This is a genomic window from Shewanella sp. DC2-4 (assembly GCF_013248875.1).
GTDB classification, from domain to species: domain Bacteria; phylum Pseudomonadota; class Gammaproteobacteria; order Enterobacterales; family Shewanellaceae; genus Shewanella; species Shewanella oncorhynchi.
The window spans coordinates 1,153,432-1,211,102 of the sequence record NZ_JABRVR010000002.1 but is presented as its reverse complement, the minus strand read 5'-3'; the positions used below and the strand labels follow the sequence as shown (position 1 = coordinate 1,211,102).

Genomic DNA, 57,671 nt, shown 5'->3' with positions numbered 1-57,671 from the left:
ATCCGGCGAGTCTTAGCCTTAAGAATCTGATCTTAATTGCTTTAATTGGCGGCAGTATTGGCGCGGGTATTTTGCTGACCACCAGCGAGCAAGTCTTCGCAAAGCTGATCCCTTGGCTGATTCTACTGGCCACCGCGGCCTTTATTGTTGGCCCTTGGTTGCTCAAACGAAGAATCGCTGAGCAAGGCGAAAACACCTCTACGCCAATGTTAAGTCCGATAACGGCACTGATAATGCTGTCGGCTGTGTGTATCTATGGCGGTTATTTTAATGGTGGCTTAGGCATCATACTACTCGCAAGTTTTGGCCTGATGGGGCAAACCAATCTACATGGGATGAACGGACTTAAAAATCTGATTTCAGCCCTGCTCACCGCCATCGCCGTTGTGGTTTATGCCGCGGGCAATGTTATCAATGGGCAATATCTGTTGCTGCTTGCCGTTATGGCGATTGTCGGTGGTTATGTGGGGGCGGCGCTGGCCTACCGTATTTCACAGCCCTTGCTACGCGGCTTTATTGTGATCGTCGGTTTAGCGATGGCCTTAGGCTTTTTCATGCGCTAGTTTTTCATGCGTTAGTTTTCATACGTTAGGCTTTTGATTTGTGAAACTTAAACTCATAAAAGCTGGACAGGCGAGTTTTCGATACAAGGTCTCACCGATAAATTGCCCTTATGTGACTGACTTGTTACTCTGATCCATCCTATAGGAGAACACTGTGATTAAGGATAGCGATGAAACTGATGACCTTGAAGCTGAGGACCTTGAGACTGAGTAAATTAATGCCAAAGACCTTGAAACTAAGCACCTTAAATCTTGCCCTGTGTCTTATTGCATGCTCACCGGCTATTTACACCGAAACCGCTAGCGCAGCGACCATTAGCGTCAAAACGGAAACGGGTAATATTCAGGTAAAAACCATAGCCCAAGGGTTAGAGAATGTCTGGGGTATGGCATTCTTACCCGACGGCAGTATGCTAGTGACTGAACGTGCTGGCAGAATGCGCATTGTCAGCACCGCAGGCAAAGTGGGTGAACCCTTAACGGGTTTACCGCCTATGTATGCCAAAGGTCAAGGTGGTTTACTTGATGTCGTGCTTGCGCCAGATTTTGCCAGCAGCAAAAAAATCTATTTCAGTTATTCAGAACCCGCTGAAGGTGATGCAAGTGAGCTCAATAGCACAGCGGTCAGTTTTGCCACGCTCAATGGTAACAAGCTTGAAAATCTCACCCGCGTTTTTAGTCAGCACCCCAAAATCAACAGCGGCCACCATTTTGGCTCTCGTTTAGTATGGGCGCCTGACGGCACTTTATTTATCACACTTGGCGATCGCTATAGCGAAAAAGATAGCGCACAAACATTGGACAATCATTTAGGCAAAGTGGTGCGTATTCATGCCGATGGCTCAGTGCCTAAGGATAACCCCTTCGTCAATACGGCTGGCGCCTTACCCGAGATCTGGTCTATTGGTCACCGCAATATGCAGGGCGCGGCGATCAATCCCATCAGCAAAGTATTGTGGACGGGCGAACATGGGCCCCAGGGCGGCGATGAACTCAATATTGATGAGGCGGGCAAAAACTATGGCTGGCCTGTGATTACCTATGGTGAGAATTACGGCGGCGGCAACATCGGCGAAGGCACCCACAAGGCTGGAATGGAGCAACCCGTCTACAAATGGGTTCCCTCAATTGCCACGGCGGGCTTTATGTTTTACACAGGTGACAAATTTCCGCAGTGGCAAAATAATATTTTACTCGCCAGCCTAAAGGAAAAAACACTGGTGCGTTTAGTGCTTGATGGCGACAAGATAATTAAAGAAGAACGGCTACTGAAAACTGAATTAGGGCAAAGATTACGCTCAGTCGTGCAAGGGCCAGATGGACTGATTTATCTCGTAACCGATGAAGCTAAATCAAAAATCTACCAGTTATCACCGCAGTAATCTTAATCGCTGCACTTTTATCACAGTGCTTTAACTAAACCATGTTAACCACAGCAATAAACTCAATCGATAGAGAATTTAAGCCTTAAAACGACAAAGAGTGTTCATCAGGAACACTCTTTGTCGTTGGCGTGGCACTTAATTCATGCCTTTATTCGTTCACCACACACATGCCCTGCTCGGTTTGTACATAGGGAGCTAAAATAGGCATCATGCCCTTCATCACCTGCAATGGCAGCGCCGAGGTAAAACTAAAATCATCGGATTTACTGCCTGGCACGAAGGCGGTCAAAGTACCGAAGTATTTGTCACCTAGATAAAACACGAAGGTCGCGGTGCGGTTCATCGCCGTAGTCGCCACTTTTTTACCTTGCTGCATCTGAGTCACAATACGGTTATCACCGGTGCCGGTTTTCCCGCCTATGGCTAACATGCCACCTTTTTCATCGGTAAAAATGCCCTTTAAACGACGTGCGGTGCCGTTTTGCACTACGTTCGCCAGCGCGGCTTTTAAGGCTTGTGCTACTTCATGGCGCATTACCCGCTCACCTTGGGTGTTCTGATTCTGCAATCTCACTTCATAGGGCGTATCTGCGGCGAAATGCAGCTGATTGATACGCACTGTGGGCAAACGATAGCCATCATTTTGAATAATGCCCATCAGCTCGGCTAAGGCTGCGGGTCGGTCACCCGAGCTACCCAGCGCTGAGCCTAAGGATGGCACCATAGAATCAAAGGGATAACCTAAACGCGCCCAACGTTGATGTATGTCAAGGAAGGCTTCAACTTCAAGCATCACTTGCACTCGTACATCACGGGCGTTTTTATGCCGCGTCCTAAACAACCAACGGTAAACCTCTTGACGTTGTGCTTCACTCGCCTGCTTAACATCGTTCAAGTTGGCATCAGGATTATGATTAAGGTAATCCAGCACCCACAATTCCAAGGGATGCACCCGTGCGATATAGCCTTGATCTGGCAAATTATATTTATCCGGACCGTACTTGTTGTATAAGCTCTTAATACGACCATCGGTATAGCTCACCTGCGGCAATCTTTGCTTCAAGAAAGCCTTAAATGCCGCCATAGGTTCATCGGGCAGTAAATAGCGATACGCCGCCGTCAACTGCTGCTCCGACTGGGACAAACCGTCAAAAAACATGTCGAAACGCTCATTCGAAGCCACTTTTTTGTACTTGCGATAAAACTTAGTAACGAAGGTATTACCTTCTCTATCAGCAAATACCCGCAGATATTCGTCACGGCGCGGATCTTTATCATTACGCAGCAACTGGGCCATATTGCCCTCGTTTTGCATGCTACTGCTGTAATTCACGATATCGCGCATAAGGCGCACAAACGGCAAGTTAACCGAATCCTGCAGGGCTTGGTAAAGTGTTGGCGTTTTTAAATCTTCTGTTTTTTTAAAGTTATTAAACACATGCAACCCACCACCGGTAAAAAATTGTTCACTGGTTGAGGCCGAATATTCTCGCTGTAACGCCGCATCTAACATGCGGTCTAAACGTCTGTCGGGATTTAAAATCAAGTAATCAATCGCCCAACGGGTTAAATGATCCCTTGGTTCGATAATGATGGATTCCAATTCAATCCCATGTTTCTTGGAATACTTGTCGTGGATCTCGGCAATGATTTCTAAGTAGGTCGCCATCACCCGCAATTTAGCGGTTGAGCCCAATTCCAACTTACTGCCCTCGTTAATATCAAAAGGCTGATCAGTGCTATCCGTCTGCACTCTAACTCGGTTGGCGGTATCAGTGCGCTCATAAAGCGTAAAGCTATACAGCACGTTTTGCAGTTGACTTGGGTCGAGTAACCGTTCGCCAAGCAGACCCACTTTCTCCGCGGTAGGCACTTGCGCCAGACTGCGTAAGTAGTGACTGACTTTCTGCTGTAAGTCACTGTGTAAGCTACTATTGACCGTCAAATCGAGCCTGTCTAAATCATACAGCCCCACATTTAACATGCCTGCGGTGCGAATGCGAACTGTGTTCACGCCCTTATCTGCGCCAGATTGGGTATTACGCTGCGGCTTGGCGACCTTAAACTGCAATTTCTGCGCGAGTGCAGCATCACGTAGGCCACGATCAATCAAATAATACTGGCCGAGTAAACGGATATGGCTATCGACTAAGTTTTCAAGATCTTCATGACCTTGCAATAGATAGTAGGACGGACGACGTTGGGCGATCATCAAGGCAACCACTTGTCGGAATACTTGTCCGCGCTTGGTGGCATTACCTTTGATCTGCGGCGATGCTAACAGCTTGTTTGCAGTATCGAAATCGGTACCAAACCACGCCCACAGCCCATCACCAATACCATGAACTTCACCATGATTTGGCGCCGAAGATAATGGCACGGTATTCAGATAATCTTGAACGATGCGCTTACGAGCAGGTTCAGTGTTTTCACCTTGTTGGTACACGCGCACACTGGCCGAGCCAATTTGCAGTAACTTATCCTTAATGCTCAAGGTTAAACCTTGGGAAGAATGGCGGAATTTCTCAATCTGAGTCGCGAGTGTACTGCCACCCGCGGTAGAGACATTCATACCAACCATTTCAGCAATTTGACTCATACCTGCCACCACAAAACGTGGCCAGTCGATCACAGGATTGAGTTTCTCTTCCGTCGTCCATAACTCGCGGTTTTCAATAAACAGCAAAGTATTAACGATTTCATTGGGGATCTTATCGTCGTCCTGATAAACCCGTTTAGGATAGGCAAATTCGTATAAATCGGTATTGCGGCAATCGAGCAGCGTCAACCCAGATTGGGCCTTTTCATGGTAAGGCGGAAAAAATCCAAGTTGAGCGTATTCCTGCAACGCTGGCGAAAACGCCACTTGTTGCGTTATCTGAAAATTCCGTTGCAATAACCTATCAATATACTGAGGTAACTTACTGTAGCCATGGCGCTCATCAAAAGGACCATAACTAGGATAAATAACCGCTTGGCTCGGTGAGCTTTCTAATTCATAGGTGAGCGTCTTAGCATATTGATTGATGAATTTTGCTTGGTAAAACGAAGTTTTAACTTCAAGTCCAATCAGCAATGCAGCGCAGCAAATCAGAATGAAAAATAAGAACCAGACCCTGCCCTTTGATCTGGCTTTACGCGGCGGCTTAACCTTAGCTTTAGGCTCAGGTTGTGGTGGACGAGGACGATAATTTTCGAACTTCATCTCTGATGTGGAATTAGGCAAAACAGCTCCAAAAAAACACTAAAATATTCATCTTTCATGCAACTCAGCAAATCCGTTGCCACTCAGTAAAGCAAGATATCAAACTCATCTAGCCATTATCCGGCTCTATTAATTAGTCTTAGTACCCATTATGTTCCACACTTTATCAAACCTAACTTCACTGTAAAGAAGGGTGCCTGTGACCCACAACCGCCACTAATCAATACTAATGTTAAGCTGATAGTACATTTTGCCAAATATTAATTTGTTGATATCAAGGTATTTTCAGCGATTAAGGCAACAGACAGTATGACTTAAAAACAAAACGAGCTAATTTAAGTCGCACAAAAAGAATGAGTCGCTCAATAATCACACTATTAACGAAGCCTCATCCCACATATTCATGCGCATCCCAGATAAATTCACGAAAATGTTTGCGACAGACAGACTCGTAACTTTCATTACCGCCAATCGCCACTTGCTCACCCTCGCGCATCACCTTGCCTTCACCATCAAGACGCACCACCATGTTAGCCTTACGCCCACAATGACAAATAGTCTTCAACTCAACTAATTTATCGGCCCAAGCTAATAAATAATGACTGCCGCTAAAAAGTTCGCCTTGAAAGTCCGTTCTTAGGCCATAGCAGAGTACAGGAATATCAATATTATCGACCACATGCGTCAGCTGCTTAACCTGTTCTTTACTCAAAAACTGACACTCATCCACCAGCACACAACTTAATGGCGTAGCTTGATGCACATCGCTAATCATTTGAGTCAAATCATCTTGGCTACTAAATACCTGTGCTTCGGTTTCAATGCCAATACGTGAGGCCACTTTACCTTTGCCATATCTGTCATCTATGGAAGCTGTCATGACCAAAGTATTCATACCGCGTTCACGGTAGTTATAGGATGACTGTAATAGGGAAGTGGATTTACCCGCGTTCATTGCCGAATAATAAAAATACAATTGAGCCAAGACTTATACCCTTTAAAAACGTTATCGCTTACGCGTCTGCTACCAGAGCCAAATTGAGCGCTAGTCTAACATTGCGCTTCACATCAGAACACTAGCAGCCGCTAAGCTTTTATCATGAAATTCTGCAATGACACCAACTTATCAATCATTTTAATCCCCAATCGCCTCCTGAAATATTTCTAGTCCACTTCATTTAATACTCTTCCCTGCAAAAAACATAAAAAACGCCCCGATACCGCTCAATTGTTAATGAAAGCTTAACTGAAACTTAAATGTTGTTTCATAAGGAAAAATTAGTAAAAGTTAAATTTAAAAAGTGCGATCTACCTCCAAAGTAATAGGTATAAATGGGCTTGCGCTCAAAAAACAAACACAAATTTAACAGTAATATTTCATTCGAGACAAAACGTGCTCAATTAAAAAAAGAAAAGTATTCGATAGCTTGCAAATTGAGACCAACGGTCAAAGCACTAATCTACCCTGCAAACTTTAGTGCTCCACTCCGTCCTTTATTCGCATATTGGATCAAATGGAGATTATGATGAGAATTTTCACCTCTAGAAAACTGGCATATTTAGTTGCCTTAGCACTAACTGGCGCCCTTGTTGGCTGTGGCGATGATGGTAAAGATGGTGTAGATGGAGCACCAGGAACGCCCGGTATCCCTGGAACACCCGGTGAACCTGGAACACCCGGAGAGCCTGGAACACCGCCCCCAGTCACCAGTTCTACTATGACTAACGTCAAAGTGATCAACTATAGCTTTGGCGAAGGCAGTATCACTTACGAATTTGAAATTACAGATGAAAACAATAACCTAATCAACGGACTGTTAAATGCTCAAGCCAAAGTGGCTGCACTAACAGATAAAGGCTTCATCACTAACCGCACCGAAGCTGATAAAAATGGTGTTGCAGATAACGTCCATATTGGCGGTGAAGCAACTCAAGCAACCGTCGGCGCTGAATTGACCGCTTTAGCTGATGGTCATTACCAATTTAAAGTACCAATGAAAGGGGTTAATCCAAGCACTGAAGGTATTGTTTGGTTACGTGTCGGTGGTAATAATGGTATTGCGACCTCTAAACCTCTGGTCGTTAACAAACCTGAAGGCACCCATTCAACCACAACTGATAGTTGTTACTCTTGCCATATCGACTACTCAACAAGCCCTCGTCGTCATGCAAGCTATGTCGCTACTGGCATGGACAGCGAAGTCACCTTCGTGGAAGGCTGTTTAGTGTGTCACGGTTCAGTTAGCCGCGCAGTTGTCAATGCTGAAGGTTTCTCTACGGGTGGCTATGCGACAAACACCCTATCTAAAATTGGTCATATCAATCACCAAGATTTTACTAAAGACTTTTCAGTACAAAACTGTACATCTTGTCACGTTGAAGCACCTAAAAACATCAACGTAGCTGGACCAGGTTGTATTGATTGCCATGACAGTGGTGGCGTACCAGGGGCTATTATCCCAAGTAATGGTGCGGATCTGCGCATTATGCACGAAAGCAAAGCGGGTATAACCGAACGCCAAGCGATTCGCGCTAAGTATAAATTAAGTCTATCAACACCTGTTAAAGTAGATGATATTTCTACCAAGACAGACCACTATGCGCCGACAGGTGCTGCGGCAGCAGTAACCGCCCCAGGCTGGTGTACAACACTGACAGTGAAAGACACCGATGGTAACGTCTTTAGCATTAAAGACAACTTTAACTATTCTAGCCCGCTAGTATATGACGCTAAGAAACCCGTAGTTTATGCGGGCGCTTATTTACATTCCTATGAAAATGGCAGCTTAGTGGGTCGCCCAGGTAACCGTACTAACTACTACTATGGTTACAACACTGACGGCACTAAAAATATCTGTCATTTACTGACAGATATCAGCGCAGTGAATGCTAACTATGTTTATTCTGCCCGCGTGACATTCAGTACCGCTGGTTGGATGGAATATGATGGCAAGCAACGCTACCAAAGTAATGGCAGCCTAAGAGCGACAGGTTATGATGGTTCTATGGGCATATCCTTTACGGCTTACTCAGATGTCGTTAACCCTGTCACCACTCAAAAGGTCTCTGGCTTCGAACGTCGTGAGATAGCGAGTACTAACAGCTGTACTACTTGTCACAACGATGCCACTGCGTTCCACAAAAATGGTGCCTTCGATGAAGGTGGTAAAGCTTGTATCGCCTGCCATGACAACGGCATGGAACGTACTTCAGCAGCCTTAGGCGCAGGTTTTGGTCCTATGGTGCACAGCTGGCACTGGGGTAATGGCGCTAAAGTCGGTGAAGTTAAAGCTGATGGAACTCAAGCGCAAACCGCTAACGGTGCAGGCGCGATTGAAGCCTCTACTAGCTGCGTTGCCTGTCATGAAAAAGCGATTGATTTAAGCAAAGTGCCAAATCAATACATCGCTGAGCCAGGTAGCAAAATGACAAGCCCAGTCACCGCTAACTGTTATGCCTGCCACACTAGCGATTCAGCTAAGGCGCATATGGCAAGCAACGGTGGTGAAATCAGCATACCAAAGGTTGCTGACTGGTTTAAACAACCGACCTCTGAATCCTGTGCAGTATGTCATGACACAGGTAGAAGTTCTGGTATTGATAAATACCACAAGTTTACTCGCTAATTAATCATCTCATCATCGCGTGATTAAGAAGTAAGTAAAAAGCGGTACCTATTTTCCCTGCAAGGAAATAGCCAAAGGAGTCTCGCTAATGCGAGGCTCCTTTTTTACTTAGACATTACCCGATAACAAGCCATTTTCAGTCCTATTTAAGTTACTAACGTTACAGTCCTAAAAAAACAACAATTCAAAGGAAGTCACTCAATTATGCGTAAAAGTTTTATTGCCATCGCCATCGGCGCCACTCTCACCGCCGGATTCATGGCAGGTTGCAGCAGCACAGAAACTAAAGCACCTAACGTTATCTCGGTACAAACCCAAAACCCGCTGTTCCAAGCCAGTAACCTGCAATATCAAGCCCCTGATTTTAGCCTCATCAAGAATGAGCACTTCGCGCCAGCCCTAGAGCAAGGCATGGCAGAGCAGTACCAAGAAATTATCGCAATAGCCAATAATCCGGCAGCAGCAACCTTCGATAATACGATTGTGGCTATGGAGAAAAGCGGCGCCCTACTCAACCGTGCATCAAGCGTGTTTTATAATTTAGCAGGGTCAAACAGCAATCCAGAACTGCGTAAAATCCAAGGGGAAATGGCGCCAAAAATGGCGGCCCACTCAGATAATATCAACTTAAACCCAGCGCTATTTTCCCGTATCGAAGCCATCTATAACGACCGCACTAACTTAGGGTTAACCCCAGAAGCCGTACGTTTGGTTGAGGTATATCACCAACGCTTTATCATGGCTGGCGCTAAACTTACCGATGAACAAAAAGTTAAAATCCGCGCGTTAAATGAAGAACAATCAACACTAACGAATGAGTTCTCTCAGCGTTTATTACGCTTAACCAAAGAAATCGCCGTTGTGGTGGATTCAAAAAGTGAACTTGCTGGATTAACCGACGGTGAAATAGCTTCAGCCGCGAACGATGCCAAAGCGGCCGGTCACGATGGCAAGTATCTGATTAACATAACCAACACCACTCGCCAACCTGTGTTGGCATCACTGGAAAACCGTGAGCTACGCCAGCGTATTTGGGAAGCCTCAGCGAACCGTGGCTTAACTGGTGAAAACGAAACTGCGTCACTCGTATCTCGTTTAGCGAAACTCAGAGCCGAGCGCGCAACACTATTAGGCTATGAAAACTGGGCAAGTTATCGATTAGCACCGCAAATGGCCAAAACACCCGAAGCGGTTTACAGCATGTTTGGTTCAATGGTGCCTGCGGTAGTTGCTAACACAGAGAAAGAAGCGGCCGACATTCAAGCGATGATCACTAAAACCGGTGGGAAATTTGAACTGGCACCGTGGGACTGGGAGTTTTACGCAGAAAAAGTCCGCCAAGAAAAATACGCTCTCGATGCCAATAGCATTCGCCCATACTTCGAATTTAACCGCGTGCTCGAAGACGGCGTATTCTACACACTCAAAGAACTCTATGGCGTCACCTTAAAACCACGCCCAGATTTACCGGTTTACCATCCCGATGTAAAAGCCTACGAAATGTTTAATGCCGATGGATCAAGCATGGCCATTTTCTACGCCGACTATTTTGCCCGTGAAGGTAAACGTGGTGGCGCTTGGATGAGTTCGTTCGTCGGTCAATCCTTCCTCGAAGGCACTAAACCTGTGGTCGTCAACGTGATGAACATAAAGAAAGCGCCCGAAGGTCAACCTACATTCGTCAGCTATAACGAAGTCACCACTATGTTCCATGAAATGGGTCACGGCACCCACGGCATGTTCTCTAAAGTGACTTATCCAAGTCTGGCGGGTACCTCGGTTTCACGCGACTTTGTCGAATTTCCATCGACGTTTGAAGAAGATTGGGCCGCCCATCCAAAAGTGTTAGCGAACTACGCGAAACACCACGAAACGGGCAAACCCATTCCCGATGAACTGCTGCAAAAACTGCTGAAATCTGGCAGCTTCAACCAAGGCTTTGACACTCTGGAATACATGGCCGCCGCATTAGTAGACATGGAATGGCATTCATTAAGCCCAGAGACGCCGCTGCAAGATGTACCAACCTTTGAAGCCAATGCCCTGAAAAAGCACGGCTTAAACATCAGTGCCGTACCTCCGCGTTATAAGTCGACCTATTTTGCCCACGCCTTCCCCGGCGGTTACTCGGCAAGTTATTACGCTTATATGTGGAGTGAGATTTTAGCGGCGGATGCGTTTGCGTATGTACAAACCCAAGGTGGGCTCAATCGTGAAATCGGCATGAAGTACCGCAAAACGATCCGTGAAGTGGGTAATAGCATAGCGCCAATGGACGCCTACAAAAACTTCCGCGGACAAGAACCAACCACGGAAGGCTTACTTAAACGCCGCGGTCTAGATCAAGCACGCTAAGCTAAGAGTTGGTAGCCTTAATGCGATAGGCTAAAGATAAAGACAAACTCAGCCTTAACCAAAAAAATCAGCCAGCATAATGCTGGCTGATTTATTTTGACTTATTTGACGTGAACGTTTGCAGTGAAAGGTTTCAATTAACGTCTAGCTAATTGCGCCTTTAGATTTGATTTTAAGTACGATAATACTAATCACAAATGCCACACTACAAGCCACTAAACCCGCGACAACAGACTCGGTAAATCCAAGTGCCACATAACCCACTAAGCTAATAAACGCCGCAATGAGTGCATAAGGTAGCTGAGTCACCACATGGTCAATGTGGTGGCAACTGGCGCCCGTAGACGACAAGATAGTCGTGTCGGAAATTGGTGAACAGTGATCGCCAAATACAGCCCCCGCCAGCACAGAGGCAAGCATAGGCAACATCATGCCTGTGTGACTTCCCATAGCCATATCAGCAGCAATCGGCAACATGATCCCGAACGTACCCCAGCTAGTACCGGTTGAGAACGCAGTAATACCTGCTAGCACAAACATTAAGGCGGGTAAAAACGCGAACGGAATATTTCCTGTTGCTAAACTCGCCATAAACTTACCGGTTTCGAGTTGACCAATCACCCCTGCGATTGTCCAAGCAAATAACAGGATGTAAATCGCCGGCAGCATAGAGCGAGCGCCCTGCACTATACCTTTGACTATCATCAATTTCTCAACGCCTTGCACTAAATTCAATATCAGCGAAACCGCTAGACCAATTAATGCACCAAAGAAAAGTGATGAACTGACATCGGTTTTCTCAAAAGCAGAAATAATATTAAATTCAATCCCTTCCGCCGCGAGTACTTGAGCGCCACTGTTAATCATAAAATAGAGGGTTGCAAATACCAACACGGTAATCGGCAGAAATAGACCTAAAATCTTACCGGTTTCGGCTTCAGGTAAATCCGCGTTCGCCCCAGGCGGTAATCCTTTAGACTCATCGTATAAATTACCACGTTGGGCATTGAGCTCATGCTCACGCATTGGCCCAACATCTAATCCCATAAAGACAACAAAAAGTAATAATAACAAGGAGAAGATTGCGTAAAAGTTCATTGGAATCATTTGAATAAAAATACTCAAATGACCTGTATCAGCAAAACCATGGGCAGTTAATATCCCGCCAATGAGTGCGATAATATAAGCACCCCAGCTCGAAACTGGAGAAATAACGCACACAGGCGCCGCAGTAGAATCTAATAAATAAGCTAACTTAGCGCGGGAAACATAATAACGATCAGTAACAGGTCGAGCGACCGAACCAACAACTAAACTATTGAAATAATCATCAATAAAAACTACGCAACCTAAAAACATGGTCAATAGTTTAGCGTCACGTTTATTACGTATATGTAAACGAGCCCAATCGGCAAAAGCCCGCGCGCTGCCACTTACGGTAATTAACGCTGTGATCATTCCCAGTACAATTAAGAAACCGAGAATATATAAGTTCCACGAATTTAGACCTTTATCAGTCCAAAAAAGCCCTTTAACGCCATTAAATACAAACTCACCCGTTGCTAAAGGTGAAAATTGATTGAGCAATAAAGCACCAATTAAAATACCTAACCCCAAAGAAAGCAGTACACGGCGAGTCAAGATCGCCAACACGATAGCCACCGCAGGCGGCAACAAGGAAAGTGCCGAATCGGCATAATTCATAACAGTCATTGATTATTATCTTCGTTAAATACGAATGGAGGGCGACTGAACTGGTGGGAAAAGGCAATAGATACCCAAGGTCACCTGTCCTATCAGTAGCGCTCCATAGTAACTATTCCCAATATCCATATCGGAAAATACTATGGCAGTGCTGCACCTATTAGGTACAACCCCAGCAGTTGATCGTGATAAATCGAACCACTTCGGCACCAAATCCTTTCGCAATCGATCAACGGAATCACCCTACTGATCACTACTAATATTTGGCGCGCCTCTACTTCTAAGAACGCCCTTGCACGGGCGTGAGGCACATAAAAACATAAGCGGCTTAGCAGATGCTACCGCAAAGCCACTTAATGTGACCTAGATCACAGATAAAATCAACTGAGACTTGTAATCAGCTCAGGAACCGCCTCAAACAGATCTGCAACGAGTCCATAATCGGCAACTTGAAAAATCGGCGCTTCAGGATCTTTGTTGATTGCAACGATGACTTTAGCGTCTTTCATGCCGGCTAAATGTTGAATCGCGCCAGAAATACCGACGGCAATATACAAGTTTGGCGCAACGATTTTACCGGTTTGACCCACTTGTAAATCGTTAGGCACAAAACCTGCGTCAACTGCAGCGCGTGATGCGCCAACGGCTGCACCGAGCTTGTCAGCAAGTTGCTCTAACATACCGAAGTTTTCACCACTGCCCATGCCTCGGCCGCCAGATACGATAATGCCAGCATTGCCTAACTCTGGACGGGCAGAAACTGTCAGCGATTGAGAAACAAACTGAGTTCTCGCTTCAAACACTTTATCAAGTGTCGTCACAGCCGCACTGTTACCTTCTGGCGCAGCGTCAAACGCACTGGCGCGCACTGTTATCACTTTAATGGCATCATGGCTTTGCACTGTCGCTAAGGCGTTACCCGCATACACAGGGCGCACAAAGGTATCGGCATTGACGACGGTAATAACTTCTGAGATTTGCGCGACATCTAATAATGCTGCAACGCGCGGAAGCGTATCCTTACCTAAACTTGAAGCCGAGGCCAGAATGTGACCATAGTTTGGCGCTAAGTCCACCAGCAATTTGGCAAAATTTTCCGCTAAATGCGCTTCATACACGCTGGCATCAGCAACGAGTACTTGGCTAACACCTTGTAGTGCCTGCGCCGCTTGGACAACCGCGCCACATTGGTGACCCGCAACTAAGACATGTACTTCATCGCCTATGGCACGGGCGGCGGTAACAATTTTTGCCGTATCGAGTTTCAGTGCAGCATTATCATGTTCAGCTAATACTAAAATGGCCATTAGATCACCTTCGCTTCATTTTTTAACTTTTCAACTAGCTCAGCTACCGACGCTACCATGATGCCCGCTTTACGTTCAGCTGGCGGAGTGACCTTCACAATCGTTTGGTGACTCTTTAACGTCACGCCTAAGTCTGCCACAGTAAATACTTCTAATGGCTTACGCTTGGCTTTCATTATGTTAGGTAGTGAAGCGTAACGGGGTTCGTTCAAACGTAGATCAGCGGTCACGACAGCAGGTAAAGGCAGCTTGAGAGTTTGCATGCCGCCGTCAATTTCACGGGTGACTTGTAATGTATTCGCTTCTAATTTGATTTCTGAAGCAAAGGTCGCCTGTGGCATATCCATTAACGCGGCAAACATTTGGCCAGTTTGGTTATTATCACCATCGATGGATTGCTTACCAAAAATCACCAGCTCTGCTTGTTCTTTGTCTTGTACCGCTTTGAGCAATTTGGCGATAGACACTGGCACGAGCTCTTCTTCAGTATCGATATGAATTGCACGATCTGCGCCTAATGCAAGCGCGGTACGCAGTTGTTCTTGCACGGCTTTATTACCAATACTGACAACAACCACTTCAGTAGCGCTACCCGCTTCTTTTAAACGAACCGCTTCTTCTACTGCGATTTCACAAAAAGGGTTCAACGCCATTTTTAGGTTTGCAGTGTCAACACTTGTATTGTCAGCTTTGACCCTGACCTTCACATTGGCATCAACAACGCGCTTAACGGGCACCAATACTTTCATAGGGTTTCCTTCCTACACTTTCATGTACATGGACAAAACATTGGTTAATACCAATGCAGGATAGAGCAACTTTACGTCCTGTTAACGTTAACGTCAACCAAAGTCAAACGCCTGTTTGTATTTTTTAATCCGCTGCAACGGCCACTTTTTTGGACACTTATTTGAGGGAATAAGAAAAGTTCAAAAAATAAATAATATTTAATTTCCTTAAAACGCATAATTTTATTTGATTCGAGCTATATTAGTTTCTATCATTTAGGTGTTGTTCACCATTATCCTGTATTAAAAAATAGAGTGGGACGAAAATAGATATGAGCGAATTTTTAGAGATATTAACTCACGGCCGTCGTTTTAAAGCTGCAGTAAAAGAACTTAGCGTTGAAGAGTTACGTGATTTAGCCGACAAATTAGATAAAATTTTAGTAGAACGCGAGTCTATGGCTGAGGAAGAAGAACAAGCCATGGCAGCTCGTAATGCTAAGATTGAAGAAATCCGTCAACAAATGGAAGCCGTTGGTTTATCAATTGATGACTTAGGTGGCGTAGCTGTTAAAGCTGCTGCAAAGAAACGCGCTCCTCGTCCAGCCAAATACCAAATTGAAGTTGACGGTGAAATGGTTCAATGGACTGGCCAAGGCCGTATGCCTACCGTATTTAAGAACGAGATCAACAAAGGTCGTTCTATGGAAGATTTCTTAATCTAATCCAACCAAGTGTGATGGCGCTAATTTGCCAACACCAGTTTGCATAAAAGCTCGCATTATTTGCGAGCTTTTTTATATCCATCAATCGTTTCAAACTTAAACGACAGCCGTTAATTCCGCACCTCACTCCCGCTCAAATTACGTTACAATTCAGCCTTAGTATTTACATCTGCTTTCAGTTACTCTTTGTTCACCCTCACTCGATTGAATAAAATAATGCAGATAAACAATAAGATAATGATAAGCTGCAGCATAATCGCTAGCTTAGTATCACAAACAACATTTGCCCAACTCAATACTGGAACAACATCCAGTAAACTCACTGCATTTACCCATGCTGAATTAATTATTGCCCCGGGAAAGCGTTTAAGCGATGCCACTTTATTAATTGAAAATAATCGAATTAAAGCCATTATTGAGCACAACGACATTCCCGCTGGCGCATTTAGAATCGATTTGAGTGGTTATACAATTTATCCCGGATTTATCGATCCTTTTACTGATTATGGGATTGAGTTCGAATATCCCAAACTTAAGCTCACTCGCCCCGTCTATGATATAAAGCGTATCGGTGGTAATGCGGAAAATGGTGCAATTCATTCTGAAAAAGAATGGTTTAATTACATTTACCCCAATAAAGAACGCGCAAAAGAGTGGATTAATAATGGTTTCACCAGTGTGCAAAGTAGCAAACTCGACGGTATCTTCCGTGGGACGGGTGTCAGCCTTTCATTAGCAGACAAAACGGCTAATGAAGTGATTTATCGCGCCCGCAGTCAACCTTTTATGGCATTTGATAAAGGTTCGTCTGAACAAGATTATCCCTCATCATTAATGGGCAGCATTGCACTTATTAGGCAAACCTTTGCCGATGCAAATTGGTATAACCAAAATAAAAACAAACCTGCCAATGGCGCAATAAACAATCAAGTCGAATTTAATATTGCCTTTGAGCGTTTAGATAATTTAGCCGATAAGCAAATTATCTTTGAAACCAAAAATCTCAACGACCAATTACGTGCAGCCCATTTACTCAAAGAACATAAACTGCCAGCCAACCTACTTGGTAATGGTCAAGAATACTCACGCATCAATGAGTTAAAGGCGCTGAACTATCCGTTGATCTTACCTTTAAACTATCCGCAGGCGCCCGATGTAGGGACAGATGACGCTGATCGTGAAGTGTCACTGGCGGATTTAAGACAGTGGGAACGTGCACCAACCAACCCTGCGGCGGTAGCTAACGCAGGTATCCCCTTTGCGTTAACGCAGTTTGGGATTAAGACCGATGCCTTCTGGCCGCGCCTACGCCAAGCCATTGCCCAAGGTTTAAGTGAAGAAAACGCTCTCGCGGCACTCACCACCCAAGCCGCAGAGATGACAGGCACCGCCGACTTTACCGGTAAACTCGCGCCCGGTTATATGGCTGACTTTGTTATCACTAAAGGCAATATCTTTAAAGATGGCCAGATCTACAGTGTTTGGTTGCAAGGTCAGGAGCAAAGTCTGCGCTCACTTCCCCAAGCACGATTACTGGGAGATTACCAATTAAGCCTCAATAACCTCACGCTAGATTTATCGCTACATGATGAAAGTAAAAGTGATAAACCCAACATCCAAGGTAATTTAAGCAGTGGCGAACAAAGTATCTCACTCACTCAACTTAAGTTAGATGATAACGGAAGATTGAGCTTTACTGCCGATTTGAGCGCCGCAGGCATTAACGGCCTTAGCCGCTTTACGCTGTGGATGGCCGATGACGGCATTCAAGGTCGTATGGTCGATGCAAAAAGTCGCACTACAAATGTTGCCGGTGTCGCTTTAACTCAAACTGCAAAGCTCAAAAAAGCAGACCAAACAAGCAATAATGCTCCCAAGAATGAAGCCAGCACGAGCCTAGTGAGTCACCTCACCTTCCCTAACGTCGCTTACGGACTGAGCGAAGCACCTAAGGTGGAGAAGCTACATATCAAAAATGCCACCCTGTGGACATCGGATAAACAAGGTATTCTCGAACATGCTGATCTCTTGATGGCCAATGGCCGCATCGAAAAAATTGGCCAACAATTAAGTACACCATCAGGTTATCAAGTCCTCGATGCAACAGGTAAACATCTCACCGCCGGCATAGTCGATGAACACTCGCATATCGCCATTAATGGTGGCACTAACGAAGGCACGGATGCTGTGACTTCTGAGGTACGCATTGGCGATATTATTAATCCCGACGATATTTCAATCTATCGGGCCTTAGCGGGTGGAGTCACCAGCGCGCAATTACTCCACGGTAGCGCCAACCCTATCGGTGGCCAATCACAACTGATCAAAATGAAATGGGGCGAGTCGGCCGAACAACTCAAATTTGTTAACGCGCCCGCCAGTATCAAATTTGCTTTAGGTGAAAACGTCAAACAGAGTAACTGGGGCGAGAAATTTGTTCAGCGCTTCCCCCAGACTCGCATGGGAGTAAAAGCCTTATTTGAAGAAACCTTCGACGCTGCTATCGCCTATGAAAAGGCGTTAAAAACCTATGATAATCTGCGCTCCAGCGATAAAAAGAAAACCATCGCCCCGCGTCCAAGTTATCGTCTGCAGGCGGTCGCCGAAGTATTAAACCAGCAACGCGACGTACATATTCATTCCTATGTACAGTCAGAAATCCTGATGTTTATCCGCTTGGCCGAGGCCTATCACTTTAAAGTACAAACCTTTACCCATGTGCTCGAAGGTTACAAAGTGGCGAGTGAACTGGCTGCCCATGGTGCTGGCGCATCGACCTTTGCCGATTGGTGGGCCTATAAGTTTGAGGTGTATGATGCGATTCCGCAAAACGCTTGTCTGATGCAAAACAAGGGGGTGACCACCAGCATTAACTCAGACGATTATGAAATGCAGCGCAGACTCAACCAAGAAGCGGCTAAGTCTATGATGTATTGCAATATGTCGAAGGAAGATGCTTGGAACATGGTCACTATCAATCCGGCTAAACAATTAAGAGTCGATGAATTTGTGGGTTCACTCACCCCAGGAAAAATGGCCGATGTCGTACTCTGGAACGCAGAGCCTCTGTCTATTTACGCCAAAGTGACGCAGGCATGGGTTGAAGGAAAACGCTATTTTGACCGCGACCAAGACCAAGTTGCCCAACAAGCTGTGGTGAACGAGCGCGCCGCACTTATCCAAAAAATTCTCAGCAGTGATGACCAAACTAAAGCGGGTGAAAAAATCACGCCACTCAACGAGCCACAGTGGCACTGCGACACCCACTATCAGGCATGGGGCCACGCTCATGAGGGAGCCAAATAATGCAACATTTATCTAAAACCGTTTTGTTTGTGGCGCTACTCGGCGCAATTTGCACCACGCAGGCCCCAGCTATGGCAAGCGATATTGTGCCTACGCCTAAACAAAGCCGCAGCGTACTGATTAAAAACGCCACTGTGCACACAGTCACTCAAGGCGTGCTCAGCAACACAGACGTCTTAATTGAAAATGGCAAGATCACGGCCGTTGGGCCCCAACTCACCAGCCAAACCAACAGTGCAACCGCAGAAATCAGTGACACTCAAGTCGTCGATGCCAGCGGTAAACACTTGTATCCGGGCTTAATCGCCCTAGACACCAGTTTAGGCTTAGTCGAAATTGAAATGAGCCGCCCAACAGTTGATAACGCCGAGGTGGGTTATATCAATCCGCAGATCAGCACGGCCACAGCTTACAATGCGGATTCGGAGCTCATCCCGACCATACGTTACAACGGCATTACCCACGCACAAATCGTTCCGAGCGGTGATGGGTTAGCAGGACAATCGGTACTGGTGGATCTCGATGCATGGACGATTGAAGATGCGATGACACCAAGTGCTGGACAGTTCCATGTCTATTGGCCGCAAATCAAACGCATGCCAGAAGATGAAAAAGAGAAAGCCAAGGCCATCGAGAAAAATCAGCAGGCGATCGACAAGCTCAATATCACCTTTGAAGATGGCTATCGCTATTTCTTAAGTGATAAGGCCAGCGGCAAAGACAAAAACCAGAATGAAGATCCACAGTCTGCGACTAACAACCTGCGCTGGCAGGCTATGCTGCCGCTATACCAAGGCAAAGCGACACTGTTTGCCCATGCCGACAGTGTTGGCCAAATTGAGCAAGTGATCGCCTTGACGAAAAAATACCAATTCAAACTGGTAATTGTCGGCGGATACGATGCATGGCGTTTGGACTCAAGCCTAAGGGAAGTTAAAGCTGGGGTCATTTACCCTCATACCTTGAGTCTCCCTAAACGTAAAGATGAGCCAGTCGATTTACCCTTTAAGATCCCATATTTACTCGCCAATGCAGATATTCCCTTCGCCCTTGGGTTCTCATCGGACTGGAATAGCCGTAACCTCCCCTACGCCGCAGGTTACAGCGCCGCTTATGGTTTAACGCCTGAACAAGCACTTAAGTCCATCACCTTAGATGCCGCAAAACTGTTAGGTGTGGAAGATTTAGGTGCGATAGCGGTGGGATACCAAGGCAGTGTCGTGCTGTCCGAGGGGGACATTCTCGACCCTATGACCAATAAGATCGAAGCTATTTGGATTGAAGGGCGGCAGATAGATCTGAATAATCGCCATCAGCAGCTTTATCAAAAGTACCTTAAGCGGTAGAATTTGCTCAGATAATAATATCGCATCGGCGCAGCCTACCAAGGCTGCGCAGTTTTCTCCTCAACCTCAGGTCAAACCATGAAAATTATCCTCTCAAGTGCATTAGTGCTCCTGCTCAGTGCCTGTGCAAGCGACTACAGTTTTAACAGTAATTTGGACAGTGAGGCGATTAATGACTATTTCAAGGCATCCGATGTCGTCCTTTATGAAGGTGATACCTTGCCTAAAGGTCATTATGAGTTAAAAGGATTGGTCGAAGGTGAGTCCTGTCAGGCCGATACCAGCGGTGCGCCCGCGTCGCTTGCCGATGCCAGAACCGAAGCCCGTCGCAATGCCGCAGATAAAGGGGCTAACGGCATTATCATCAAGCAATGTGTCATATTTGAAGAAGCTGCCCAAGGTTGTATCAGCCGCGCATTATGCGTTGGTCAAGCAGTAAAAACGGCTACAACAGAGTAAGCCTCACGCATATTAAGCATACTGCTCGCGGCGTGATCCTATAGTGTTCTAAGATTGCCCCTATCAACCGCTTAATGGCTAACGCTTCGTGACCAACGCTGCATTATTAGCGCACAAAGATGGGCCTTAATAATGAGCTTAGGCGGTTGTTATACTTACCCTTTAGGTAATTTTTTGCATGACATTTACCAACCAAATTATCGCAGTGGCAACATGCCGCACGCCCTATAAACAAAAATTTGGCATTCCAAGACAACCCGGACTTGTTGAAGCGCGTGGTTATGTCGAGCTCGAGCCCCATGTGAATCATATCGATGCGGTACGTGGCATAGAGCAATATTCCCATCTCTGGTTACTGTTTTGCTTCCATGAGAATCTTGCCCAAGGTTGGAAAACCACAGTGCGCCCGCCGCGTTTAGGCGGCAATGAAAAACTCGGCGTGTTCGCCACTCGCTCCACTTTTCGCCCCAATGGTATAGGTCAGTCTGTAGTGAAATTGCACGGTGTAGTGCAGCGCAAGGGCAAAGTGTGCCTCGAAATTTCCGGTATGGATCTGCTCGATGGCACACCGATAATTGATATTAAGCCATACATTCCTTTTTCAGATTCTATTACCGATGCTGTTGGCGGCATTGCCCAAGACGCGCCTAAACTGATTTCAGTGGTGTATTCTGACCATGCTAAGACACAGATTGAGCGTTACGCAGAGCAGGAAACCTACACAGATTTAGCCGTACTTATTCGCGGAGTGCTCGGCCAAGATCCACGTCCCGCCTACAAAAAAGCCAAGGACGATCCTAAGTTATACCAAGTCGCCCTCTATGATTTAGATGTATTCTGGCATATGGCGGTCGATGATAATGACCAAGAATATATCTTAGTATTGGAACTCAAACCGGGGAAATCTGGCTAAATGTCTGCGCCAACGCCTACATCAAAACCTGATTATCAAAACCAGCATAAAAAGCGGCTCTCTTGGATGCCGTGGCTGTATTTTTCTTTAAAAGAGAAACATTTAATCTGGGCTAAACCTTGGCAAGATGATATTCAAGCAAGACTTTGCGCCCTCGAAACGGTAACTATCGGCGAGCACTGTTTTATCGCCCCCGAAGCTCAGTTATTTGCCGAACCCAATCGTGATATCCGCATGGGTAATCGCTGCATGATCGCCGCTGACTGTTTCTTACATGGGCCTATCACGCTAGGGGACGAAGTGGCGATTAATCATGGCTGCTCCTTCGATGGCGGCAGGGTCGGGATTCAGATAGGCAATCAAACCCGCATCGCCAATAATGTCACCCTTTACGCCTTTAACCATGGCATGGCGCCAGATACTCCCATCTATCAACAAGCCGCCAACTCCAAAGGCATTGTTATTGGCCAAGATGTGTGGATTGGCGCTCAGGCAGGCATAGTCGATGGTGTGACCATTGGCGATCACGCTGTGGTCGGCATGGGCAGCATAGTGACGAAAGATGTACCCGACTGGGCGATCGTGGCTGGCAACCCCGCCAAAGTGATTGGTGATAGACGGGATAAGTAAGCAGTAAGGATTATCTTGATACTAGCAGTGACGAAGTCACGCTCTAACAGCGCAGCGCTCTTCCTTGCGTTATCCGTTATCCGTTATCCGTTATCCGTTATCCGTTATCCGTTATCCAGCATCAAAAAATGCTATTTATCTCCCAGCTAGTTGAATTTAACCTAAATCCCTAGGTGACATCACCAAAGCAGGTGATAAAATGGCGACCATTCAACTCAAATTTGGACATCGGTAATGCGCGTCAGCAAGTACCTGCTATCAACACAGAAAGAAACTCCTGCCAACGCAGAAGTCATTAGTCATCAATTAATGTTACGTGCGGGCATGATCCGTCGTAATGCGTCGGGCCTTTATAGCTACCTCCCCACGGGCTTACGTGTACTGCGTAAAGTCGAAGCCATTGTTCGTGAAGAAATGAACAAAGCCGGTGCAATTGAAATTCTAATGCCTATGGTACAACCGGCAGACTTGTGGGTAGAAACGGGTCGTTGGGAAAAGTTTGGTCCCGAGCTGCTGCGCTTTAAAGATCGTCACAATCGCGACTTCGTACTGGGGCCAACCCACGAAGAAGTGATCACAGATCTCATTCGTAAAGAAGTCAGCTCATACAAGCAATTACCACTGAACCTTTACCAAATTCAAACCAAATTCCGTGACGAAGTTCGTCCACGTTTTGGCATGATGCGCTCACGCGAATTCTTGATGAAAGACGCCTACTCTTTCCACCTTGACGTCGATACCATGAATGAAACCTATGAGGCTATGTACACAGCCTATAGCAACATTCTATCGCGCATGGGCTTAGCTTTCCGCCCAGTTTTAGCTGATACGGGTTCAATCGGTGGCAGCATGTCACACGAGTTCCACGTGCTAGCACAAAGCGGTGAAGATTTAATTGCTTACTCAACGGGCAGCGATTATGCAGCTAACATTGAGAAAGCCGAATCACCTATGCCAACTGCACCCCGCGGCGCAGCCACTGAAGCATTGCGTTTAGTCGATACCCCAAATGCGAAGACCATTGCGGAATTAGTTGAGCAGTTTGGTTTGGATATCACTAAAACAGTCAAAACCTTGATCGTTAAAGGTGCGACCGAAGCCGCTCCGCTAGTGGCGTTAATCGTTCGTGGCGACCATGAACTCAACGAAGTCAAAGCCGACAAGTTAGACTTAGTCGCATCACCATTGGAAATGGCGCCAGAAGCGCTGATCCGTGACGCCATCGGCGCAGGTCCTGGTTCACTTGGCCCTATCGGTCTTAAAATCCCTATCGTTATCGATCACAGCGTTAGCGTCATGAGCGATTTTGCCGCCGGTGCTAACGTTGATGACCAACACTATTTTGGTATCAACTGGGAACGCGATCTGCCGACAGCGCAAGTTGCCGACATCCGTAACGTAGTCGAAGGCGAGCCAACACCTGATGGTTCAGGCACTTATGCTATGGCTCGCGGTATCGAAGTGGGCCATATTTTCCAACTGGGCACTAACTATTCTAAATCGATGAACGCGACTGTACTTGACGAAAATGGCAAGTCACAGGTGCTACTGATGGGTTGTTACGGTGTCGGCGTGAGCCGTATTGTGGCAGCAGCCATCGAACAAAACTTCGATGACCGTGGCATCATTTGGCCAGAAGCGATTGCACCATTTAGCGTGGGCATTCTGCCAATGAACATGCACAAATCGCACCGCGTCACCGATATCGCCGAGCAGTTATACAAAGACTTAAACGAAGCAGGTATCGAAGTGTTATTGGATGATCGTAAAGAGCGTCCAGGCGTGATGTTCGCCGATATGGAACTGATTGGTATCCCACATACAGTGGTGATCGGCGATCGCAATATCGATGCTGGCGTATTTGAATACAAAAACCGCCGCACCGGTGAAAAACAAGATATTCCATTCGATCAACTGCTCGACTTCCTGAAAAACGCAGTTAAAGGCTAATCCTCAACGCGAAATGTAGACAAGCTGAAGATCAAAAACGAAACGCACTTGAGCCCAGCTTAAGTGCGTTTTTTATTGGACTTTTATTGACTGTCGCCGCTCACTCGCGACATGACTTTTTATATGCAGCTGTTTACCGCTGTATTTTGGGCACTGTATTTTTGGCAAGGTATTTTGTGCTAACAGGTACTGACTCGGAGCGACGCCCATCAACTGCCTAAACATATAACCAAAGGCTGAACCCGAGGCATAACCTAAGGATAACGCTGTAGTGAGCACAGATTCACCTCGGCTGAGCATTTGAATCGCCACCTGCAATCTAAGCCTTTGCAACCATTGACTATAACTCAGCCCTGTTTGCTGTTTAAATAATCTCGCTAACGTGCGGGCAGAGGCACCGACCTCCCGCTGCCAATCCACCAAAGTACGTTGCTCACTTGGATCGGCAAGCAAAGCCTCGGTAATGCGCAGTAATTTTTTATCCCTAGGATAAGGTAAATCCAAGGCGACCTTAGGGGCGAGTACCATAAAATCACGGATCACCATCAAGAGCCGCATGACGCGATCCTTAAAATCGGGATCAATTAGCCCAGCCTCACTCTTCACTAAGGCATTAACCTCTTGCAGTAATAACTGCAAAACAGGCTTCACACTCAAACAAGTACAGTCGGGTGGAAACCCGCCTATCCGGGTTTCATCCAAATACAGACTACTCAATTGCACCTGACCTAGCGCGATAACCTCATGATCGACAAAGGGAGGCACCCACACCGCTTGCTCAGGCGGCACAATGTAACGCCCCGCAGGCGTGATCACACTCAACACGCCTTGACTGGCATAAATGACCTGTCCCCAGGAATGACTATGGCGCTGCACATGTTCAAACGGCTTGAGTGTTCGCTTAAGCAACATGATGGAGGCACTTAGCCCTGCGGCGGCTAAACGTGAAGGTGCGACCTGCGTGTACTGAGTAATATGCAGCTGGGATAAATGCGTGTCAGTGACTTGATTCAAGATGTTATCGCCCAAAGTGATTTTTATATCGAAGCTTCTTTTCGTATTATCGAGCCTCTTCCCTATAGAAGCGCCTCTTTGTTTAGAAGCACCTTTTGTAAATAAGTGTCTTTTTATCTAGACATTAAGTCAATCTATCGAGCCTAAGCCAAAGCAGCAAACGCTAACATGTCATATCAGACTGAATAAATTGGAGATGACATGAGTATCCACATGGATAAAAACCGCGTAACGCCCGTTACATTACAAAAAATGAAAGGTAAAACCCCCATAGTTGCTCTCACCGCCTATGAAAAGCCGATGGCAGAACTGATCGATCCCCATGTGGATATGATTATCGTCGGCGACTCCGTCGGCATGGTGGTTTATGGGCAAGACTCTACACTCGGGGTTACCTTAGAAATGATGATTAATCATGGTCTTGCTGTCACTCGCGGCGCAGCACATGCCTGCGTTATTATCGATATGCCCTTTGGGAGTTATCAAGTATCGCCTCAGCAAGCCTTCAGACATGCCAGCCAAGTATTAATACGCACAGGCGCGCAGGCGGTAAAACTCGAGGGTAGCGCAGAGATGCTCGACACCACTCGTTTTTTAACCCAGCGAGGGATCCCTGTGATGCCACACATAGGATTAATGCCGCAACACGTGAATCAATTGGGTGGATTTAAAACCCAAGCAAGGGATGCCGCCGCCATCGAAGCCCTCGTTAGTTTAGCGAAAGACTTTGAGCAAGCAGGCGCTTTTAGCATACTGATTGAAGGCACATCCGAGCTCGCGGCGCGCACAGTTACGGCAGGAGTCTCAATCCCAGTCATAGGCATTGGCGCCTCACCCGCCTGCGATGGTCAAGTGCTCGTGACTGAGGATATCTTAGGCTTATTTTCTGACTACACGCCTAAATTTGCTAAACGCTATATCGACTTAGGATCATTGATCACTAAGGCCTGCGCCCAATATGCCCAAGAAGTGAGGACGGGTGAGTTTCCAGCATCGGAGCATTGCTTTGGCCTCAGCAAAACGACCAAAGTTACAGCGGATTAATTGTCTAAAGCGAAATGTTCCAGCAATCGAATAAACGATAAATCGAAATTTACAACTAATTGAGTCTACCGACTTGCTTTTTATAGGGGGGCGTTGCTTTAATAAAACTATTAAAACAATAAATTGAGTCTGAAGATTGCCTACATCAACTGCATTAGTCTTAGGCGGTGGCGGCGCTAGGGCGGCCTACCAAGTCGGCGTGTTAAAAGCACTGGTCCAGCTTTATCCACGCAATCATGGTATTCCCTTTAAAATTATTTGCGGAACCTCTGCGGGTGCCATCAATGGCACCGCTATCGCTACCCATGCCTCTTGCTTTCACCTTGGTGTCAGAAAACTCGAATGGGTTTGGCGTCACTTTGAAACTCGAAAAGTCTACCGAGCTTCGATCACAGGCGTTCTCAGCCATCTAACGAAAATGGCCCTCAAAGGCATGCAAGATGATAAGGTCAATACCGATGCAGGCAGTCTGCTCGATAATGATCCGCTAAGAGGCTTACTCAATGAGCTTATCGACTTTAAACGTATCGACCGTAATATCCGTAATGGCTCACTGACGGCACTGAGTGTGGATGCCTCTTGTTATAATAACTCTCGCTCAGTGACCTTTTTCCAAGCCGCGAAAGAAATCGAAAACTGGACCCGTGCCCGTCGCAGTGGCGAACGTATCATGCTCAATACCGAGCACCTACTCGCCAGTTCGGCAATCCCTATGGTATTTCCATCCATTAAACTCAACCAAGCCTATTATGGTGATGGTTCAGTCCATCAGCTAGCACCGCTCTCAAGCCCTATTCATTTAGGCGCCGAAAAACTCTTAGTCATTAACTTAGAGAGCCCGCACAAGCACTTTCCTATGGAACTAGAATATCACCCAAAAACAGCGACAATAGCGGGTCATCTGCTCGATACCATCTTTTCAGATACCTTAAATAGCGACCTTGAGAGACTAGAAAGGATCAATAACACTTTAAGCCTGATTCCTGAGTCAAGCCGTAACAAACTCGCCTTGCATCCGATTAAAGCCCTAGTCATCAAACCTAGCGAAGATCTCAGCAAAATTGCTGCCCGCTTCTATGATGACATGCCATGGGCCGTTAAAACCTTACTCGGCTTCATCGGTATAGACAGGCAATCAGACTCAAGTATTGTGTCCTACCTACTCTTCGAAAAAACGTATACCAGCGCTTTAATCGACTTAGGCTATAAAGATGCCATGGAAAAAATCGATGAACTTAAAGATTTCTTTTGCTTAAAATAAGCTAACGACTTAATCAGTTTCTTCACTAAAAATCATGCAAAATGGATAATATTAGTGCCGAAATTCAAACTTTCGCATGAGGAAGAAGATGGATTTAACATTGATAATTTTGTTTGCATCGCTTACTATGCTGTACTAGATTATCAAAAAATCATGCACATTTTTTCAAAAAGGGAATCACGATGAAAAAAACTTCACTAGCACTTATCGTTGCAATCACAGCATTCAGCTCTATGGCTGCAAATGCAGTTGAAGGCGAAGCTGCAGGTACTGGTACTGCTGCAAGCACTAGTACTGGTGTTATCGTTGCTGGTAGCGTAGCTGCTGCTGCTGCAATTGCTGGCGCAGTTGTTATCTCTAACAGTTCTGATGGTAACCCAATTACCAACACAGGTACTGGCACAGGTACAACTACAGGCACTGGTAACTAAGCTATTGTTAGTATGCTTTTAAACAGCCGCCTTATGGGCGGTTGTTTTTTTTGAGTGTTTACAAAGTTAATTTCATAACTTGAAATCTGTCTGATACCTCTTTAAATTCGCTATTTAATCCTAATTGAGAATAAGCAACTCGGATGCGTATATATAAAAAATTACTGTCACTACTGACAATCTCGATTGTGTTAGTAAACACAACCGCTTGTAGCCAAAGAATCAGCGCACTTAACGATACTTTGAAGTTAGCCTTTATCGGTGACAAAGATACTCAATTGTCGGAACAGCAAGTTAATAATATCCCCTATGCCAGTATCTATGCTCGAATCGATGGTATACCTCAAGCGTTCATTGTACTTGCACTTGCAGAGCCTAAGTTCACCTTAACGCTGCCACCGACTCCTGCAATAACAGAGTTAAAATGGCTCTCTGCAGATAAAGCCATGTTAGTAACAATAAATGGACGATTGGTTAGGACGAGCAACCTATTAACAGGTGATTTAATTGCAGTAGAAAGCAATGAGCCAGATCCTATACTCTTAGGCTTACATTTAGATAGCACTCCCAAAACATGGACTCGAACGATTGATTGGCAACCCGGATATCACTTTGGCTACCGCGTAAATTCACATTTTAGTTTTATTGCTAAAGAAAACATTCTCATCAACGATACTCCAACCCAAGCGCTACATTACCTTGAATCAGTTTCGGTAGATAATCTCAATATTCAGTATCAAAATGAATTTTGGCTCATACCAGAAACAGGTCATGTGATTAAGAGTCGTCAAAAAATTGCTCCAAATCAGCCTTTTATCGAAATTACATTACTCAAGCCATTTGCGTCTTAGTGGAGTCCCAATGAGATCCTATTTAATGCCCTTAGGGCTACTGCTCAGTTCTGTTTTAGCGACAGTAGCTCAGGCTGAAACCCAATTGTTAGTTACAACGTCGTCAAACCAAGATGCACAAGTTGAATTACTTTATCCAACATCGATTCGTCTTGATAAAGTAGTACTGGACGGCTTACCACAACTTCAAATACATAATAAAAACAATCATAAAGAGATAACCCCTATTTATTGGTTGGGTGCAGCACTACTCGATATCCAAAACACTGCCGCTTTAGAAGCTAAGCGCAAAGAAACCCTGTCCCAACTAGCACAAATGGGTCAAGCTGCAGATGACAGTATCTATACAGCAAAGCTTGCAAAACTTGCGCAGTTTTTACGACAAATCAAGCTTGGACAGCGCGTAATGCAGCCATTACATCCTGATCTAATTAGGATAAATGACTCATACAACCCTCTAATTGATGGCCGTTTCGAACTTATCTTACCTCAGAGACCTACGACAGTACTTGTCATGGGTGCAGTAGCTAAAGCGGGAAGTTTTGAATGGCAAGTCAATAAAAATAGTAAAGACTATTTAGCGAAAGCGATTCCATTAGAAAACGCTGATAATAGCTTCGTATGGATAGTTCAACCAGATGGTAAAGCACTAAAACAACCAATAGCCTATTGGAATGCTCAAGCGCAAGATATTGCTCCAGGAGCTGTGCTTTATGTTGAATTTTCAGACTTAGTAGAAGACTACAGCACATTGAACGCCAATATTATTGAATTATTAAGGAATCGGGCTCTGTAATGAATAACGCTACCCATTCTAATCTTACGTTAAGTAAACTTTCAGCTATTGCTCTGGCTCTTTTCCCTTTATTCCATGTCCAAGCCGATGAATTTAGCTATCCTCCACTCTTAGCCTCACAATCGGACTTTGGTGGTGTAGGATTAATGCAAATGCCTACAGGACGTATGGCTCCTGAGGGTGAGTTTAATTTTGCAACAACTTATAACTCTGAATACCAGCATTTTTCAGCTTCAGTGCAATTATTCCCTTGGTTTGAAACTACGGTTCGTTATACCCAAGTACAAGATCTACTCTACAGTAACGATCCGAGTTTCAGCGGTAACACCAAGTACACTGATAAAGGTATCGATTTTAAAGTCCGTCTAGTGGAAGAAAGTTACTGGTTACCAGAAACTTCTATTGGTATAAGAGATTTTGGCGGTACAGGCTTATTTGATGGCGAGTTTATTGCGGCCACTAAACGTGTTGGTCCAGTCGACTTTACCTTAGGGATAGGCTGGGGCTATATAGGAAATAGCGGTAACCTGACTTCGGATAAAAAAGATCTTAATGATAATTGTGATCGAGACACATCTTTTGGAGGAAAAGGTGGAACTGTCGACTACCAACGTTGGTTTAAAGGCTGTGCGGCATTATATGGCGGTATTGAATATCAAACGCCGTGGGAACCTTTACGAGTAAAAGTAGAATATGATGGAAATGATTATCTAGCAGATTTCCCCGTCACTGGTGGTGGCGTCGATATGTCACAAGACAGTAAATTTAACTATGGCTTACTCTACCGAGCAACAAGCTGGAGTGATTTCCACCTAAGCTATGAGCGTGGTAATACTTGGACGTTAGGTGTTAGCCTGCAAACTAACTTCAATGACTTACGACAAATTAAACGTGATACTCCTGCAGAGAAATATAAACCTATAGCAGCAGTACCTATGTCGGGTAAAAGAGTAACGCATGACGGTACAGAAGAAACAGCACAATCCTCTACCGATACGGCTATTTCAACGGTAACAACTCAGCCATTAGTAACAACTGAGTCATCAAAGTCAGAACCGGTTACAAACACGACTATCCACGCTGAAATGCCCAGCCAAACTGATTGGGACAGAGTAGCGACTGAGCTTAGTACTATCGCTGGTTACGACAATCCAAAAATCTATCTTGATAATCACATCGTGACCGTGGTTGCAGATCAAGTAAAGTATATGGACCGTAAAGAAGCCCACCATAGAGCGGCGACGATACTGGCAAATAACACGAACAAGCAGATAATTACTGAATATCGTCTTATTGAAACCCGTTATAAGCAGCCGATAACAGAGACACATATCGACGCTGATAAATTCGCTCAAGTAGCTACCTATGGTTATATCAATGCAGATATGGCGGATAGCACAGAAATCAGTGTACCAAGGTCGCCTCAAGGAACATTAGTAACCCAATCCCATGAGGATTGGTTGGATAAATTAAGTTTTGATATTGCCCCCACTATGGTGCAATCCTTCGGTGGTTCAGAAGGTTTCTATATGTTCAACATAGGTGTTACTGGCAGTGCAGCGTATCGATTTAATGATCGCTTGGAACTTTCGGGATCACTTTATTTGAATCTCTATGATAACTACGATAAATTTTTGTACGATGTTCCACCTGATGGTACCGACTTAAAACGCGTAAGAACGCTTATTCGTCAATATGTCCATGACTCAACGGTCAGAGCGACTAACTTACAGCTAACTTGGATGGATAATCTGAGCGATAACATCTCCTATCAAGCCTATGGTGGTTATTTAGAGATGATGTATGGCGGAGTAGGTACCGAATTCCTTTATCGACCGCTAAACAGTGAATGGGCATTCGGTTTTGATGTTAACTATGCGAAACAAAGAGATCCTGACAGCATGTTTGGTTTCTTCGAGGATGAAAATCAGTTTGACCCACTGACCAATCGCGCCTATCGAGTGCAGACAGGCGTAGTGACAGGACATGCGACCGCTTATTACCAGCCAAAGTGGTTCCCGAATACCTTGCTAAAAGTCAGTGCAGGCCAATATCTTACCGAGGACAAAGGCATAACTGTCGATTTCTCAAAACAGTTTGATAGTGGCGTTATCGTCGGTGCATTTGCGACTAAGACTAACTTGTCGGCAGAAGAATACGGTGAAGGTAGCTTTACCAAGGGATTCTATATTTCGATCCCATTCGATTTAATGACAATTAGACCGACTCAAAGCCGTGGCTTCCTCTCTTGGATGCCGTTGACCCGTGACGGTGGCCAAATGCTTGGTCGTAAATACAACTTATTTGATATGACTGATGCGCGGTCACCTTGGTATACCAGACCCAGTGTAGACCCCATTAAATAGTTAGTACGCAGCTAAACCTCAAAACGGGCAAGATAATTCTTGCCCGTTTTGTTTTCTGCCATTAGGACTAACTTACAATAGTAAAATCTGCACTGCCAAATTAGCTCACGACTCTATTGGCCATTTATTTAATACAAGTAGTGATTAGCTTTATGAGGGTGTGCTGGCGATGCTATCTCTAGCGGATAAAATCGGTGCGGCGATTAATGGCCAATCAATGGCAAACTCAGCACTGTTCCAAGCTAAAACGCTTTCATCTTCAGGATCATAATATTGAGTACATTGATAAATAACATCAGCATAATCACTAAGAACATAAAAACCGTGCGCAAAGCCCGATGGGATCCACATTTGCAGATGATTCTCTGCCGATAGCACTCGCCCAACCCATTTTCCATAGCTGGCCGAGTCGGCCCGTATATCAACGGCTACATCAAAGATGCTCCCTGCACAGACTCGCACCAATTTACCTTGTGGCTTACGCTGTTGAAAATGCAATCCACGCAGGACATTGTATTGCGAACGACTCTGGTTTTCCTGCACAAATACGGGAGGCTCAAATCCTCTTGCAGTAAAACAAGCATCAAAATAGGATTGCCTGAACGTTTCCTTAAAAAAACCACGCTCATCACCAAATACTTGGGGTTCAAACACCAATACTTCGGCTAATTCTGTTTCGCTATATTTCATCCAATACCTGCTTATAGAGTCATGCACGAAACAGCGAAATAGTAGGGTATAAAAAGGATCAATATATCCCGAATCTCAGCTTGCATCAGAGTGGCCAAAGGGTAATAAATCATTGGTTTATCATAAATGGGCAGTAATTGCTTACAGACAACCAGCGTCATAGGATAAAGACGCGAGCCAGTACCGCCCGCCAGTAAAATGCCTTTTCTCATTGAAATATTTAGGATTGATAAGCCATGTTGAAGTGCCAAGATTGTAGCATACAAAATGTCGCGAGCAGGAAGAACGGATAACAGGGCTGCTGGCTGTTAATGCAGGAAAAACAACGCAACAGAATATTAAACCGCAAAAGCCAATACCATTTTGGCTCAGTAAGATTTCAATTCGTCTGTTACTTAATAAACATATAAGAAGACGCTAACCTATCTCAACCCTTACTACTTTCAGGGATCAGCATCTCAATACGTAACCCCTGATTAGGCGCTGAAAAGAGTGACACATTACCGTTCAGCTTTTGTGTGATCAGATTATAAATAATCGACATCCCCAAACCTGTTCCACCACTCTGCCTTGCGGTGGTGAAAAAAGGCTCGAATGCTTTGGCTTTCACTTCATCGGACATGCCTACGCCATTATCTTCATAAATCATCTTGATCTGCGAAGCCACTTTTTCAACCACTATCACAATTTGCTTATCACCGACAAAATCATCGGGAAAAGCATGGCGAAAACTGTTCGCGACTAAGTTAGTGAAAATTTGTGCGATCGCACCGGGGTAAGAATCAATAAAAATATTATCGTCAAGTTCAACTTTTAAAGTGATATTTTTCTTACGCATCAAGGGTTTTAATGAACTAAATATTTGAAAAATATAATTCTTCAGATTAAAGCGCTCGCGTTCCAGTATCGATTGGTCTGCAGCAGTACGCTTAAAATTATGCACCAGTTCTGCAGCGCGGGAAAGATTACGCTCAATTAAGCATAAACCATCCTGCATTGTATTGATAAAGCTGACAAATTTATCCTCATCAAGCTCATTTTTCTCAAAGAGTCCTTTCAATAGGGATAACTCATCCAAACAATGGGTCACGGATGTGACAGCTATGCCAAGGGGGGTGTTCACTTCATGGGCAACACCGGCGACTAAGCTGCCTAAGGCCGCCATTTTTTCATTTTCAATTAAGTGCTTTTGGGTTGATTTTAAAGTCGATAATGCCGTTTCAAGCTCTGCGGTGCGCAGCTCAACTTTATGCTCAAGATCGGTATTAATGAGCTTGAGCTGTTGCTGATATTCAATGATCTCTTTAGCACTCATGGCTCGACCAAAAAGGTCGGCGAGTGCCGAGGCAAAGGCCTTCTCATCCCGAGTCCATTCCCTCGCCTCGCCCTGATGTTCAGAACAAATAATCCCCACCATTTTGCCGTGGTGACGAATAGGACTATCCAACAAAGAGCTGATCTGATTCGGTTTCAGATAGGTTTCGACAAATTCTTTAGTGGCGGGATCCGTTTGCGCCTTATTGGCGACAATTGTGCGCTCATTGTCGAGCAGGCTAAAGTAGTGGGGAAACTGCGCGCGACTGAGCACTAACGCTTCTTGCGGCTGTTGATTGTCGAGTGAATAATAACAAGTGATGCTCTGATTATCCGGACTCAACAACCAAATGCCCGCCCGAGAGATCAGTAATCCCTTACAAATTGAGCTCACGATAAGTTGTGATGCTTGAATGAGATCACCCTCATCAATAACCTGAGACTTACTGACATCAAATAAAATTCGATCAAGCATTCGGGTCATAGCGGCTCGTCCGGAATATGAATATGTAGGGAGGCAAACACATCTAACAAATCAAGGCTGGCTTCACATAACATGGGATCAAACTGTTTACCAGATTGCGCTAAGATGTACTCGCGCACCGCCTCAACAGACCAAGCCTCTTTGTAACTTCGCTTGGAAAGCAAAGCATCAATTACATCAACAATCGCCATCAGGCGGCCTTCAATAGGAATGTCTTCCTGCGATAGCCCACGGGGATAACCTTGCCCATCCCAACGTTCATGATGAGTATAAGCAATTCTAGCGCCCATTTTGGCAATGATACGATTTGAGCCAACCAACAAGTTATAACCCTTCTCTGCGTGGGTTTGCATAATCGCCCATTCCTCGGCATCGAGTTTACCGGGCTTATGCAAAATACTCTCAGGGATACCGATTTTGCCTACATCATGAAGAGGCGCCGCATAACGAATGGTTTCGATAAAGTCTGCCTTCATACCAATGGCAATCGCGAGCATTTCTGTCATGCGCGCTACGCGGCGCACATGGGCTCCAGTCTCCTTACTGCGCTGCTCAATGGCATCTCCAATGATTAAAATTAGCTCCCTTTGTGTCTGCTGCACATTTTCGCGGCCCGACAAGTTCTCAAAGGTTAAGCTCACATTTGCCGCAAATAGCTCAAGAATGCTAACTTGAAAATCCGTTAACTTAGTGTTGTGTTGTAAATAGAGAATACTGGTGACATGACCACTAAGCTCATAAAATCCAACATAAATATTGTCACGGATCAGCGAAGTTTTTAGCGCTATCGCTTCAATAATATGTTCACGCACATCCCCTGGAAGAGTCTCAACGCTGCCACCTTCAAAGTAACTGATCATATCTCCCGTGGCAGCCAGCAAATTCATTTGAGTATCGAGGTAAAGGTCTTGATGATAACTCGTGAGATAAAGAGCCGAGCTTTCAAGATTGAGCAGCTGCAAGGTCTGTTCGAGCACTGCACTACCAAAGTTATGCAATGTATGGCTCTTAAGTACAGAGGTGGAAGCTGCAATCACTTTTTCCATCCCCTTTTGGCTTTGCTCGATAATTTTTATATCGCGATAGGAGCGCAATGAGGTGTACACACAAGACTTAAGCCGAGCCGCGGTGAGCTCTGTTTTGGCTTTATAATCGTTAATATCAAAATCCCGAATGACTTGCTCTTCAGGTGCTTGCCCCGGCTGACCCGTACGTAAAATGATGCGGGTACTGTGGTTATTTAATTCAGTGCGAATTTTTTGGACTAGCTCTAAACCTGCATGATCGGTTTCCATGACGACATCAATAAAGGCCAAGGCGATATCTGATTCAGTTTGAAATAATGTTAAACCTTCAGCAGCGCTGTAACAGGAGTAGAACTGCAAGACTCGATTATCTAAGGTCAGATTTTTTAACGCAAATCGAGTGACATCATGGATCCCAGGTTCATCATCAATAATGGCCACCTTCCAAATGCCTTGTTTAGGCTTATGGGATGTATCTTCGATAACATCAGCACTTTTCTTAAATAACGCCACAAAACCACCGTTTACGATGAATAGTTACGTTTTAGTATAGATTCAATCTTGAAAGTGACTAGTTTCAAAGGATAAATTATCATCCCGTTGATTACCGCTTAAGACTAACAACTAACATCCTGGCCACTTAAAATCCACACAAAAACAACTTAAGTTATTGTTATAAAAATAGAAATAGAAATAGCAAAAGTTAGCCTAACCTAGTCTTGGCGGGTATGATGAGTGAACTTAATGCATAATTCCCAAAATTTCTATTGGAGCTACTATGAAAAAATCACTATGTTACATCGCACTGCTGGCTTTATTCACCACGGCTTGCTCAGAAGCCCCAAAAGAAGAAACGGCAGTCAATACAGCCCAAGCTCAAACAGAAGCGGCAAAATCCGTCCCAGTAGGTGATAACAGCCAAAACTCGCTCGATTGGGCTGGTAGTTATGAAGGCGTATTGCCTTGCGCCAGTTGTGAAGGAATGCAAACCCTAATCACTTTGCAAGCTGATAATAGCTTTGTCCAAGAAACAGTTTATTTAGGTAAAGATGAAAAGATTTTAAAACTGATGGGCAAAGTGACATGGGACGAACTGGGCCAGAAAATCACCCTAGAAGATGGTACACAATATTTGGTCGGTGAGAATCAGTTGATCATGTTAGACACTGAAGGCAAACGGATCACTGGCGAACTTGCTGCAAATTATGTGCTGAAAAAGAAAGGTCTATAAAAGCAGAACTGGCAACTAGCACTAAACTGCGGTACTAGATTATGAATAACGGAGGCTTTGCACTTACCGTAAGAGCAAAGCCTCCGTACCGTTATCCATAAGTCACGCAGAAATGTTCTGCAACCGCAAAGCCATGCTTTAGAAGTTGTGAAGCTAAAAAAGGCGAAACAAACCTTCTTAACCAATAAAGAGGTTATTTTGAATAACAGCATACAACTGATCCGCTATCAAGATTGCCCATCAACGCCATGGAAAAATGGTGGTGGAAGCACTAAACAGCTGCTCATTTCCCCCATCAATGCCGAACTTACTGAATTTGATTATCGGATCAGCATTGCAAGTATTAGCAGCAACGGACCTTTTTCATCATTTATTGGCATAGACAGGCAACTGGTCATTCTGGAAGGTGATGGTGTTGAACTCAGCATCAATAGTCACGAAGGGACAAAACAGATAAATGGCCTTGGAGCAGAAGAAAAGATATCAGGAAATACAGATACAGCTGAGTATAAGCGACTCACACCCACAGATAGCCCATTCTGCTTTGCAGGTGAAACCTCAATAACAAGCCAATTATTAGGCAGTGATGTTATTGATTTCAATGTCATGACCAAACGCGGTGCATTTAAAGCGCATACGCAAAGGCTTAGCTTTGATGACACATTTATCGAAGAACAGATTGCAAACTCAAACAACTATCCAAATGAACTGCAAAAAACTGAATCTTACGTCCCTATCATCCAAATACTTTGCTGCTTAGATACCATGACATGGGAGCACAATGGCAAGGTTATCAAGATCATGCCCTATGATATTCTCGTTTTCCAGCAAGGCAATGGTATAAGGTTAAAAACAACAAGACCAAGTCGACTACTTCAAGTGTCTATTACTGCCTGCAAGTCATAAAGCGAGTGAGTGGTTACGAACTTGCCAAGTAAATCTCAAGTCCGATGTACAACCTCGAGATGACAAAGTTCATTAGTGATACCAATATTGCAAGCCTCTCTCAGCCCTAAGTTACGATGCACCGTAAGAACTAAATTACTTATTATTCTTAAAACCGTGCTTATAAACGAAAAAAGCCAAATCAAATTTGATTTGGCTTTTCAAATACCACAAAAAAACTAAGAAACTAGCGGAACAACTTTATTTTGGCCATCAACAGCACTTAATTTTTTCTTTTGCTGCCACACTAAATCGCATATCCCATCTGTTGGGTTAAAACCTGTTGGTGCTGACAGTAAGATTTCTCGTATAGCTTCATGATTAAACTCATGACAAGCTTTATCTAAGCGATTAAGAATAACTTCTAGCTCTTTCCAAGAAAGATAGCTTTCATTGGCAGTCATAATACGTTCATGCTCAGTGCCAGTAACATCATCACCAATTAGTAATTCTTCGTATAATTTTTCACCAGGACGTAATCCACTAAACTCAATGGCAATATCACCATCCGGATTTAGTTCATCCTTCACTTCAAAACCGCTGAGACGAATCATTTTTGCCGCTAAATCGACAATTTTGACGGATTTACCCATGTCCAATACAAATACATCACCACCTTTACCCATGGCCCCCGCTTGGATAACTAACTGTGAAGCTTCCGGAATTGTCATGAAGAAACGGGTAATTTCACGGTGAGTAACAGTAACTGGCCCCCCATTGGCAATTTGCTTGCGAAATAACGGTACTACAGATCCAGAAGATCCTAATACATTACCAAAGCGAACCATGCAAAAACGCGTTTGATGCGGCTCTTTAGATAACGCTTGAAGTGCCAACTCGGCCATACGCTTAGTCGTGCCCATGATATTAGTTGGTCGTACAGCTTTATCCGTCGAAATCAATACAAAAGTTTCAACCTTTGCTGCAATCGCTGCGCGAGCTGTGTATAAAGTACCAAATATATTATTACGCACACCTTCAACGACGTTATGTTCCACCAATGGTACATGCTTATAGGCGGCAGCGTGGTACACAGTTTGCACTCTAAAAGATTGCATTACCGCTTGAACGCGATTTTCCCGTTGTACCGAACCCATGATCGGTAAAATCTTAACATCAAGTCCTAACTCAAAAGCTGTCGCTGAAAGTTCGCGCTCAATCGTGTACAAGGCAAACTCAGATAATTCAAATAGCACTAATTTTTTAGGTGATTGTTTTAATATCTGTCGACATAACTCAGAACCAATCGAGCCTCCTGCTCCCGTGACCATCACTACTTTATTGCGGATATTGGCAACCATTAAGTCGCAACGGGGAGTAACTGCATCACGTCCTAACAAATCATCGATTTCGACTTCTTTAATATCGCTATAAAGCTTATTACCACTCACCAGATCAGCCATTGCAGGTAAGGTTAATACTTGTACAGCCAAAGGTTCAAGCTTGACTAAAATCTCTTGGCGACGAGAGCGAGAGGCACTTGGCATAGCCAACAACACCTTTGTAGCAGCTTTTTGTGTGATGAGCTTTCTAATAATTGAAGGCGAATGAACATGCACTCCTTGGATGACAGTGCCATGCAAGGTCGCATCGTCATCAACAAATGCAAAGGGATAATACTCATGGCTTTGAACAAGTGAAGTTACCAGTTGGCGACCACTCACACCAGCACCATAAATAATCACAGGTTCACCAACGCGCTTTAGACCAGACCCCACTAACGAGCGCACCATAGCGCGAGTTCCACCGACAAATACCAAGGCAAAAGCAGCGTAAATAATTGGTACAGTACGGGGTAAATTCGCCTCACTGTAATACGCAATTAACACTAACGACACAGTTGATGCAAGCACTCCTACTATAATCGCAGTAAGCGCCTGCAAACCCATATACCTAAGCACAGCTCGGTATAATCCTAACTTTGCAAACACCATGATACTCACGGGCACAACCAAAACAATGAGCAACCAGTATGTGCTATTAGTTAAGACACTCACGGCATCTAACCGCACCAACAAGGCTGCCCAAAATGCGACTAAGAGAAATACCGAATCAATCGCCACACTCACTAAACGTTTATGTGACCGTTTCAAAGAAAATAAACACTGCAAAAATTCCATTTTCCGCTCCAATTTACTCAAAAACTTCATAAATTCCATAATTAACAGCACCGCCTCCATACTCAAGAGGCTCAAACAACAAAGACCAACAATATCACAGCCCTGTTAAAAAATCTCTAACTAAGGATGTTGTCTAAAATATGAGCGGCAGCTTTAACCGTATGCAAAATAACAAGATAGGGATAATCTAGACAAAATAATAGCTTCATGAAAACAACATCAATAATGTTTATAGCGTAGAAAAACACTACCAATCGAATCACTAAACATAAAACTGATAATCAATTACTTTGGTTTAACCGCATCACCACTACCACTCCCCGTAGCCGTCATAATAATGTATTTAAAGTAATCTTTGATGGTTAATGAATCGATCATCTGCTTATCAGTTTCAGCCAATAGTCTAGGCGTAGACATATCAATATTTTGAACTTGGGCTAATCCTGTTACGCCAGGCAAAACATTATAAACTCCCAAAGCATCGCGTTCTGCAATCAGCTCTTCTTGGTTAAATAAATTGGGCCGTGGTCCGACTAAACTCATATCCCCTTTTAACACGTTAATTAGTTGTGGCAATTCATCAATTTTGGTCTTACGTAAAAAACCACCAAACTTAGTGATCGAAGCATTGCTCGCAAGATGGCTCGCAACTGAGATAGTGTCTTTGCTCATAGTACGAAACTTAACCAGACTAAATGGCTTTTTATGTCTACCTACCCGAGTTTGGATAAAAATCGGTGAGCCTGTATCAAACAAACCAATGATGGTAACGATTAATAATATTGGCCATAGGAATAACAAACCAAAGAATGCTGCAAGAAAATCAATTAAACGAATCATGTTCTACCATTATTTAGTTTTTGCTTGAAGAAAAGCTTGCGCTGTTTGTTTGAACCCTTCTTGTAGGGTCTGAGGTGGCTTCCAACCTAAGGTTTCTTTCGTATGAGAAATATCGACCTGCAATGAACCGGTTAATCTATCCACTACATCTGACTTATCAAATAGTTTACCCACTAACTTGTAACACCAAATAGGTATAGGGAGTTGCCATGTAGGCTTATCCAGTGCCTTTGCCATTTCACGAACCATTTCTGAGGTCGAAACATCATGATCATCTGAAACAAGGAATACTTGATTAGCCGCTTTAGGGTGGTCAATACAGGTGATAATTAAATCAACAAGATTAGTAACTGATACCAGACTGCGTTTATTTTGATTTATGCAACCAAATGGCAGCGGAATTCCTTTTGAAGCTAAATTCATTAGTGCAGCGAAATTCGCCTTTACGTCTGGGCCATAAACCAGCGTAGGCCGAATGATAACCACTTCTAAGCCCGTCTCTTTCGATAACTCAATAAGTTGTTGTTCTGCTTCCGCTTTAGATTGACCATAAAAATCTTTTGCTGATAATGAATCTGACTCATAAAAAGGAGATCCCACAGAGGTAGACTCGCCATTCACCTTAATAGAGCTAAGGTAAACAAATCGCTTAATTCCGGCAGCGACACCTTGCCGAGCTAAATTTAACGTGCCTTCCACATTAACTCTACGATACTCTGCAAGCGGATCGGCGACTTCATCATGCATGATATGAGCACGAGCGGCGCAATGAATGATCACATTTATATCACACAAAGTATCTGAATAATCTGTTGCACTGTCAATTTCACCAATAAAATGGCTTACATTAGCCGAAGTATTAACGGATAATTTAACTGTAATACGGCGGCCAAAAGTACGAATTGCCAAGTCTGGCTGTTGCATTAACTGAGTTAAAACTGCGCCACCGACAAAGCCAGTAGCACCGGTTAACATAATCATGTGCCCCCTCAAATTTAAAATAAATTAAATAATAATACAAAAGACAATGCAACTCTGTCGCGTAATCTACGTCTCAGTTTATTAATATGCAAAAGTAAATACAAATTACCTAAATAACCTTTACTTAAGCCATATTTAAAAACTGGCAAGTGCTGTAACTCTAAATGCTCAGCAATTTTGGTAGACTGATTACGATACCACTTATTTTTGATTAACTTTAACCGTCGACTAGCTGCCGCAAAGCTGTTATTAGTACCAACTTGATTATTGGCATGTTGTCGATAATACATCATGGATTCAGGATCGATAAACCAACGATAACCATGACTACGTGCAAAAGCATAAAGTAGCCAGTCATGCAACGTTATATCCTCACCAATTTTCTCATAACGTTCTAGTAACCAAGATTTAAATTGTATGGCTACTTCACGCTTAAAAACATAAGTACAACCGGGACCGGCAGCTTCAAATAAAAAGTCCCACTCACGTTGTGGTTGAGCTTTATCAATCAATACTTCACGGCCATCCTCCCAAAATGCGGTGACATTAGCAGAATAACAATCATAATGCTGCAGCACCTCTATAGCTTTAGCTAATTTACTATCTGGCCATATATCATCCTGATCGCTAAAAGCAATGTAGTCATAACGTGTAAGATCCGTATCTTTCAGCAAGCGGTAAAAGTTTTTACCTGCCCCTCCAAATCGTTGACCATAAGGTAACAAGCTGATATTTGGATATTTATCAGCATAATTGGTACAAATTGCTAAAGTAGAGTCATTACTTAGGTCAACACTAATAACAACATCAACAATCACATTATCTTGGTACAGAGTGGTCTCAAGCTGTTGAATGAGAGCAAGCTCACCATTATATGCAGCTAGCAAGATTAGACATTCGTTTTTAGCCAAGATATCTCCCATAAGATGATTTTACAAATTAAAAATCTTAAGTAATTGAAAATCTTATTTTATAAATCACATTTAATGCCACAAACTAAAAAAATACAATAAATTTTAATTAAATGAAAAAAAACACGATAAAATAAAAAATTGCAGCAGAAGGTTTCAGTTAGCTTTGCATCCGCTCATTAATAATTAAACTTTCATTACAATGAAGTATCCTGAGTAAACAATTTACCCTGTTTATCTTTAGCTGACAATAAAGGTTTGGCGTCAACGGCCCAATCAATAGCTAATGTTTTATCGTTCCAGAGAATCGAAACTTCAGCTAATGGATTATAGTAATCAGTACATTTATAAACGAATTCAGCCTCATCACTGACGACATAAAAACCATGTGCAAAGCCTTCAGGTATCCAAAGCTGACGTTTATTTTCAGCAGATAAATATTCACCAACCCAATAGCCATAAGTAGGTGAGTCTTTACGAATATCAACAGCTACATCGAATACTTCACCAGAAACAACACGAACTAATTTACCCTGCGTATTTTCAGTTTGATAATGTAACCCTCGCAAGATTCCTTTCTTAGATTTAGAGTGATTATCTTGAACAAATCTTGTTGGTTTACCAGTTATAAGTTCTTCAAACTTTTGTTGATTCCAGGTTTCCATAAAGAAACCTCGCTCATCGCCATAAACAGCCGGCTCAATTATTTTTACGTCAGGAATCTTGGTGTCGATGATGTTCATTTTTCTCTCGAGATTTATAAGTGTTAAGTTACGAAGTATTAAATACTGAGTGTTGGGGTTTAATTATAAACTTTGAACTGTTGCCAACAAACACTTAGCACAACCCCTCATAAATAGCCATTCAACTTATTCAATGCCGCTCGCCAATCACTCGCTTGAATACCAAAGTGTTGTAGAATCTTATTACAATCCAATTTAGAATTTGCAGGACGCTTGGCTGGTGTGGGGTATTGATCACTAGTAATGGCTTTAACATGCATTTCTTTATCGAGTAAACCTTGTGACTTACCTTGCTTGAAAATCTCACAAGCAAATAGGTACCAATTTACATGGGGCAAACCCGCGTAGTGATAAATACCAAATGATTGATTACCTTCGCTAACGGCTTTAGCCATGACGATTAATGCATTGGCAATATCACCAGCATACGTGGGGCCACCGAACTGATCTGCTACCACGGCTAATTCGTCCCGAGATTGCGAAAGACGAAGCATGGTTTTAACAAAATTATTGCCAGTTTCGCAAAACACCCAAGCGGTACGCAATATGATATGCCTCGGGCAAGCGGCTGCAACGGCCAATTCACCGGCCAATTTGCTTTTACCGTAAACACCTTGAGGATCAATCGCATCTGTCTCTCGATATTCACCCTCTTTATCACCTGCAAAAACATAGTCAGTGGAAATATGCAGCATAACCGCGCCGACACTATTGGCTGCTTCGGCTAGCCATTGCGGGCCATAGCAGTTGATCGCATAGGAGAGCGCAACTTCCGTTTCTGCTTTATCCACTGCGGTGTGCGCCGCCGCATTGATGATCGCATGGGGTTTAAAGTCATTGACCAACTTGGCGACAGCTGCACCGTCAGTTATATCTAATTGAGCACGATCAACCGCCAAGAATTCAATCTCTGGCATCTGACTCAACTGTTTAACGAGGCAGCTACCCACTTGGCCATTACTACCAGTGACTAATATTTTCATAGTGCTAAATGCTTAATGATGAGTTTTTAATGCTAAGGGGCATAATGATCAATTAGAAAATCGAGGCCGCATTTTGCAGCACCCGAGCAACCAATTCCATTTTACAATTTACGGCTATTGGGCAGCCAATTGTGCAAGATACTGACCATACTCATTTTTCAGCATAAGCTTGGCGAGTTCGCGCAGTCGTTCTTTAGTTAACCAGCCATTGCGATAGGCGATCTCTTCTAAACAAGCAACTTTCAAACCTTGTACATGCTCAATAGTCTGAACAAATGATGATGCCTCGTGCAGACTTTCGTGAGTGCCGGTATCAAGCCAAGCAAAGCCACGACCGAGTAGTTCGACGTTTAGCTCACTCGCATTAAGATACATTTCGTTTAATGTGGTAATTTCTAACTCGCCACGATGAGACGGTTTAACTTGCTTTGCCAGTTGCACCACTTTGTTATCGTAAAAATACAAGCCGGTAACCGCGTAATTGGATTTAGGCTTGGCAGGCTTTTCTTCAATAGAAATGGCTTTCATATCTGCATCAAATTCCACCACACCAAAACGCTCAGGATCTTTCACCTGATAACCAAACACTGTTGCGCCAGATTTACGCGAAACTGCATTTTTGAGTGTTTTGGAAAAAGACTGTCCATAGAAAATGTTATCGCCGAGCACTAAACACACATTCGAATCGCCAATAAATTCTTCACCAATAATAAAGGCTTGCGCTAAACCATCGGGACTAGGTTGAACTGCGTACTCAAGGTTAATACCAAAATCGGAGCCATCGCCTAATAAACGCTTAAAGGCGGCGTTATCTTCGGTTGTGGTGATAATTAAAATATCTCGAATACCCGAAAGCATCAGCGTAGATATCGGATAAAACACCATAGGCTTATCGTAAATCGGCAACAACTGTTTAGACACACCACGGGTTAATGGATATAAGCGAGTGCCAGAGCCACCGGCAAGCACAATACCCTTGGTATTGTGAGTGTTGAGTGTTGAGTGTTGAGTGTTTAATTCCATTATTTTACTTCTTTAGGTTCTGCTGTGCGGTTTTCACAATGGTTGTAAGAATTTGATTAGTTCTTCATTCTGAACTAATAGACTTTTATCATAATAATCTTGTGAGTTTAGATAGTCAGTTTCACTTAAAAGACGCAAACCGTTTTACTTGAACCCGATTGTATCTCTCTCAACTCTTTAACGGTTAACGGCACTAGCCATTTTGTGGTGAATATGCGTGGTTTTGTACTGCTTGTGCTTCATTCATGTTCGCGCCAGCTCATGCTCCTCTGCGCAACAATCGCTTTGAAAACACATATTCGCTATCTTCATTAACTAAATACTGGAGTAATTTGACACTTCAAATTACAAACTGAAACGCTTTGTCGGGCATATTGCTGTCACAAATCATTCACACCAACTATTCAGTACTAAGCTTTTACCACTCACAATTAACCACTAAAAAATTTAGAGCTGGCCTAAACGCTCACGTTGATATGTGCCGTCTTGAACATGTTGGCACCATTCTTGGTTTGCTAGATACCATTCAACGGTTTTACGTAAGCCTGTTTCGAATGTTTCAAGAGGCTCCCAGTTAAGCTCGCGGCTGATCTTTGATGCATCTATAGCATACCGACGGTCATGACCTGGTCTATCGGCAACATAAGTTATTTGATGAACGTATGATGTTTCTTTAGGCACAAGGTCATCTAAAATACAGCAAATAGTCTGTACTACTTCGAGATTCTGTTTTTCATTATGACCACCAATATTGTAGGTTTCGCCAATTTGCCCCTCAGTGATTACTTTATAGAGTGCACGGGCATGGTCTTCAACATATAACCAATCACGTATTTGATCGCCTTTGCCGTAAATAGGTAATGGCTTGCCCTCGAGTGCATTAAGGATAACCAGCGGAATTAGCTTTTCAGGAAAATGATACGGGCCATAATTGTTTGAGCAGTTAGTCACTATGGTTGGTAAGCCATAGGTACGCAGCCATGCACGCACTAAATGATCGCTTGAGGCTTTAGATGCCGAATACGGGCTGCTTGGCGCATAAGGTGTTGTCTCGGTGAACAACGGCAATGTTGAGTGTTGAGTGTTGGGTGTTGAGTTGTCGTTACATTCACTATTCACCATTGAGCATTCTACACTGATTTCGTCAGGGTGTGGTAAATCGCCATACACTTCATCGGTTGAAATATGATGAAAACGAAATGCGCTTTTACGCTCAGCATCAAGTTGCATCCAATAGTGACGGGCCGCTTGAAGTAGCGTATAAGTACCCACAATATTGGTTTGAATGAAATTTGAAGGACCGGTTATAGAACGATCAACATGGGATTCTGCAGCTAAATGCATCACTGCATCCGGCTGATGCAAGGCGAATACTCTGTCTAGTTCAGCCCTGTCACAGATATCTACTTGTTCAAAAGTATATCTTTGACAGTTTTCAACACACTTAAGAGATTCAAGATTGCCTGCATAAGTTAATTTATCAACATTAACTACTGATTCTTTAGTATTAGTCAAAATATAACGAATAACTGCTGAACCAATAAACCCAGCACCACCTGTAACAAGTAATTTCATAAAACCACCATCGTCTTTTTAAAAAATGAACATAACTAAAATCGCTAATAGTAGTTAATTGTAGCGTTACAATGAATAAAAATTCGCCGTAAAAAATACTGCCATAGGTTCCAAAAGCATGAATATATTAAAAATTACATATTCGCAAAAAACCAACTAAAATGAGAAAAACTCATCTATCACAAGAAAAATCATCAGTTAACAATGCACTAAAAAATTGAATTAAAATAGAAATTTAAACTTATTTCTGATAATACGCAACGGATACTTAACGCACTCTACTAATCTAGCAAGATAGAAAAATCGTAAAGAAATTTTTTTTTCACCATACAAAGACTTCAAAACCTCAATATAGGAATCATGCATTTTACTTAATGAACCTGTAAGCCCACCAGAACCAATAGGATGTTTAAACCCTCCAGCAAGCTTATTATGAATAATAGCAACAGAATCAGGTGTGTAATTTTCTATCCAGCATTTATAATCGTCCACTCTTCTAAAAGAACAATCAAAGGGCTTGAAACTATCACGTCTAACCATGACTGTGGGCGTGAAAAAAGGATTAGTGTAAATAAATTGAACTCGATTTACCAAACTATAACTAAAGGGCACTTCTTTGAAAGAAGATTTATTTAAATCAAATATATAACCATGCCCAGTCATAAATAGTGAGTTTTCCTCCATAAACTCAAACTGATACTTTAATTTATTCTTATACCATTTGTCGTCAGAATCTAAGAATGCCAAATATTTACACTGTGCATTTGTTATAGCAATATTCCTTGCATAAGAAGCCCCCCTATTAAAATCAAGAGTAACTAATTTAATAGGTATTGCCGTTGATAAACACCTATTAATCTTTTCTATCAAATTATTGAGTAAAAATGCATTATTCTCATTACTACAGTCGTCTACGATTATGATCTCGCTTGGCAAAAGTGTTTGTTCAAAAACAGAAGTTAATGCGACATCAATAGTTTTACCAGCGTTGTAAAATGGTATGATTACGGATACTGAACATATAGTATTACTTTTCAAGCTCCCCCCTGACAACTTTAAATTTCAACAAGAAAGAAAATAATGAAATAAATAAAAAACCGTCCATAAAAGTACTCCTCTGAACTCCCATAAGTAAAATTGACATCATAGTGAACCCAACAAAGACTGAAACATTATTTTTATCTAACAACATTACCAAGGAGTAGGAAAATAAAATAATATTAACCAACAAAATAGCAACACCACCGACTGCACCAGAGAAAATAACTAATCGAAATAAGCCAACAGAAACACTATTTCCAAATGCATGATACAAGTTTGAAGGTGAGAAACCAACACCAAAGATACTAGATGTTAAGCTTTCAAGAACATATGAAATTTCTAGAATACGAACTCCAAAGGATGAATGTTGCCCATCATATTTGCCAACACCTAGCTTATAAGATAAGAAATCAGAAACGTCTGGAGAAAAGTACCAAATTAATACAAAGAATAACACCACAACAAAAGAAAATGGAAAAAAAAGCAATGGCTTCCTTAAGAGACAAAAAAAAGCAACTACGAATAAGATAGAAAACATAGCGCCAATAGATAGTGTACAAAAAAGCATTAAAATAGCACTAAATAATTTAATTCTACTATAATCCATTAGTTTATACCAATATATTATTGGTATAAGTAAAAAAGCAAAAGTTCCGGGCTCCTCAAAAATAGACTGGAAGCGATAGAATGTCACATTTCCAAAACTAATTTTAGAGTCAGACATGACAATATTAAAAAATGTAGTAAAATAAACTCGACTATCACTAGAGACAAGCTCGACCATCTCTGTAATGTTAAAAACACTCAATATATAAGATATAAATGAAAATAAAGAAATATAGTACATCAGAGTACTATACCACTTATAAAACAAGTATGAAACATCACTACTTTGTAAACTTATTAATACTAAAACAGAAAAGTAGGATACATATCGAAAAGTAAGAGGTAACATTTCTTCATTAACTTGTGTTATTGATGAAAAAATTGAAAAAAGAAGCCAAATAAAAATTAAAATTAATACATGAATCGTAACAAACCGAGACCTTACATTGTAAAGACTAAAGTTAAAACGATAGAAAATGCCCATAAAACCCAAAAACACCAACATCTTTAATAAAGGATATGCTAATGCGTATACATTAGAACCTGAAAAAAGAAGAGAAAGAACAAATATAAAAAAAACAAAATTATCAGTTTTATTAAAACTTAAATTATTTACAGCACTATGACAAGTCATAATTTTAACTTAAAATTGATTTGAGAAAACGAATAAAACCAACCACCTTTACATCAGGAGTTATATAACGAAGATACTTAAAGCTTTTAATTAATGAACGCTTTAGTAGCGTGTTAAACAAAAAGAAAGACAACTGTTCTTGCTCGAATAAATTTAGTTCCGCTTTAATAGAAAGTCGCAATATAAGATCATGTTCAATTTTATTAAAATTATTTTTAATGAATTTTTTAGAAATTAATCTTGCGTCTCCAAGATTTTTTTTTGCATTAGTTTTTGAAAGTGAAGAACTAAAATCTCTATATAAAAAAAGATATTTATCCACATTAGTAATTCTCGCCCCGTTATTATAGCATTGCACCCATAAATAATAGTCTTCAGCTGACCGATACTTATTATCGCTATAATGTAAATTGTTAGCAGTCAGAAATGACTTTCTAATCAATACAGAACCATGTGCAAAGGGAGTCGAGCGAGTAAGAATGATAGATTGAAAACCAGGATCAATTGAAACAACTCTAGACTTACTTAACTGGCCAGACTCTGTAATGAAGTGGAAATGGCAGCCACATAAATCATAGCCTTTCTCGAGTAAATTAACTTGCTCAAAAATCCTATTGTCAATCGAGATATCATCCGAATCCATTCTTGCAATATATTCCCCCCTAGCAAGTGCAATCCCTTTATTCAACGTTTTTATTAGACCGATATTATCCTGTGATACTAATAAAACACGTTCGTCTAATTCTTGATATTTCCTAGCAATTGATAAAGACGCATCAGTAGAACCGTCATTGATAATAATAAGCTCAAAATCGGTGAATGTTTGGTTAAGAATTGACTCTATAGCATCAACTAAAAAACGTTCACCATTATAAACCGGCATGATAACACTTACAATAGGACTAGCCATAGGATCCTCTATATATAATTTAATAAAAAAATAATTAAATTACTTATCACTTTGATTCAAATAGAAATAAAAATTTTATATTCCATGGTTTAGATCATGTGTATGCCTCTAGAGAAGCATTTTTTAGTATCTAAAACGTGCAAACTACACTTCCGCATTAAACTGATGAGCTCGGATCCTTATAATTAACATCCTTCATTAACTTTAAAACCTGTAATTGATTCAATTGAAGATATTGTATAAAAAACAGAATATCCTAGCCCAGAATTATAAGTGCAAACAAAATTTCCATCGCAGTTTTTAACTGCATAAAAATTAAATCATCAACATGCAAACTTTTCTATATAGGTAACTATTTCCACACATTAATCACATTAATCACATTAATCACATTAATCACATTAATCACATTAATCACATTACCAATCATAATTCTAAAAACAAAATAAGCAATTGCACCTTGACCTTTGTCTATGAATGAAACAGAGCAATATAGATTTGCAATCTCTAAAAATTATTGGTTAAAAACCGTATGGATACTTACAAATAGAAAATAAAATTGCATTTCAATATTTACAAATCAGCATGAACATTTAGGTATTGATGCATTATTAACATGAGCATATTGGATAAGCACTATATAAATAAAGTATCATATGACAGAAAATACTATTTAAAATAGTATATACCTCCATTAATTGCACAATCAAATTAAACCTGTAAGATTATTTTCAATATCGTTTTAGGATTTTAATTTTAAAATACTGGCATTAAGTCAGGCATCAGACAATATACAACTGATAGATTCACAGCACATCACTTAATATATTTCATCCTTAAAAAACCGTTAAATATGAAAAAAAATATCAATAGTTACAAATGGATTTTAACCTAAAATAAAAATATTTACAGATTAATTCAGGGAGCAAAAATCATTAACCAAATTTCGACCAATAAAATCTACCAAAAATTTGAATTAACAATTCTCTAAATTAGAAATTTAATCGTTATCTAGATACGAACCCATTGTTTAGGTATGATATCTACTGAATCAAGCGTTGTTTTAAACCACTGTTTAGGAGCAATGATACACTTATCAGGATTTGTATTCAACCAAGCCCCCCACCAACTAAACGTACTATTAGATATTATTTGGTGTTTACATTTTGACATAAGGTGCATATCTACTTCAGGCCTTTTAGAATCACCCTCAATAAATACCGTTGAAAAATCAAACTTCAAATTCTCTTTACACCATTGAATGTCGTCTGAAAAAATAAATAGCTTAGCATTATCAGAAACTATATTATTACTTCTTAAATAGTTTAAAGATTTATAAAAATAAGAATTATCACATATACCATGTATGGAATTAGATTCCTCATTAGATATATAATCACCACGTCGAATATGAATGGCTACACTTTCATTATTGTCAATTAATTTTTCATTTTCTGACTCATAAGTATTTAGAGCATTTCTAAGGGTGAATTCTTTTATCAACGAATCTCTTATATCATAAAAAATATTTTTCAGACTGAAAATAACCTAATAAATACACCTTATTATCACATTTATTTATACTAGGATCATATTTTAAATCAACCTCTTTAAAAAACATTAAAAAATATTATAAACGAAGTTCCTGAAAAATTTGTTTATATAAGAAAAAAAGTATAAGCCTCAAAAAAAACTTATTTTTTGTGTCGAAATGGCATATGCAGTTTAATTTATCTAAACCAAAACCATGCAGTTCGTAAGAATTAAATGCACTTACATCTGCTGACACATCGGTATTAAGTTTAGTAGCCAATGATTTAGCCGCTGCATATTGAAACATTTGATTACCTAAACCTCCGATAATTCTTACCTTAACCATGAAACTTCCTCTCTACAAAATAGAATACGACTAGACCACATAAAAAAAGTAAACCACCCATAAATAAAAATAAAAAATAATAAAAATCTACCACAGTTGTTATGGTCATAAAATGAAAGTAAAAAACACATGGTGCAACAGTAAACACGCTCAACAATAATGAATTAAACCTAATTGAAAAAGTCATAATTTTTTTTCATATTTATAAACATTACAATAAATGTAGCTAACGCACCAATAACTAATGACAATGGAATAAAATCGTAGCTAAGAGACAATGTTGAAGAATAATACACTAAAGAGTTTGTAAACAAAGCACCAATAACATATGAATACATATAGCCCTTCATCTTTAATTCAGAATGTGAAACTACAGAAATCGAATTACACATCATCCTAAAAAACTCAATCCAGACACCATAAATACAATATATAGATGCATTTTTATATTCTAATGAGACTAACACCGGGAATATGTATTCAATTGAAAAAGTCAAAAAAATCGCTAATGCAAAATATATAGGAATTGTAATATTTAGATAAGAATTAACAGATTTACAACGAGTTTCAACATTAGCACCTTGCAGATTTCGATAAAAGATTGGCTGTAAATACTGAGTTAAAATTGATTCGACAACACTAGATAACTGTGTAGATACAATTAAACCAATGCCAATTAAGCCGAGGTAATGTGCTCCCTTATAATTTTCAATACTTATTCTGTAACCAGAATTCTGTGCCCACATAAAAATAGTGGCAATACTAACTGGCAAAGCAAATCTTATAATTTCAGCAAGTTTAATCTTACAAAAAAATTTATTTCCCATAATGTTATTTATAGATTTACGTTGAACCACTAATATTCTTTTTAGATATATAAGGCCAATGAATAATATTAGTGTATTGCCAAAAACAATACCTATTAACCATGACACTGCTGTTTTTTCTGAATAATTTAGAATAACAACACTACTAATCAATGAGATCAAACTAGTGAAAAAAGTAAGAACGGTAAAGCTCACTCTATAATTAAGCATATTTAATAGTGGAATAACCGTTTGGTTTGCACTAACAACTAAAACAAATAAACTAATTAAAGAAACAAAAACTGGTAAAGCAAAACCATCAACAACCCCAGAATCATATATAAAATAAGCACCAAAAGTCGCACCAATACTAATAAATAACATATAACAGAAATAAATATATAATTTATTTAACAGCACACCATCATTTTCCCATTGATGAGTATATCGATTAAAATATTGACCAATGGGGCTGATAAGAAAAAACACAAAAAAAGTATAAATAGTTGTAAATAAATATACCTGGCCCATATTATCAGGCGTTAATAAAGATGTGGAAAGTTTTAAAGTTACAAAAGTCAATAAAACTTGACTAATTTTACCTAAAATAACAACTAAAAAGTCTTTACTATTTTTGGTCATTTAAAATGTGTTCCACAAGCGTATTTGCAAATGTTTCCGCTCTGTAAGGGTCTGCTAAACTAGAGAAAATAAAGTTTTCAATATTATTCTGAATTGCTAGATAATCACTTTCAGGCATATTTTTGATGTGATTATAAAGCTCTTCGTGGGAGCTAAATTTTCTGCGATCGATAAAACAATCAGAAGGTATGTGATCCGTAATATTTGGCGCCCCCCAATATATGGGCACGCAACCGGCAAAAAAACAATCAAATATTTTTTCTGTTATATAGCCTGAAATTCCCTGAGCATTTTCATAACATATAGCAAACTTATAATTAAGCAATGTTTCATATTTACTCTCTACCATGCCTTTATAAGAAGGATATGAGGGAAAGTAAATATTTTTTACTTTCATAAATTTAGTCATAATAAAACGAAGGTATCTATTATTAGATAAATACAAATCCCAACCTGCACCATAAAATTCAAAATCGTCAAAAGCATACTTTTCAAACCACCTGATAGTTTTTACTCGTTCTGAATATAGCTCTAATTCATGACTTATTTTTTTATTACCAGCAATTAACGTACATAATTTTTTTTCATTATATGGTTTCATTCCAGAACGATATGCAGCTTTACTATCAGGGAATTTATGTGAGAAATTTATTTTAAAATACCTTTCATTATCAACCAAGTCATCATTCCAGGTAAACACTTTATCAAATAAATTATGATCTTTAACAACCCAATTCAATGGTCTAATAACTTCTGATTCAAATAAAATCAACCATTTTATTTTATCTTCGATTATTAACCCAACATCTAAATCATACATATCATGGAAAATAATAAACTGTGAACTTTCAAATGTATTTATATCTGAAGTTGAGACGTTAATATCTAAAAGCTCAGAATTTAACTTAAAAAGATAATGGCTATAAGCATAATTATCTCGATTGATTTTTTTATTTAATAAATCGAAAATGATATTATTAAAATACCCATCAATAAAATAACAAACCTTAACCATTATATCGCCTTAACATATTTAAAAATTTACGTTTATAAATATAATAACTATTTATAGATAATAATTTAGTACAATAATTTTTTGTTACACGAAAAGCTTCTTTCGTTTGTTTTAATTCAAGTGAGTTAGTTATATTATCATGTGCAATATTTATAGATGATGGATGTTTTACATGTACAAAATTTCTATATTTATGGAGTATTCGTAAATAAAACTCATAATCCATACTATACTTGTTATCCACATCATACTTATAATTTTTAAAAATATCAGACGCGAAAAAGATATTTTGCAATCCTACTATTGTCCCATATCTCAATAAGTTATTTACTGAGAAACTTACATTAGGACAATTTCTATATTTTGTAGTGTTCGACTTATAATCATATGTATATGAATCAAAGTACAGGCCATCAAACGGTATTAGCTTCCAATATTGGGCTACTAAATGTAAGGCATCAGGGAGAAGAAGATCATCACTCCCAAGATAACCAATAATATCTCCAGATGTATATGACAATCCGATATTTATTGCATCAGATATTCCATCATCAGGATTATTTAGCCAAATAATATTTTTATTTTTTTCAACATATTTAGATATTAAAGTATGTGATGAATCTGTTGATTTACCATCAACAATTACTAACTCTTTATTTAACCATGAAGAATTTATAAATGAAACAATGGCTCTTTCTAAAAACTTATCACCATTGTAGTTTGGCATTATTATAGATATCTTAGGCATGAAGACCTCCTCGCTTTACTATGGCTGTAGAACTTCAGCTAACAATCTAATTTCTTTTTCTATATTATTTTGATGATTTCCGACAAACAACCCATGTGCATCGAGATACTCAGCAGCTTCAAAAGTCCCTGAAATTTCATAGTCAAAGTACTCAAGTACTTCTTTATTTTTAAGAAAATTTCCCGTAACTATTGGTCGACACTCGATACCGTTTTCAGTAAGGATCTTAACTAGATCAGCGCGTTTATAAGGAGCATTTTCTTTTAATATTAATGAAAATCCGAACCAACTACTTTTGCCTGTTTCTTGCTGAATATCAATAAATGGATGATTTGAAAATAATTCTTGAAATAATTTAGCATTTTTACGACGCATATCGATAAAGCTTGGCAATTTTTTAAGTTGTTCGATACCTAATGCACCACTCATTTCTAACGGGCGGACATTATAGCCAGGCAAAACAAATTTAAATGACTCTTCAAAATGGTCATCGCTCTTCTCACCAGTTACTTTGTTAAACTTTGGTAAGTTACGAGTCCAACCATGGGCACGGATACAAAGTAGGATGTGGTAAAGCTCTTCATCATCTGTTACTACGCATCCACCTTCCATGGTTGCTATGTGATGAGAGAAAAATGAGCTATAGGTGCCCATAACGCCAAATGTACCCGCTTGCTTACCTTCTATGGTAGCTCCCATGGATTCACAATTGTCTTCAAGAATAAAAATATGTCGACCAGCAATAATTTCATGCATACGGCTGTAATCGTTAGGATTACCTAACAGATTTACTGATAAAATAGCCCGTGTTTTATCAGTAATAGCAGCTTCTAGCTTTTCTAAATCCATATTTAACGTGCTACGGTCTATATCAACAAATTTTACTTTTAATCCATACTGCTGAAGTGGAAAATAAGTCGTTGACCAAGAAACAGCAGGGACTATAATTTCATCTCCCCTTTTTAATTTCAGCGATGCATTTTTTGTGAAGAACAATGCAGCTATCATTAACAAATTAGCTGTAGAACCTGAGCTGACCATTAACGCATATTTAGAACCAAAAAACTCAGCGAAATCTTTTTCATACTGTGCAACTTCTTTACCCATCGAAAACATATCAGATTCAATGACTCGCTGAATTGCAGAGTATTCCCTATCATCCCAAGTGCTACTCGCTAAGGAATAATTAATCATTACAATATTCTCCTAAATAAAATTCATATGTTTTTTCAATGCCCACTTTTAAGCTCGTTTTATGACTCCAGCCAAATTCAGTGAGCTTTTTATTATCAATAAGTTTCTGCCTCATCCCAACTGGTTTACTCAAATCACGCTTAAATGAGCCTGTATAACCAACAACACTGGCAATAGCTTGATAAAACTCATTGATTGTATGATCTGAACCAAGGCCAATATTTAAATTTTGTGGCATTGATTCAAAATTATCTATAGCATAAAAAATAAAATCGGCAAAATCCTCTGCATACATGAATTCACGCCGTGCTTCACCATCACCCCATATATCGATTTCAGATAATCCAGCTTTCACGGCATTATCTATTTTACGTATTACAGCAGGAATCATGTGAGAGTGATTTGGTTCGAACTTATCAAAGCGGCCATAAAGATTACAAGGGATAATCGTTTTATACTTCCGCTGTTCATTTTCTGCACAGATGTATTCACATAAACGAGTACTAGTTATTTTAGCTAAAGCATAACCTTCATTGGTCGGTTCCAATTCCCCTTTCAAAATCAAATTTTCAGATAACGGATTAATAGCATCTCTAGGGTACATACATGAACTACTTAAATTCAAAAAATTAACCACACCATTATCATTTGATGCAGTTAATATGTTTAAGCCTATTCTCATATTGTCTACTAGAAACTTAACAGGTTGAGCCATATTTGCTTGAATACCGCCAACAATACCAGCTGCATGTATGATCATGTCTGGCTTATTTTCTAATATATACTGATTGACGGCACTTACATCCAGCAGATTAAGTTGCGAACTTCCTGGAGACAAAAATTCATGGCTATGCTTTACAGCCGCTTCAAGAATGTTTTTGCCAACCATACCATTGGCACCGGTTAATAATATTTTCATTTATTACTCTACTGGAACAGATGTGGTATAGCCATGCGCTTTTAGAATTGCATGTTGTTTGGCTTTTTGTAAATCGTTAGCAACCATTTCACTACACATTTCTTCAACAGTTATTTGAGGTACCCAACCAAGCTGTTCTTTTGCTTTTGACGGATCACCTAACAATGTTTCTACTTCAGCAGGTCGGAAATATCGAGGATCGACTTTAACAATGATGTCACCGATTTTTAAAGCGGGAGCATCATTACCTATAATCGATTTTACACAGCCAATCTCATCAAGTCCTTTTCCTGTAAATTCAAGCTCAATACCTACTTCTTTGGCTGATAATTTTACAAATTCACGAACACTAATTTGCTTACCTGTAGCAATAACAAAATCATCAGCTATTTCTTGCTGAAGCATCATCCATTGCATACGTACATAATCTTTAGCGTGACCCCAGTC

47 protein-coding genes, 1 pseudogene and 1 riboswitch (2 of these 49 only partly in view) are annotated in these 57,671 nt (G+C 41.5%); of the genes and pseudogenes, 19 read left to right on the top strand and 29 right to left on the bottom strand.

All coding sequences use genetic code 11. From position 1 onward, the window contains the following. Together HQQ92_RS06080 and HQQ92_RS06075 are read left to right on the top strand one after the other, a co-directional pair. A protein-coding gene (locus tag HQQ92_RS06080) for a sulfite exporter TauE/SafE family protein (protein ID WP_173243932.1) crosses the window boundary here: on the top strand, nucleotides 1-563 show its 3' portion. 196 nt of this gene lie to the left of the window's left edge; only the last 563 of its 759 coding nucleotides appear in the window; the start codon falls outside the window, past its left edge; the stop codon is at nucleotides 561-563. 170 nt (nucleotides 564-733) lie between these two features. Continuing rightward, nucleotides 734-1,945 (top strand): PQQ-dependent sugar dehydrogenase, encoded by a 1,212-nt coding sequence (locus HQQ92_RS06075; protein WP_173243929.1) that lies wholly within the window; start codon nucleotides 734-736, stop codon nucleotides 1,943-1,945. Nucleotides 1,946-2,096: 151 nt separating this feature from the next. Here the strand turns inward: HQQ92_RS06075 and HQQ92_RS06070 are convergent, their stop codons facing one another. Together HQQ92_RS06070 and HQQ92_RS06065 are read right to left on the bottom strand one after the other, a co-directional pair. Further along, complete coding sequence (locus HQQ92_RS06070; protein ID WP_173243926.1) at nucleotides 2,097-5,174, bottom strand: transglycosylase domain-containing protein; 3,078 nt, start codon at nucleotides 5,172-5,174, stop codon at nucleotides 2,097-2,099. Nucleotides 5,175-5,541: 367 nt separating this feature from the next. After that, entirely contained in the window at nucleotides 5,542-6,138 is a 597-nt protein-coding gene (locus HQQ92_RS06065) for a thymidine kinase (RefSeq protein ID WP_028761119.1), read from the bottom strand. A gap of 541 nt (nucleotides 6,139-6,679) precedes the next feature. On the opposite strand from HQQ92_RS06065, the gene HQQ92_RS06060 reads away from it, so the two are divergent. Then, nucleotides 6,680-8,779, top strand: a complete 2,100-nt coding sequence (locus HQQ92_RS06060; RefSeq protein WP_168824357.1) for a cytochrome c3 family protein — start codon at nucleotides 6,680-6,682, stop codon at nucleotides 8,777-8,779. A 204-nt stretch (nucleotides 8,780-8,983) separates the two neighbouring features. Beyond that, a complete protein-coding gene (locus tag HQQ92_RS06055) occupies nucleotides 8,984-11,134 on the top strand; it encodes a M3 family metallopeptidase (RefSeq protein ID WP_173243923.1) in 2,151 nt (716 codons plus the stop codon). A 144-nt stretch (nucleotides 11,135-11,278) separates the two neighbouring features. Here the strand turns inward: HQQ92_RS06055 and HQQ92_RS06050 are convergent, their stop codons facing one another. From HQQ92_RS06050 to HQQ92_RS06040, 3 genes are all read right to left on the bottom strand, one after another. Continuing rightward, nucleotides 11,279-12,847 (bottom strand): Na+/H+ antiporter NhaC family protein, encoded by a 1,569-nt coding sequence (locus tag HQQ92_RS06050; protein WP_028761122.1) that lies wholly within the window; start codon nucleotides 12,845-12,847, stop codon nucleotides 11,279-11,281. A 79-nt stretch (nucleotides 12,848-12,926) separates the two neighbouring features. Continuing rightward, a riboswitch (Lysine riboswitch) is annotated at nucleotides 12,927-13,123 on the bottom strand. A 95-nt stretch (nucleotides 13,124-13,218) separates the two neighbouring features. Then, nucleotides 13,219-14,145 carry an electron transfer flavoprotein subunit alpha/FixB family protein gene (locus tag HQQ92_RS06045; protein ID WP_131523133.1) on the bottom strand — a complete coding sequence of 309 codons (927 nt, stop codon included), beginning with the start codon at nucleotides 14,143-14,145 and terminating at the stop codon, nucleotides 13,219-13,221. Continuing rightward, nucleotides 14,145-14,894 carry an electron transfer flavoprotein subunit beta/FixA family protein gene (locus HQQ92_RS06040; RefSeq protein WP_028761124.1) on the bottom strand — a complete coding sequence of 250 codons (750 nt, stop codon included), beginning with the start codon at nucleotides 14,892-14,894 and terminating at the stop codon, nucleotides 14,145-14,147. The genes HQQ92_RS06045 and HQQ92_RS06040 overlap by 1 nt, the downstream gene beginning before the upstream one ends. Nucleotides 14,895-15,205: 311 nt before the next feature. Here HQQ92_RS06040 and HQQ92_RS06035 point away from each other — a divergent pair, with 311 nt between their 5' ends. The 7 genes from HQQ92_RS06035 to HQQ92_RS06005 all read left to right on the top strand — a co-directional run bounded on the left by HQQ92_RS06035 (nucleotide 15,206) and on the right by HQQ92_RS06005 (nucleotide 24,202). Beyond that, on the top strand, nucleotides 15,206-15,598 hold the full coding sequence (locus HQQ92_RS06035) for an H-NS family nucleoid-associated regulatory protein (protein WP_028761125.1): 393 nt from the start codon (nucleotides 15,206-15,208) through the stop codon (nucleotides 15,596-15,598). Between the two features lie 216 nt (nucleotides 15,599-15,814). Continuing rightward, complete coding sequence (locus HQQ92_RS06030) at nucleotides 15,815-18,904, top strand: amidohydrolase family protein (protein ID WP_173243920.1); 3,090 nt, start codon at nucleotides 15,815-15,817, stop codon at nucleotides 18,902-18,904. Continuing rightward, on the top strand, nucleotides 18,904-20,250 hold the full coding sequence (locus tag HQQ92_RS06025; RefSeq protein WP_173243917.1) for an amidohydrolase family protein: 1,347 nt from the start codon (nucleotides 18,904-18,906) through the stop codon (nucleotides 20,248-20,250). The genes HQQ92_RS06030 and HQQ92_RS06025 overlap by 1 nt, the downstream gene beginning before the upstream one ends. A gap of 78 nt (nucleotides 20,251-20,328) precedes the next feature. Further along, complete coding sequence (gene rcsF, locus HQQ92_RS06020; RefSeq protein WP_028761128.1) at nucleotides 20,329-20,709, top strand: Rcs stress response system protein RcsF; 381 nt, start codon at nucleotides 20,329-20,331, stop codon at nucleotides 20,707-20,709. Between the two features lie 178 nt (nucleotides 20,710-20,887). Next, complete coding sequence (tsaA, locus tag HQQ92_RS06015) at nucleotides 20,888-21,622, top strand: tRNA (N6-threonylcarbamoyladenosine(37)-N6)-methyltransferase TrmO (RefSeq protein WP_028761129.1); 735 nt, start codon at nucleotides 20,888-20,890, stop codon at nucleotides 21,620-21,622. After that, nucleotides 21,623-22,252, top strand: a complete 630-nt coding sequence (locus HQQ92_RS06010) for a DapH/DapD/GlmU-related protein (protein ID WP_028761130.1) — start codon at nucleotides 21,623-21,625, stop codon at nucleotides 22,250-22,252. It abuts the gene before it with no gap. Nucleotides 22,253-22,486: 234 nt separating this feature from the next. Beyond that, the gene (locus HQQ92_RS06005) at nucleotides 22,487-24,202 is read left to right on the top strand and encodes a proline--tRNA ligase (RefSeq protein WP_173243914.1); all 1,716 of its coding nucleotides are present in this window, start codon (nucleotides 22,487-22,489) and stop codon (nucleotides 24,200-24,202) included. Between the two features lie 72 nt (nucleotides 24,203-24,274). On the opposite strand, the gene HQQ92_RS06000 is transcribed toward HQQ92_RS06005, so the two are convergent. Continuing rightward, nucleotides 24,275-25,231: a helix-turn-helix domain-containing protein gene (locus HQQ92_RS06000; RefSeq protein WP_173243911.1), complete on the bottom strand. Its 957-nt coding sequence runs from the start codon at nucleotides 25,229-25,231 to the stop codon at nucleotides 24,275-24,277. A gap of 186 nt (nucleotides 25,232-25,417) precedes the next feature. Here HQQ92_RS06000 and panB point away from each other — a divergent pair, with 186 nt between their 5' ends. The 6 genes from panB (at nucleotide 25,418) to HQQ92_RS05970 (ending at nucleotide 31,965) form a co-directional block, all read left to right on the top strand. Beyond that, the gene (gene panB, locus HQQ92_RS05995) at nucleotides 25,418-26,260 is read left to right on the top strand and encodes a 3-methyl-2-oxobutanoate hydroxymethyltransferase (RefSeq protein WP_173243908.1); all 843 of its coding nucleotides are present in this window, start codon (nucleotides 25,418-25,420) and stop codon (nucleotides 26,258-26,260) included. Nucleotides 26,261-26,396: 136 nt separating this feature from the next. After that, nucleotides 26,397-27,521: a patatin-like phospholipase family protein gene (locus HQQ92_RS05990; protein ID WP_028761134.1), complete on the top strand. Its 1,125-nt coding sequence runs from the start codon at nucleotides 26,397-26,399 to the stop codon at nucleotides 27,519-27,521. Between the two features lie 182 nt (nucleotides 27,522-27,703). Then, the gene (locus tag HQQ92_RS05985) at nucleotides 27,704-27,952 is read left to right on the top strand and encodes a hypothetical protein (RefSeq protein ID WP_173243905.1); all 249 of its coding nucleotides are present in this window, start codon (nucleotides 27,704-27,706) and stop codon (nucleotides 27,950-27,952) included. Between the two features lie 143 nt (nucleotides 27,953-28,095). Further along, nucleotides 28,096-28,803 carry a YjbF family lipoprotein gene (locus HQQ92_RS05980; RefSeq protein WP_173243902.1) on the top strand — a complete coding sequence of 236 codons (708 nt, stop codon included), beginning with the start codon at nucleotides 28,096-28,098 and terminating at the stop codon, nucleotides 28,801-28,803. A 10-nt stretch (nucleotides 28,804-28,813) separates the two neighbouring features. Then, nucleotides 28,814-29,599, top strand: a complete 786-nt coding sequence (locus tag HQQ92_RS05975; protein ID WP_173243899.1) for a capsule biosynthesis GfcC family protein — start codon at nucleotides 28,814-28,816, stop codon at nucleotides 29,597-29,599. After that, on the top strand, nucleotides 29,599-31,965 hold the full coding sequence (locus tag HQQ92_RS05970; RefSeq protein WP_173243896.1) for a YjbH domain-containing protein: 2,367 nt from the start codon (nucleotides 29,599-29,601) through the stop codon (nucleotides 31,963-31,965). Before HQQ92_RS05975 ends, HQQ92_RS05970 begins: the two co-directional genes overlap by 1 nt. Nucleotides 31,966-32,115: 150 nt before the next feature. On the opposite strand, the gene rfbC (HQQ92_RS05965) is transcribed toward HQQ92_RS05970, so the two are convergent. The 4 genes and pseudogenes from rfbC (HQQ92_RS05965) to HQQ92_RS05950 form a co-directional block, all read right to left on the bottom strand. Continuing rightward, complete coding sequence (rfbC, locus tag HQQ92_RS05965; RefSeq protein WP_173243893.1) at nucleotides 32,116-32,655, bottom strand: dTDP-4-dehydrorhamnose 3,5-epimerase; 540 nt, start codon at nucleotides 32,653-32,655, stop codon at nucleotides 32,116-32,118. A gap of 41 nt (nucleotides 32,656-32,696) precedes the next feature. Next, nucleotides 32,697-32,867 (bottom strand): annotated as a pseudogene (locus HQQ92_RS05960) (sugar phosphate nucleotidyltransferase); the annotation flags it as partial. A gap of 215 nt (nucleotides 32,868-33,082) precedes the next feature. Then, the gene (locus tag HQQ92_RS05955) at nucleotides 33,083-34,453 is read right to left on the bottom strand and encodes a GAF domain-containing sensor histidine kinase (RefSeq protein WP_173243891.1); all 1,371 of its coding nucleotides are present in this window, start codon (nucleotides 34,451-34,453) and stop codon (nucleotides 33,083-33,085) included. After that, complete coding sequence (locus tag HQQ92_RS05950) at nucleotides 34,450-35,991, bottom strand: DUF3369 domain-containing protein (RefSeq protein WP_105251973.1); 1,542 nt, start codon at nucleotides 35,989-35,991, stop codon at nucleotides 34,450-34,452. The genes HQQ92_RS05955 and HQQ92_RS05950 overlap by 4 nt, the downstream gene beginning before the upstream one ends. 265 nt (nucleotides 35,992-36,256) lie before the next feature. Here HQQ92_RS05950 and HQQ92_RS05945 point away from each other — a divergent pair, with 265 nt between their 5' ends. Further along, complete coding sequence (locus HQQ92_RS05945; RefSeq protein ID WP_173243888.1) at nucleotides 36,257-36,709, top strand: copper resistance protein NlpE; 453 nt, start codon at nucleotides 36,257-36,259, stop codon at nucleotides 36,707-36,709. Nucleotides 36,710-36,856: 147 nt separating this feature from the next. Then, nucleotides 36,857-37,615, top strand: a complete 759-nt coding sequence (locus HQQ92_RS05940; protein WP_375539957.1) for a HutD family protein — start codon at nucleotides 36,857-36,859, stop codon at nucleotides 37,613-37,615. A gap of 218 nt (nucleotides 37,616-37,833) precedes the next feature. Here the strand turns inward: HQQ92_RS05940 and HQQ92_RS05935 are convergent, their stop codons facing one another. From HQQ92_RS05935 to gmd, 19 genes are all read right to left on the bottom strand, one after another. Next, the gene (locus HQQ92_RS05935) at nucleotides 37,834-39,774 is read right to left on the bottom strand and encodes a nucleoside-diphosphate sugar epimerase/dehydratase (protein ID WP_173243885.1); all 1,941 of its coding nucleotides are present in this window, start codon (nucleotides 39,772-39,774) and stop codon (nucleotides 37,834-37,836) included. Between the two features lie 285 nt (nucleotides 39,775-40,059). Continuing rightward, a complete protein-coding gene (locus HQQ92_RS05930) occupies nucleotides 40,060-40,614 on the bottom strand; it encodes a sugar transferase (protein ID WP_173243882.1) in 555 nt (184 codons plus the stop codon). A gap of 9 nt (nucleotides 40,615-40,623) precedes the next feature. After that, nucleotides 40,624-41,595 (bottom strand): SDR family oxidoreductase, encoded by a 972-nt coding sequence (locus tag HQQ92_RS05925; RefSeq protein WP_173243878.1) that lies wholly within the window; start codon nucleotides 41,593-41,595, stop codon nucleotides 40,624-40,626. A gap of 14 nt (nucleotides 41,596-41,609) precedes the next feature. Continuing rightward, complete coding sequence (locus HQQ92_RS05920) at nucleotides 41,610-42,506, bottom strand: glycosyltransferase (protein WP_254306302.1); 897 nt, start codon at nucleotides 42,504-42,506, stop codon at nucleotides 41,610-41,612. A gap of 197 nt (nucleotides 42,507-42,703) precedes the next feature. Beyond that, the gene (rfbC, locus tag HQQ92_RS05915) at nucleotides 42,704-43,249 is read right to left on the bottom strand and encodes a dTDP-4-dehydrorhamnose 3,5-epimerase (protein WP_173243873.1); all 546 of its coding nucleotides are present in this window, start codon (nucleotides 43,247-43,249) and stop codon (nucleotides 42,704-42,706) included. Between the two features lie 107 nt (nucleotides 43,250-43,356). After that, nucleotides 43,357-44,232 carry a dTDP-4-dehydrorhamnose reductase gene (gene rfbD / locus HQQ92_RS05910; protein WP_173243870.1) on the bottom strand — a complete coding sequence of 292 codons (876 nt, stop codon included), beginning with the start codon at nucleotides 44,230-44,232 and terminating at the stop codon, nucleotides 43,357-43,359. A gap of 114 nt (nucleotides 44,233-44,346) precedes the next feature. Further along, a complete protein-coding gene (rfbA, locus tag HQQ92_RS05905) occupies nucleotides 44,347-45,255 on the bottom strand; it encodes a glucose-1-phosphate thymidylyltransferase RfbA (RefSeq protein WP_173243867.1) in 909 nt (302 codons plus the stop codon). 447 nt (nucleotides 45,256-45,702) lie between these two features. Continuing rightward, complete coding sequence (locus tag HQQ92_RS05900; RefSeq protein WP_173243863.1) at nucleotides 45,703-46,830, bottom strand: dTDP-glucose 4,6-dehydratase; 1,128 nt, start codon at nucleotides 46,828-46,830, stop codon at nucleotides 45,703-45,705. Nucleotides 46,831-47,052: 222 nt separating this feature from the next. Further along, nucleotides 47,053-47,868 carry a glycosyltransferase family 2 protein gene (locus HQQ92_RS05895; RefSeq protein WP_173243860.1) on the bottom strand — a complete coding sequence of 272 codons (816 nt, stop codon included), beginning with the start codon at nucleotides 47,866-47,868 and terminating at the stop codon, nucleotides 47,053-47,055. Continuing rightward, nucleotides 47,858-49,111: a hypothetical protein gene (locus tag HQQ92_RS05890; protein WP_173243857.1), complete on the bottom strand. Its 1,254-nt coding sequence runs from the start codon at nucleotides 49,109-49,111 to the stop codon at nucleotides 47,858-47,860. The genes HQQ92_RS05895 and HQQ92_RS05890 overlap by 11 nt, the downstream gene beginning before the upstream one ends. 4 nt (nucleotides 49,112-49,115) lie before the next feature. Further along, on the bottom strand, nucleotides 49,116-50,021 hold the full coding sequence (locus tag HQQ92_RS05885; protein WP_173243854.1) for a glycosyltransferase: 906 nt from the start codon (nucleotides 50,019-50,021) through the stop codon (nucleotides 49,116-49,118). 1,011 nt (nucleotides 50,022-51,032) lie between these two features. Beyond that, nucleotides 51,033-51,548, bottom strand: coding sequence for an alpha-1,2-fucosyltransferase (locus HQQ92_RS05880; RefSeq protein WP_309247086.1), 516 nt, complete (start codon nucleotides 51,546-51,548; stop codon nucleotides 51,033-51,035). Nucleotides 51,549-51,651: 103 nt separating this feature from the next. Next, complete coding sequence (locus tag HQQ92_RS05875; protein WP_173243848.1) at nucleotides 51,652-51,900, bottom strand: hypothetical protein; 249 nt, start codon at nucleotides 51,898-51,900, stop codon at nucleotides 51,652-51,654. A gap of 170 nt (nucleotides 51,901-52,070) precedes the next feature. Beyond that, a complete protein-coding gene (locus tag HQQ92_RS05870; protein ID WP_173243845.1) occupies nucleotides 52,071-53,348 on the bottom strand; it encodes a lipopolysaccharide biosynthesis protein in 1,278 nt (425 codons plus the stop codon). After that, nucleotides 53,335-54,363: a glycosyltransferase family 10 domain-containing protein gene (locus HQQ92_RS05865; RefSeq protein WP_173243842.1), complete on the bottom strand. Its 1,029-nt coding sequence runs from the start codon at nucleotides 54,361-54,363 to the stop codon at nucleotides 53,335-53,337. The genes HQQ92_RS05870 and HQQ92_RS05865 overlap by 14 nt, the downstream gene beginning before the upstream one ends. After that, entirely contained in the window at nucleotides 54,356-55,111 is a 756-nt protein-coding gene (locus HQQ92_RS05860) for a glycosyltransferase (RefSeq protein WP_173243839.1), read from the bottom strand. The genes HQQ92_RS05865 and HQQ92_RS05860 overlap by 8 nt, the downstream gene beginning before the upstream one ends. A gap of 18 nt (nucleotides 55,112-55,129) precedes the next feature. Then, a complete protein-coding gene (locus HQQ92_RS05855; RefSeq protein WP_173243836.1) occupies nucleotides 55,130-56,305 on the bottom strand; it encodes a DegT/DnrJ/EryC1/StrS aminotransferase family protein in 1,176 nt (391 codons plus the stop codon). After that, nucleotides 56,298-57,224, bottom strand: coding sequence for a GDP-L-fucose synthase (locus HQQ92_RS05850; protein WP_173243833.1), 927 nt, complete (start codon nucleotides 57,222-57,224; stop codon nucleotides 56,298-56,300). The genes HQQ92_RS05855 and HQQ92_RS05850 overlap by 8 nt, the downstream gene beginning before the upstream one ends. Nucleotides 57,225-57,227: 3 nt before the next feature. After that, nucleotides 57,228-57,671, bottom strand: the final stretch of a protein-coding gene (gmd, locus tag HQQ92_RS05845; protein ID WP_173243831.1) for a GDP-mannose 4,6-dehydratase. The gene runs 681 nt beyond the window's last position; only the last 444 of its 1,125 coding nucleotides appear in the window; its start codon lies off the right edge, out of view — the gene reads right to left on this strand; the stop codon is at nucleotides 57,228-57,230.

What these genes read in the sequence shown, in the direction of transcription:
- HQQ92_RS06075 (WP_173243929.1), top strand. Translation starts at nt 734, where the DNA reads ATGAAACTGATGACCTTGAAGCTGAGGACCTTGAGACTGAGTAAATTA.
- HQQ92_RS06060 (WP_168824357.1), top strand. Translation starts at nt 6,680, where the DNA reads ATGAGAATTTTCACCTCTAGAAAACTGGCATATTTAGTTGCCTTAGCA.
- HQQ92_RS06055 (WP_173243923.1), top strand. Translation starts at nt 8,984, where the DNA reads ATGCGTAAAAGTTTTATTGCCATCGCCATCGGCGCCACTCTCACCGCC.
- HQQ92_RS06050 (WP_028761122.1), bottom strand. Translation starts at nt 12,847, where the DNA reads ATGACTGTTATGAATTATGCCGATTCGGCACTTTCCTTGTTGCCGCCT.
- HQQ92_RS06045 (WP_131523133.1), bottom strand. Translation starts at nt 14,145, where the DNA reads ATGGCCATTTTAGTATTAGCTGAACATGATAATGCTGCACTGAAACTC.
- HQQ92_RS06040 (WP_028761124.1), bottom strand. Translation starts at nt 14,894, where the DNA reads ATGAAAGTATTGGTGCCCGTTAAGCGCGTTGTTGATGCCAATGTGAAG.
- HQQ92_RS06035 (WP_028761125.1), top strand. Translation starts at nt 15,206, where the DNA reads ATGAGCGAATTTTTAGAGATATTAACTCACGGCCGTCGTTTTAAAGCT.
- HQQ92_RS06030 (WP_173243920.1), top strand. Translation starts at nt 15,815, where the DNA reads ATGCAGATAAACAATAAGATAATGATAAGCTGCAGCATAATCGCTAGC.
- HQQ92_RS06025 (WP_173243917.1), top strand. Translation starts at nt 18,904, where the DNA reads ATGCAACATTTATCTAAAACCGTTTTGTTTGTGGCGCTACTCGGCGCA.
- rcsF (WP_028761128.1), top strand. Translation starts at nt 20,329, where the DNA reads ATGAAAATTATCCTCTCAAGTGCATTAGTGCTCCTGCTCAGTGCCTGT.
- tsaA (WP_028761129.1), top strand. Translation starts at nt 20,888, where the DNA reads ATGACATTTACCAACCAAATTATCGCAGTGGCAACATGCCGCACGCCC.
- HQQ92_RS06010 (WP_028761130.1), top strand. Translation starts at nt 21,623, where the DNA reads ATGTCTGCGCCAACGCCTACATCAAAACCTGATTATCAAAACCAGCAT.
- HQQ92_RS06005 (WP_173243914.1), top strand. Translation starts at nt 22,487, where the DNA reads ATGCGCGTCAGCAAGTACCTGCTATCAACACAGAAAGAAACTCCTGCC.
- panB (WP_173243908.1), top strand. Translation starts at nt 25,418, where the DNA reads ATGAGTATCCACATGGATAAAAACCGCGTAACGCCCGTTACATTACAA.
- HQQ92_RS05985 (WP_173243905.1), top strand. Translation starts at nt 27,704, where the DNA reads ATGAAAAAAACTTCACTAGCACTTATCGTTGCAATCACAGCATTCAGC.
- HQQ92_RS05980 (WP_173243902.1), top strand. Translation starts at nt 28,096, where the DNA reads ATGCGTATATATAAAAAATTACTGTCACTACTGACAATCTCGATTGTG.
- HQQ92_RS05975 (WP_173243899.1), top strand. Translation starts at nt 28,814, where the DNA reads ATGAGATCCTATTTAATGCCCTTAGGGCTACTGCTCAGTTCTGTTTTA.
- HQQ92_RS05970 (WP_173243896.1), top strand. Translation starts at nt 29,599, where the DNA reads ATGAATAACGCTACCCATTCTAATCTTACGTTAAGTAAACTTTCAGCT.
- rfbC (WP_173243893.1), bottom strand. Translation starts at nt 32,655, where the DNA reads ATGAAATATAGCGAAACAGAATTAGCCGAAGTATTGGTGTTTGAACCC.
- HQQ92_RS05955 (WP_173243891.1), bottom strand. Translation starts at nt 34,453, where the DNA reads ATGACCCGAATGCTTGATCGAATTTTATTTGATGTCAGTAAGTCTCAG.
- HQQ92_RS05945 (WP_173243888.1), top strand. Translation starts at nt 36,257, where the DNA reads ATGAAAAAATCACTATGTTACATCGCACTGCTGGCTTTATTCACCACG.
- HQQ92_RS05935 (WP_173243885.1), bottom strand. Translation starts at nt 39,774, where the DNA reads ATGGAATTTTTGCAGTGTTTATTTTCTTTGAAACGGTCACATAAACGT.
- HQQ92_RS05930 (WP_173243882.1), bottom strand. Translation starts at nt 40,614, where the DNA reads ATGATTCGTTTAATTGATTTTCTTGCAGCATTCTTTGGTTTGTTATTC.
- HQQ92_RS05925 (WP_173243878.1), bottom strand. Translation starts at nt 41,595, where the DNA reads ATGATTATGTTAACCGGTGCTACTGGCTTTGTCGGTGGCGCAGTTTTA.
- rfbC (WP_173243873.1), bottom strand. Translation starts at nt 43,249, where the DNA reads ATGAACATCATCGACACCAAGATTCCTGACGTAAAAATAATTGAGCCG.
- rfbD (WP_173243870.1), bottom strand. Translation starts at nt 44,232, where the DNA reads ATGAAAATATTAGTCACTGGTAGTAATGGCCAAGTGGGTAGCTGCCTC.
- rfbA (WP_173243867.1), bottom strand. Translation starts at nt 45,255, where the DNA reads ATGGAATTAAACACTCAACACTCAACACTCAACACTCACAATACCAAG.
- HQQ92_RS05900 (WP_173243863.1), bottom strand. Translation starts at nt 46,830, where the DNA reads ATGAAATTACTTGTTACAGGTGGTGCTGGGTTTATTGGTTCAGCAGTT.
- HQQ92_RS05890 (WP_173243857.1), bottom strand. Translation starts at nt 49,111, where the DNA reads ATGACTTGTCATAGTGCTGTAAATAATTTAAGTTTTAATAAAACTGAT.
- HQQ92_RS05885 (WP_173243854.1), bottom strand. Translation starts at nt 50,021, where the DNA reads ATGGCTAGTCCTATTGTAAGTGTTATCATGCCGGTTTATAATGGTGAA.
- HQQ92_RS05875 (WP_173243848.1), bottom strand. Translation starts at nt 51,900, where the DNA reads ATGGTTAAGGTAAGAATTATCGGAGGTTTAGGTAATCAAATGTTTCAA.
- HQQ92_RS05870 (WP_173243845.1), bottom strand. Translation starts at nt 53,348, where the DNA reads ATGACCAAAAATAGTAAAGACTTTTTAGTTGTTATTTTAGGTAAAATT.
- HQQ92_RS05865 (WP_173243842.1), bottom strand. Translation starts at nt 54,363, where the DNA reads ATGGTTAAGGTTTGTTATTTTATTGATGGGTATTTTAATAATATCATT.
- HQQ92_RS05860 (WP_173243839.1), bottom strand. Translation starts at nt 55,111, where the DNA reads ATGCCTAAGATATCTATAATAATGCCAAACTACAATGGTGATAAGTTT.
- HQQ92_RS05855 (WP_173243836.1), bottom strand. Translation starts at nt 56,305, where the DNA reads ATGATTAATTATTCCTTAGCGAGTAGCACTTGGGATGATAGGGAATAC.
- HQQ92_RS05850 (WP_173243833.1), bottom strand. Translation starts at nt 57,224, where the DNA reads ATGAAAATATTATTAACCGGTGCCAATGGTATGGTTGGCAAAAACATT.